39 protein-coding genes and 1 pseudogene (2 of these 40 cut by a window edge) are annotated in these 57,671 nt (G+C 67.6%); 15 read left to right on the top strand and 25 right to left on the bottom strand.

Going from position 1 to position 57,671, the window contains the following annotated elements; genetic code table 11:
- From GF068_RS38905 to GF068_RS38865, 9 genes are all read left to right on the top strand, one after another.
- Positions 1 to 2,237, top strand: partial view of a tape measure protein gene (locus GF068_RS38905; RefSeq protein ID WP_153824623.1) — the 3' portion only. The gene continues 391 nt to the left of window position 1, outside the view; the window shows 2,237 of its 2,628 coding nt (coding positions 392-2,628); its start codon lies off the left edge, out of view; its stop codon occupies positions 2,235 to 2,237.
- Complete coding sequence (locus tag GF068_RS38900) at positions 2,237 to 2,824, top strand: hypothetical protein (RefSeq protein ID WP_153824622.1); 588 nt, start codon at positions 2,237 to 2,239, stop codon at positions 2,822 to 2,824. The genes GF068_RS38905 and GF068_RS38900 overlap by 1 nt, the downstream gene beginning before the upstream one ends.
- Complete coding sequence (locus GF068_RS38895) at positions 2,821 to 3,492, top strand: hypothetical protein (protein WP_153824621.1); 672 nt, start codon at positions 2,821 to 2,823, stop codon at positions 3,490 to 3,492. The genes GF068_RS38900 and GF068_RS38895 overlap by 4 nt, the downstream gene beginning before the upstream one ends.
- Complete coding sequence (locus GF068_RS38890; RefSeq protein ID WP_153824620.1) at positions 3,489 to 4,028, top strand: hypothetical protein; 540 nt, start codon at positions 3,489 to 3,491, stop codon at positions 4,026 to 4,028. The genes GF068_RS38895 and GF068_RS38890 overlap by 4 nt, the downstream gene beginning before the upstream one ends.
- Before the next feature lie 4 nt (positions 4,029 to 4,032).
- Entirely contained in the window at positions 4,033 to 4,440 is a 408-nt protein-coding gene (locus GF068_RS38885) for a hypothetical protein (protein WP_153824619.1), read from the top strand.
- Positions 4,440 to 5,585, top strand: a complete 1,146-nt coding sequence (locus GF068_RS38880; RefSeq protein ID WP_153824618.1) for a baseplate J/gp47 family protein — start codon at positions 4,440 to 4,442, stop codon at positions 5,583 to 5,585. The genes GF068_RS38885 and GF068_RS38880 overlap by 1 nt, the downstream gene beginning before the upstream one ends.
- Positions 5,586 to 5,600: 15 nt before the next feature.
- On the top strand, positions 5,601 to 6,362 hold the full coding sequence (locus GF068_RS38875) for a phage tail protein (RefSeq protein WP_153824617.1): 762 nt from the start codon (positions 5,601 to 5,603) through the stop codon (positions 6,360 to 6,362).
- Between the two features lie 4 nt (positions 6,363 to 6,366).
- Positions 6,367 to 7,395, top strand: a complete 1,029-nt coding sequence (locus GF068_RS38870) for a hypothetical protein (RefSeq protein WP_153824616.1) — start codon at positions 6,367 to 6,369, stop codon at positions 7,393 to 7,395.
- Between the two features lie 84 nt (positions 7,396 to 7,479).
- On the top strand, positions 7,480 to 8,121 hold the full coding sequence (locus GF068_RS38865) for a hypothetical protein (RefSeq protein ID WP_153824615.1): 642 nt from the start codon (positions 7,480 to 7,482) through the stop codon (positions 8,119 to 8,121).
- Between the two features lie 48 nt (positions 8,122 to 8,169).
- Here GF068_RS38865 and GF068_RS38860 read toward each other — a convergent pair whose 3' ends face one another.
- Positions 8,170 to 8,700, bottom strand: coding sequence for an HNH endonuclease (locus GF068_RS38860; protein ID WP_206079648.1), 531 nt, complete (start codon positions 8,698 to 8,700; stop codon positions 8,170 to 8,172).
- A 304-nt stretch (positions 8,701 to 9,004) separates the two neighbouring features.
- Between GF068_RS38860 and GF068_RS38855 the strand changes: the two genes are divergently transcribed.
- Positions 9,005 to 9,280 carry a hypothetical protein gene (locus GF068_RS38855; protein WP_153824613.1) on the top strand — a complete coding sequence of 92 codons (276 nt, stop codon included), beginning with the start codon at positions 9,005 to 9,007 and terminating at the stop codon, positions 9,278 to 9,280.
- A gap of 24 nt (positions 9,281 to 9,304) precedes the next feature.
- Here GF068_RS38855 and GF068_RS38850 read toward each other — a convergent pair whose 3' ends face one another.
- The 14 genes from GF068_RS38850 to GF068_RS38785 all read right to left on the bottom strand — a co-directional run bounded on the left by GF068_RS38850 (position 9,305) and on the right by GF068_RS38785 (position 21,740).
- Positions 9,305 to 9,574, bottom strand: a complete 270-nt coding sequence (locus GF068_RS38850) for a hypothetical protein (protein ID WP_153824612.1) — start codon at positions 9,572 to 9,574, stop codon at positions 9,305 to 9,307.
- A 30-nt stretch (positions 9,575 to 9,604) separates the two neighbouring features.
- Positions 9,605 to 10,306 carry a hypothetical protein gene (locus GF068_RS38845; protein ID WP_153824611.1) on the bottom strand — a complete coding sequence of 234 codons (702 nt, stop codon included), beginning with the start codon at positions 10,304 to 10,306 and terminating at the stop codon, positions 9,605 to 9,607.
- 269 nt (positions 10,307 to 10,575) lie between these two features.
- Positions 10,576 to 11,589, bottom strand: a complete 1,014-nt coding sequence (locus tag GF068_RS38840) for a sigma-70 family RNA polymerase sigma factor (protein ID WP_153824610.1) — start codon at positions 11,587 to 11,589, stop codon at positions 10,576 to 10,578.
- Positions 11,590 to 11,604: 15 nt separating this feature from the next.
- Entirely contained in the window at positions 11,605 to 12,699 is a 1,095-nt protein-coding gene (locus GF068_RS38835) for a hypothetical protein (protein WP_153824609.1), read from the bottom strand.
- A gap of 46 nt (positions 12,700 to 12,745) precedes the next feature.
- Positions 12,746 to 13,798, bottom strand: coding sequence for a hypothetical protein (locus GF068_RS38830; RefSeq protein ID WP_153824608.1), 1,053 nt, complete (start codon positions 13,796 to 13,798; stop codon positions 12,746 to 12,748).
- Positions 13,799 to 13,904: 106 nt separating this feature from the next.
- On the bottom strand, positions 13,905 to 14,426 hold the full coding sequence (locus tag GF068_RS38825; protein ID WP_153824607.1) for a hypothetical protein: 522 nt from the start codon (positions 14,424 to 14,426) through the stop codon (positions 13,905 to 13,907).
- Positions 14,427 to 14,584: 158 nt separating this feature from the next.
- Positions 14,585 to 14,857, bottom strand: coding sequence for a hypothetical protein (locus tag GF068_RS38820; protein WP_153824606.1), 273 nt, complete (start codon positions 14,855 to 14,857; stop codon positions 14,585 to 14,587).
- Positions 14,858 to 15,598: 741 nt separating this feature from the next.
- Entirely contained in the window at positions 15,599 to 16,132 is a 534-nt protein-coding gene (locus GF068_RS38815) for a suppressor of fused domain protein (protein ID WP_275939336.1), read from the bottom strand.
- Positions 16,129 to 17,031, bottom strand: coding sequence for a suppressor of fused domain protein (locus tag GF068_RS38810; protein ID WP_170319939.1), 903 nt, complete (start codon positions 17,029 to 17,031; stop codon positions 16,129 to 16,131). Before GF068_RS38810 ends, GF068_RS38815 begins: the two co-directional genes overlap by 4 nt.
- A 12-nt stretch (positions 17,032 to 17,043) precedes the next feature.
- Positions 17,044 to 17,376 carry a hypothetical protein gene (locus GF068_RS38805; protein WP_153824603.1) on the bottom strand — a complete coding sequence of 111 codons (333 nt, stop codon included), beginning with the start codon at positions 17,374 to 17,376 and terminating at the stop codon, positions 17,044 to 17,046.
- Between the two features lie 32 nt (positions 17,377 to 17,408).
- On the bottom strand, positions 17,409 to 18,032 hold the full coding sequence (locus tag GF068_RS38800) for a hypothetical protein (protein WP_153824602.1): 624 nt from the start codon (positions 18,030 to 18,032) through the stop codon (positions 17,409 to 17,411).
- Between the two features lie 345 nt (positions 18,033 to 18,377).
- Positions 18,378 to 19,568: a hypothetical protein gene (locus GF068_RS38795; RefSeq protein ID WP_153824601.1), complete on the bottom strand. Its 1,191-nt coding sequence runs from the start codon at positions 19,566 to 19,568 to the stop codon at positions 18,378 to 18,380.
- An 11-nt stretch (positions 19,569 to 19,579) separates the two neighbouring features.
- Positions 19,580 to 20,800 carry a hypothetical protein gene (locus tag GF068_RS38790; RefSeq protein ID WP_153824600.1) on the bottom strand — a complete coding sequence of 407 codons (1,221 nt, stop codon included), beginning with the start codon at positions 20,798 to 20,800 and terminating at the stop codon, positions 19,580 to 19,582.
- A 34-nt stretch (positions 20,801 to 20,834) separates the two neighbouring features.
- Positions 20,835 to 21,740, bottom strand: a complete 906-nt coding sequence (locus GF068_RS38785; RefSeq protein ID WP_153824599.1) for an RNA polymerase sigma factor — start codon at positions 21,738 to 21,740, stop codon at positions 20,835 to 20,837.
- A 335-nt stretch (positions 21,741 to 22,075) separates the two neighbouring features.
- Between GF068_RS38785 and GF068_RS38780 the strand changes: the two genes are divergently transcribed.
- Complete coding sequence (locus tag GF068_RS38780) at positions 22,076 to 23,800, top strand: hypothetical protein (protein ID WP_153824598.1); 1,725 nt, start codon at positions 22,076 to 22,078, stop codon at positions 23,798 to 23,800.
- Positions 23,801 to 23,803: 3 nt separating this feature from the next.
- Positions 23,804 to 29,512, top strand: coding sequence for a DUF6531 domain-containing protein (locus GF068_RS38775; protein WP_153824597.1), 5,709 nt, complete (start codon positions 23,804 to 23,806; stop codon positions 29,510 to 29,512).
- A 711-nt stretch (positions 29,513 to 30,223) separates the two neighbouring features.
- Here GF068_RS38775 and GF068_RS38770 read toward each other — a convergent pair.
- The 4 genes from GF068_RS38770 to GF068_RS38755 all read right to left on the bottom strand — a co-directional run bounded on the left by GF068_RS38770 (position 30,224) and on the right by GF068_RS38755 (position 32,476).
- The gene (locus GF068_RS38770) at positions 30,224 to 30,991 is read right to left on the bottom strand and encodes a hypothetical protein (RefSeq protein ID WP_153824596.1); all 768 of its coding nucleotides are present in this window, start codon (positions 30,989 to 30,991) and stop codon (positions 30,224 to 30,226) included.
- Positions 30,992 to 31,092: 101 nt separating this feature from the next.
- Complete coding sequence (locus GF068_RS38765) at positions 31,093 to 31,260, bottom strand: hypothetical protein (protein ID WP_153824595.1); 168 nt, start codon at positions 31,258 to 31,260, stop codon at positions 31,093 to 31,095.
- On the bottom strand, positions 31,257 to 31,424 hold the full coding sequence (locus GF068_RS38760; RefSeq protein ID WP_153824594.1) for a hypothetical protein: 168 nt from the start codon (positions 31,422 to 31,424) through the stop codon (positions 31,257 to 31,259). The genes GF068_RS38765 and GF068_RS38760 overlap by 4 nt, the downstream gene beginning before the upstream one ends.
- 197 nt (positions 31,425 to 31,621) lie before the next feature.
- The gene (locus GF068_RS38755) at positions 31,622 to 32,476 is read right to left on the bottom strand and encodes a hypothetical protein (protein WP_153824593.1); all 855 of its coding nucleotides are present in this window, start codon (positions 32,474 to 32,476) and stop codon (positions 31,622 to 31,624) included.
- A 1,232-nt stretch (positions 32,477 to 33,708) separates the two neighbouring features.
- Between GF068_RS38755 and GF068_RS47515 the strand changes: the two genes are divergently transcribed.
- Both GF068_RS47515 and GF068_RS47510 read left to right on the top strand, forming a co-directional pair.
- Positions 33,709 to 34,086 carry an excisionase family DNA-binding protein gene (locus GF068_RS47515; protein ID WP_153824592.1) on the top strand — a complete coding sequence of 126 codons (378 nt, stop codon included), beginning with the start codon at positions 33,709 to 33,711 and terminating at the stop codon, positions 34,084 to 34,086.
- Positions 34,008 to 35,159 (top strand): annotated as a pseudogene (locus GF068_RS47510) (tyrosine-type recombinase/integrase); the annotation flags it as partial. The gene GF068_RS47515 and the pseudogene GF068_RS47510, both read left to right, overlap by 79 nt.
- Here GF068_RS47510 and GF068_RS45830 read toward each other — a convergent pair.
- The 5 genes from GF068_RS45830 to GF068_RS38715 all read right to left on the bottom strand — a co-directional run bounded on the left by GF068_RS45830 (position 35,095) and on the right by GF068_RS38715 (position 48,262).
- Positions 35,095 to 36,237 (bottom strand): IS3 family transposase, encoded by a 1,143-nt coding sequence (locus GF068_RS45830; protein ID WP_338046751.1) that lies wholly within the window; start codon positions 36,235 to 36,237, stop codon positions 35,095 to 35,097. The pseudogene GF068_RS47510 and the gene GF068_RS45830 overlap by 65 nt on opposite strands.
- A gap of 964 nt (positions 36,238 to 37,201) precedes the next feature.
- Positions 37,202 to 39,034 carry an ABC1 kinase family protein gene (locus GF068_RS38730; RefSeq protein WP_153824589.1) on the bottom strand — a complete coding sequence of 611 codons (1,833 nt, stop codon included), beginning with the start codon at positions 39,032 to 39,034 and terminating at the stop codon, positions 37,202 to 37,204.
- Between the two features lie 71 nt (positions 39,035 to 39,105).
- The gene (locus tag GF068_RS38725; RefSeq protein WP_153824588.1) at positions 39,106 to 39,792 is read right to left on the bottom strand and encodes a class I SAM-dependent methyltransferase; all 687 of its coding nucleotides are present in this window, start codon (positions 39,790 to 39,792) and stop codon (positions 39,106 to 39,108) included.
- Between the two features lie 32 nt (positions 39,793 to 39,824).
- A complete protein-coding gene (locus tag GF068_RS38720) occupies positions 39,825 to 43,691 on the bottom strand; it encodes a type I polyketide synthase (protein WP_153824587.1) in 3,867 nt (1,288 codons plus the stop codon).
- On the bottom strand, positions 43,688 to 48,262 hold the full coding sequence (locus tag GF068_RS38715) for a type I polyketide synthase (RefSeq protein WP_153824586.1): 4,575 nt from the start codon (positions 48,260 to 48,262) through the stop codon (positions 43,688 to 43,690). Before GF068_RS38715 ends, GF068_RS38720 begins: the two co-directional genes overlap by 4 nt.
- A gap of 221 nt (positions 48,263 to 48,483) precedes the next feature.
- On the opposite strand from GF068_RS38715, the gene GF068_RS38710 reads away from it, so the two are divergent.
- A complete protein-coding gene (locus GF068_RS38710; protein WP_153824585.1) occupies positions 48,484 to 52,686 on the top strand; it encodes a non-ribosomal peptide synthetase in 4,203 nt (1,400 codons plus the stop codon).
- A 6-nt stretch (positions 52,687 to 52,692) separates the two neighbouring features.
- Here the strand turns inward: GF068_RS38710 and GF068_RS38705 are convergent, their stop codons facing one another.
- A protein-coding gene (locus GF068_RS38705) for a type I polyketide synthase (RefSeq protein ID WP_170319936.1) crosses the window boundary here: on the bottom strand, positions 52,693 to 57,671 show its final stretch. It continues 8,146 nt past the right edge of the window; 4,979 of the gene's 13,125 nt are visible here — the last part of the coding sequence; the start codon falls outside the window, past its right edge; it ends in the stop codon at positions 52,693 to 52,695.

The raw sequence follows: 57,671 nt of genomic DNA, 5'->3' as shown, positions 1-57,671 counted from the left end.
TGCGGGAGACCGGGATCACGTCGGAGAAGGCAGACAGGGAAGCCGCGCGCGCGGCGGCCAAGGCGGCGCGCCTCCGGGCGAGCGCGGATCGGGCCGAGGAAGCGGCGCGAGAGGGCTCGGCGGCAGCGGCGCGGGCGCAGTCGTCCGCGGAGCGTCACGCGCAACGGCTCGGGGAGAAGGCCGCGAGGCAACGGATAGCGGCGGAGCGCGCGGAAGCGACGGCGAAGAAGCGCGCGGCTACCGCGGAGCGCGCGCAAAGCAACGCGAACAAGGCGAAAAGCAAGGCCGAGGAGGCCAGCGCGAAGCGCGTGGCCAAGGCCAAGAAAGACGCCGACAAGGCGGCAGCGCGGGAGGCCAAGAAGCTACCTCCGGGGATGAGCAAGACGGAGAAGCGCCTGCTGGATTCGATACACAAGTTCAATCCGGCGCAGGAACGGCGTGAGGCCATGCTGGAAAAGCAACTGCGCAAGATGCGGGAGGGGGCGCGCGTCGGCGTTGATGAGCCTTCCAAGGAGGGGGCCGGCGGCGGATGGGAGACGCTCAAGCAAGGCGCAAAGGCTGCGGCGCTCGCGGAAATCGCCTCGCGGGTCGCCTCGGCTGGGGCGCGCGCGGCGCTCGATTTGGGCTCGGCGGCTCTCGACGCGGCAGCATTTCGGGAGGATGCCACGCGGGCGCTCGGGGTCCTGTTGAAAAGCAAGAGCGCGGCGGACAATGCTCTGCGCATCGCCACGCAAACGGCTGATTTCATCGGGCAGGGGCGACGGGAAACGCTGGGTCAATTCGTGGATCTGCTCGGGAAGGGCTTCGATACCACGCAGGTCGATCGCATCGTCCGATCGATTGCGGACCTCGGCACGGTCAACCCAAGCGCGAACGTGGATGGCATCGTCCGCGCGATGGGGAAGATCAAGGCCCAGGGGTATCTGCAAGGGGACGAGCTCGCCATGCTCACCGAGGCCGGGCTCGCGGCGGACAAGGTGTATGGAAAGCTCGCCGAAAGACTCGGGAAGAGCCTCGAAGAAGTAAAACGGATGCAAGGTGCTGGAAAGCTCGGGGCGGCGGATACCATCGAGGCGATCCTCGCGGCGATCAACGAGCTCTCCGGCGGACGGGCGGCGGGGCTCGCGGCGCGTGCAAAGTCGCTCGAAGATATCACGGGGCTTCTCGGGCGGCTCCGCGCGATCCCCGGGAACCTGCTCATGGACCTCGACGTGACCCCGGGAATGCGGGCCTTCAAGTCGTTCGTGGGGGGCGTGCTTGATAGCCTCGATCCCTCGGGGCCGCGCTGGGGGAGGATCACGGGCGCGCTCGGGCGCGTGATCAACTCGGCGTTCGGTGGGCTCTTCAACGAGCAGGATCCCGGGAAGTTCATCGATCGCGTGGTCGCGAAGATGGAGCAAGCCGAGCCCATCATTTCGGCGGTCGTCTCGGGGTTCCGAACGGGGTTCGGCGGAGTCCTCGGCGTTTTCGAGAAGCTCGATTCACTCAGCGCGGGCCCGTTCGGCGAGCTGGCGAAGGTGCTCGGGATCGAGGATGTGCCGTGGATCGAGCTCGTGGCCAAGGGCGTGGGGCTCATCGCGGGCGTGGCCGGCGTGGCGCTCGGGGTGGTCGGGATTCTCGCGGGGAAGTGGGCCTCGTTCGTCGGCTCGATTTATGCGGGGGTCCTCGCGACGTACGGCGCGATCGTGACGTTCCTCGAATGGGTAGGGGATTCGTTCTCCGGCGAGGGCCTCGCCGAGGCTGGTGCTTCTGCGGGTACGGCGATCGTGGATGGCCTGGTCGGGAGCATTCGCGCCGGTGCGCTCGCGGTAGCCGCTGCGGTCAAGGCCATGGCCGGCGGGGCCATCTCCACGGCGAAGCGCACGCTCGGGATCGCGAGTCCCTCGCGCGTCTTCGAGGGGATCGGCTGGAACATGGCCGGCGGCGCCGAGGTGGGCATCACCGGCGGCGCGGGGCGCGTGGTCCGCGCGGCGGAAGCTATGGCGTTTGCGGCGACGCGGGCGGCAAACGACAACATCGTAACCCCCTCGAAGGCGGCTGGCGTCGGCGGCTCCGGGATCGCCTCGAGCTCGGGCGCGCGGGCCGGGCGCGGGGGCGTGTACAGCGGCGAGCGCGTGACGATCCATGTCGAGAAAATCGAAATCGTGATCCAGGGCAGCGCAACGGAGCGCGACGGGGAAGCCGTCGCCCGTGGGCTCTGGGCCGAGCTCCAACGTCTCGCCGAGGAGGCTGCCTGATGCCGATTCCCGCGCCGAGCGAAGACCCGGACGTCTGGGATACCGTGACCCTCGGGCCCGGCGATCTTCCGCCGAACCCTCGCGAGGGGACGGCAACGCTCAAGGTCCAGCCGAAAGCGAAGCTCGATACCAAGCGGAAGGGCGGCGCGTCGAAGCCGACCACGACAAATGCAGCGCGCGAGCTCGCCGAGGTCACGATCACGGTTCGTTTCACCGAGGCCCTATGGCCCGACATGGAGGCGGCGATCGAGCGGCTCCAACCGGGGAGCGGGCCGCACAAGATCGGGCATCCCAAATGCCGCCTCGCGAAGATCAACGCGGTTTCCATCGAGTCTTACGAGGGCCCGGATTGGGACGAGTTCCAGGTCGGGACAATCGTCTGGCATTGCAAGGAATGGGCGCCTCCGCCTCCGGCCGAGGTCGCTCCGAAGAAGCCGGACGCGGTAGAAACGCCGAGCACGGCCGTTCCATACGAAAACAAGCCGTGGCATGAGGTCAAGCCGGGGAGCACGGTTGCCCATAAGGGCATCGGGGCACTCTTCGCGACGGCGGCGGCGAAAGCCGTGGCGGGAGCGAACCGGCCGTGAGCCTCGTTCAGATCGGCGCGCTCGAAGTGATCTCGCTCCGGCTCTCGATGCCGCTCGCGGGGGCCTGGACCGCGGAGGTCGAGGTCGACACGGGCGAGCCTCTCGCGGGCTCGGTCGTGGTCGCTATGGGCGTGGAAGATGCTGCGCCGGTCGAGTTCTCGGGGACCGTCCTCGAAAGCCGCGCCTTCGAGGGGCGCGCGCGGGCCTTCATCGTTGGGGGGCGCGGCGGGCTACGGCGCGAGCTCCCCCCGCGGCAGTATCAACTGGCTCCGCCGCGCCTCGTCGTCTCGGCCATCCTTCGCGAGGCAGGCGAGGAAGCGGCCGAGCTCGAAGGGCTCGAAGGGCTGCCGCTGCTCGCGCGGTGGGTTCGGGCGCGCGCGCGGGCGGCGGAAGCGCTCAACGTGGTTTGTCGACGGGCGGGCGTCTCGTGGCGGGTTCGGCGGAACGGTACAATCCACGTCGGCGTGGAGACATGGCCCGCGTATCCCGGGCGGCCGTTCTGCGTCTCGGAAGACGGGGCGCATGCGCGGGCGGTGTACGCGCAAGAGGCGCCCGACATCGAGCCGGGGATGCTGCTCGAGGGGCGACGCGTTGGGCGCGTGGTTCACCACGTGAACGATGCCGGGGCCTTTCGGACCGAGGTCATCTTCGATGAGGGCGGGCCATGACTGCGACGCGTGAGAAGGAGATTTTGCGGCGAATCGTGGCGCAAGCGCTCCCGGTTCCGCTGCAATACCTGGCCGCGCATGATGCCACGGTCGTGGCACAAGGGACCGACGGGACGCTCGATCTGCGCCTCGATGCCGCGGACATGCCTGGTTTGTCGGGCGTCCCGATCTGGCTCGGTCTCCCGGGCGTGCGGGTCGAGGTGGCGAAGGGCGCCCGCGTGAAGGTCGGGTTCTCCGAAGGGGATCCGGCCAAGCCCTTCGCGGGGTTATGGGAGACGGATGCGGCCATGATCCGGATCGTCCTCGGCGGCGGAACGAAGGCCGTTGCACGGGTCGACGATTCCACGGATTCGGGGACGCTCGTCCTTCGCACGGTCACGGAGCCGGCGTCTCTCTGCACGGTCGAATGGAAGCCGCCCGGCTCGACGGTCGCGATCGTCCTCGGGACTCTCGGCGTCCAGGTCTCCGGGCCCTCGGTGGTCGAGATCCCGATCCGGGGCATCATTACAAGCGGGCTCGCCTCGCTGCTGGGATAGGCGGATGGCGCTCGACTATGGCGACGATCTAAGCACATTCGGTCCGGATGGATCGATCGATATCGATTTCGATTCGGTCGTCGAAGGACCGCGCGTCGTCCTCGAGGCCGTGGCGCGCCGATGGCTCATGAGCTCGGGCGCGCTCCCCTGGTCGCCCGCTGAAGGCGTCAACGTCCTCCGCATGATCAACGCGGATCCCTCGCCGACGGACCTCTATCGGCTCGGCGAGCTCCTCGAAGGCGAGGCGCTGCAGGAGCCGGGCGTCGTCGGGGCCTCGGTGCGCGCGGAGCTGCGGGGCGGCGTGCTCTTCATCGTGGGGCGCCTCGAGCTCGCCGAAGGGAGCTACCTCCTCACGGTCGAAACGGGCGAGGCGCGGCGCGTCCTCTTCCGCCCGCTCGGGGAGGCTGCCTGATGGGTGCTCCGTCGCTCGCGGCGCTGCTTCGCGCTCGCCGAAAGGATGTCATCTTCGAGGACCTCCTCGACAAGGCCCACGGTCTCGGGCTACGCGCGCGCGGCTGGGACTCGAAGCGGATCGGGCGCGTGCTCCTCGAAATCGAGGCGCAAACGGTCGAGGCGTGGGAGGCGGCGAGGATCGCAATCACGCGCGGCGGATACCTCGGCGACGACGAAAACGGGCCGTTCGGCGCGTGGCTCGACCTCGTCGCGCTCGGCTGGTTTCAAGAGCTGCGGCGCGAGGCTATCCCGACCGAGGGGCGGATGGTCCTCACGGAATTCGCCGACGACTCGCTGCACGTCATCCAACCGGGCGAGCTCGCGGCGGTCTTCGGGCCCGAGCTCGCCGAACCTCTCCGGTACGTGAACGTTGACGGCGGGACGCTGCCAAAGGGCGGAAGCCTGACGCTCACCTTTCGGGCCGAGGCGCCCGGCGCGCGGTACAACGTTCCTCCGTCGACCATTTCGTTTCTGAATACGCCGCTCCAAGGGGTCCGCATCTCGAATCCCGCCGATCCCGCGACGGGGACATGGATCACGCGGGCCGGCGCGGACGAAGAGAGCGATCCGAGCCTCCGCGCGAAGTGCCGGGACAAGTGGGGCTCCCTCGGCGCAGGTGGAAACCTCGCGGCCGTCCGCTATCGCATCCGCAAGGCGGCCGAGCTCTTCGGGCTCTCCGTCTCGCGGTTCCGGGTTCGTGACGATAACCCGAACGGGCCCGGGAGCGTGGACGTCTACCTCGCCAATCCGGCCGGGCCGGCGTCGGCGGCCGAGGTGAAGGCCGTTCGCAGCTACCTCGCGGGCCTGAAGGCCGTGGGGACGGGGCCGCTGCGGTGTTTCGCGGCAACGCTGCTCGAGGTGCCGATCGTCGCGGGACTGCGAAACCCGACGAATCCGCACGCGGTGGCGGAAGCGATCGGGCGGCTCGTCGCCCTGCAATCGGATTACCCTCTCGGCGAGGTCCTCTACCGCGCGCGGCTCATCGAAGAGCTCGTCGACGTCGCCAGCGGGACGGTGGATGTCCGGCTCGTGTCGCCTGCGCGGGACGTGCTTCCGAAGGCGACGGACGCGATCGTCTTCGTCCCTCAACTCACCTTGCTTTGATCGAACCGAGGACGCATGGCCGACGAGTTTCGAGAGCTACAGCGCGGCAACATTCCGGACGGGGGGCAATGGACCGACGCGGAATGGCTCCGCGGCCCGAACGCGCAAGCCTTCCTCGCTTTGCTCGGCGAGACGAAGGACGCCACGCTGGAGGAGCTGCGCGCCGCGATCAAGGCGCGCTGGCCTGGACTGGGGCCGCCCGATGCGCTGCGCTTGCAGGGGCAGGGCTTCGACGTCGAACGCTTCGAAGGGGAGACGGACGAAGCGTACCTCGCACGCCTGGAAAAGGCCTGGGAGACGCATCAAAGGGCGGGGACCGCGAGGGCCATCGAGGAAAGCCTGCGGGCCTTCGGGCTCCCGGATGTCCTGGTGATCGAGGATTGGCAAGGGCGCTTCGCTGAGGGGGCCTGGTATTCGCGTTTCTGGGTCGTCCTCGGCCCGGATTTCGGGAAGCTCGGGCTCGAGCCGCTGCGAATGCCCTTCCTGCTGGGGTATCCAACGCTCGGTAGCTCGGCGACCGTGGCACAAGTGCGGGCCATCAAGCGGCAAATCCTCAAGTGGAAGGACGCGCATGGCTACCCCGTCCACGTGATCCTTCGTTTCCGGGACGCTCCGATCCTCGGCCTCGGGCTCGAGCTCGGCTTCAAGCTCGGCGGGTCCGAAGGGAGCGGGGCGGCGTTCTGGCCGATCGGCGCGGCGAACATGCTCGGGGAAATGACGATGCCCTTCCGGCTCGGCGGCGGTTACGACATCGATGGAGGCGGTAATGGCTTATGATTTCATGGGTTCCCTCGTCTTCCATGCCTTCGTTCGCATGCTGAACGACGGGGAGCTCGTCAATCACGAATCCCTCTACCGTCTCGGCCTGGTCCGCCTCGCGGATCGGACGGCGTACCTCCTCGATGCGATCGGTCGAGCGCGCGCGGAGCTCGCCAGCGTGGCGAACGGGACGCGGGCTACGCTCCTCGGGTCGAAGCGGCTGTCCGTGTTCACGCAATATGACGCCGAGACGAACCCTACCGGCGAGCTCGGGCCGGGGGGGCTGCTCGACGGGAAGACCCTGCTCCTCGGCGAGGACTCGGGCCCGGCGGAGCTGGTCCAATTCGCGGCGCCGATGACATCAGCGGACATCGTGCAGCAGATCAAGGCGGGCGCACCCAAGAACAAGGACGCCGGGCTCGATGATGAATCACGGCTCGTGCTCATGTCGAAGACGTTGGGCGCGAGCTCGTCGCTCTCGGCGAGCGGAACGGCGGCGGCGATCCTCGGCCTCCCGAGCGGGACGGCGACGGGGACGGGGACGATCGATGATGGGGCGTCGCGGGTCGGCTTCTTCGAGCATGGCGCGATCCCGACGGGAAGCGTCCGCTCGGCCCTCGTCGGCCTGATACAGGCGGTGGACAAGCTCGGGAAGACGAAGGCGGCGCTCGCCGGGGACACGTTCACGGGGCCGGTTACGTTCGCGGGGCCGGTCACTTTCAAATCAGGAACGCAGGATACGATCTTCGCGAATGCGCCGAATGCGGACACGGTGCTCGATGCGAACACGGCAAACGTCTTCCTCCTGCCGATGCTGACGGGAGCACGGACCTACACGCTCGCGGAACCCTCGGGGGGCGCGAGGCGCGTCCGCGTCGTGCGGACCGCGATCTCGGGCTTCGGGGCGCTGTTCCGGCGGCAGGATAGCGCGATGGTCGGGTTTCCGCCGAACGGCCAAGCGTGGGCGGAGTTCACGCATTTCGATGATGGGACGGGGGCGAGGTGGCGGCCTACGGCTTGGGGTGGGAGCGTTTCGCAGGTGATCTGGTAGTCGGGGGACGGATCCTCCCACCTCGGGGGCATGCAGCGTCAGGGGCGGCGAGTGGTGGCTGGAGTTGAACGGTAAGGCGCCCTGGTGCATGATCGCGAACCTATGCCAACCGACATCGACCAGCGGCGACTCTATGAGCGCCCGGTACCTCGCAACGTCTTCGACTGGTTGGATCAGGTTCGCCAGCGACCCGGGATGTGGATACAAGACCGCTCGTTGCGCGAATTGGAGCGCCTTGTTTACGGCTACGGGATAGCCCTGGGCGTTCATCACGTAGACGAGGGCGTACCGGAGATGGGCGGCCACTTTTCATCCTGGTTGCGACTGCGGAAACGGTGGTCGATGTCCCTCGGATGGGCGCATGCAATCACCGAGCATTCAAAGGACCAAGAGCCGCTCGAAGTTTTCTTCGAGCTCATCGAAAAGTATCGGAAGCTGCGGCCTGCAACCCTCTGCTATGCGGGCCTCGCCGCACGTCACGCACCCACGGGCAAGCGAAGCGTCGTAGGTCACGATCGTTTGCTGCCGCCACCCCTGAGAATCGAAGTAGTCCAGTACAAGCCCGAGCCCCTGCACTTCCTGCGCTTCCGCTACCCCGAGGGGCACGAGAACGGGAGCATCCTCATCACCGGCCGTGGGGAGGAAGCGACGACCGAGGACGATGCGAAGCGCTGGGCGGAGGACGAATTCCAGATCGATCCGGCCGAGTGGATCGGCGTTCCGTGATCCAACCACACGCTCGATCCGGTCCGCTGGCGGTCGCGTGCCCTGCGATCACAACGGCGTGACCCAAAGCCGAAGCTCGCTCGGCGCGGGGTACTTCTGCGGCACGCGCGCGAGCTCGATCGGGAGCTGGGGCGCCTCCTCGGGCGCCTGCTCGAGGGCTCCCAGCGGCGCGCACAACTGGAACGCGAGCTTCAGGTAGCGGCGAAGAAGGAGCAGCGGCGGGAACTCGCCTCGTCGTTCGAGCCACGCGAGGGCATCACGCGCGCCCTTCGCGCTGTTGCACGATCGGCAAGCCCAGACGAGGTTATCGCCTGCGTCGGGGCCGCCTCGGCTGGTGGCGATCAAGTGATCGGTGGTCAGGTTCTCGCGGGCGCCGCAGTAGCAGCACGCGATCGGGAGAACGAGCTTCAAGCGCTCGTCATCGGCGAGCGGCCCGATGCTCATGGTCCCATCGCGAAGGCCTGCGTGGATCTTGGAACGGATCGCGTAGTGGCGCGGCGCGTACCTCGTCGCTCCCTCGACGAGCGCCGCGTGCGCCATGGCGAGGTTCGCATAGGACCAACGGAGCAGATCGCTCACGGTTCGTCGGGGTGCACCGGGCTCGGGGGGAGGCATCGGATCCCGGGTTGATTGCGATTTCCTGCGGGCGTCAAGGGAAATTTGCTCGCCCGCGAATCTCTCGAAGACCACGGGGCCCGCGAGCCCAGGATCCCGGGAAACCAGGCGCATCGGACGGTATATGTCCGATCGGGGGATTGCCTGATGGCCACCAACCCCCGTAGGATCCCCCTCGGTCGCCCGTTGGAAGCGAGGAGGCATGACGGCAAAAGGCTTGACTTCGGAACGAAATCCCTCGGAAGGCGAGGACGCACGCCTTTCCGCGGTGGGTCTCTCGGCTCCCAGCGCGGAAGAGCTCACGAACTACGCGCCGGATGGTATTCGTCGGGCGACGCTCCCGGACCTCCTGGTCCGCGGCCTCGCGCGAGGGGACGAGCATCCGATCGAGGGCGTCGTGGCGACGGTCGCGGATGAGCTCGAAGCGGCGGCGGTGATGATGGCGGACGGGAATCCCGCGCTCGGAACGCTGCTCGGCGGCTGGGCGGTCCGTCTGCGGGTCGGGGCGGAGCTGGTGCGGCGGTATCGGGAGGCGGCGACGTAGCGGCGGGATGGGGAGGGCAGCGGGTCATTTCTTCCCGCTGCTCTCCCGGGCCGCTTTCAAGACTTCGACGGTGACATTCAAGGCGAGCATGTGGATGGCCTCCATCGCGTGCGCCGCCTCCTCGGGCGTCAGCGCGTACCCCTGGAATAGGGGGCGGCCTTCCCGCATGTCGGCAGGCAGGCTATTCGCGTTGATGTAGATGCAGCCGTCCGAGCCGAACGCGAGCTCGGTCGGCAAAATGGCGTCCACGTCGTTGCTAGGCGTGTTTGGGGGTCGAACGCTCGGGTCCTGCATTGTCTGATCTCTCCTGTTATTGGGCGATGGTTACAGGTCTCGAAGGAGCTCCGCGTGCGTGAGCCGGCCTCGAACCGCGTTCGAAATTCCCCCGGCGACGACGGCCGGATCCTCGGTTTCTCGGGAAAGGAGCGTGATGATCCCCTCCTCCTCGAGCTGCTCGAGAGCGCGGGTCACCTCGGATCGAAGGGCCTCGGGCATGCGGGCCCGGATCCACGCAATGGGTACGGGCCCGTCGCTCGTGGCGCACATGCGTGACAGCGCGAAGTGCGCGAACCAGGTAAGGCGCTCCTGGGCTGGGTACGACTGGATCTCCTGAACCAGCCTGGAAACGTGAACGGCTGCGCGCACGTAGGCGGGCGAGATTCGAAAAAGGTTGTTGAGGAGGTGCTCTCCGAGGTCGTCCTGGCGGAGTGCTCCCCGATGAAGGGGCGGCGGCGGCGGGAGGAGCGTCCGCAATGGCGGCGGATCGAGCCTCTCGGCCAAGCGCTGGCCGAACCTCCGCAGGGCGCGCCACAAGGACACGGGGATCCAGAGCAAGAAACGCGCGGCGCGGCGAATGGGCGTATTCGGCGGGATACACGCCGGATCGAACAGGGTATCCCGATCGTCGCCCGGCGGCGTGCTCGCGCGAATGCCGGACGGCGGGGGCTCGGCGACTCGGGCCGCGACGAGCGTAGGTTCGGCGTCTTCGTCCGCGGCCTCGGCCGTGGCGAATGGATGGGTGGCCATGAATCCTCCCAGCGTGGGAGCCATGGCTTGACGCTGGATGTGCAACACACACTTGGCCCGCGAATGGAGCACACCCAGCGCCAAGCCACGACGTGGGGCGAAATGAGAAGTCGACGCTGAGGCGTCCGCGCTGGCCCTTTGGTCGCCCGTAAGTGGGAAGGGTTGCGCGCGGCGGCTTCGTCGTCGCGTCCTCAACCATGGAATGAGGTCGACGCGGCTCCGGCTCTCAACAAATCGTCATGCGAGGTGAAAAACGCCGGAGAGCTCGCCTACTCCCTCGGGCGGTTGGCCTCTTGCTCGGCGATCAGGGCGCCGAAGCCTCCCGTGGCGAGGGGACAAATCCGCTTCGCCTCCTCGTGGTCGCCTCGCTCCAGGGCGAGGTTGCACGCCTGAGCGACGAAGCGGGGCTTCGGGTTGATCTTCGGCTGGCCGGCCTCGGGCGCGGGGCTCGACGGGGGAGGGCACGACGGCGCGACAGGCTCCGGACAGACCGGCGGCGCGAGCTGCTCGAAGACGCCCGCGGGCATGGTGTCTGCGCTCGTCGCGGCGACGTTCAGGACAATCGGCGGGAGCTCGGCGAGCGTCATGGCGCGATGGAGGAGGAGGTAGACGACGATCGCGCCAGCGGCGGCTCCGCCGAGGAACGTCGGCACGTGGAGCCAGCCGCGGTGGTCCTTCTCGCGGCGCGGCTCGGTGGCGCTCGACCATGCCTCGCCCGCGCTCCCCTCGTGCCTGATGTCCTGCGAATGGAACGGAAGGACGAGAGGGCTCGTGATTCCGACGCGTTCGAGCTCGCGGCGAAGCGCGGCGAGCGCGGCGGCGAGCTCCCGGAAGACAGTCGCGGAGGAAACGCCGAAGCTCTCGGCGATCTCAGCCGCGGGCAACCCGTCGAGGTGCCTCGCGCGGACAAACTCTTGCTGTCGCGTCGGGAGCTTCGACAGGATGGCTTCGAGGGTCTTGATCTTCTGCCGCTCGTAAGCCTCTTGTTCGGGATCCGAAGGGCCCGCGTCTTCGAACTCGATCTCGATGAGCGGGGCCGCCTTGTTCCGCGTCTTGCCGCGCTCGCGGTACTCCGAGACGACGCTCCGCATGTTGAGGTGCAAGAGCCCGCCGAGCTTGTCCGTGATCTCCTTCCCCTCGAGCTGGTGAAGGGTCCGGACGTAGATGTCATGGGAGAGATCGGGCATGTCCTGCGCGGGGACGTGGCGGTTTCGGAGCCAGCGATCGATCTTGCGCTGGTACGTCGCGAGGAGCTGAAGGCGCTGGTTTCGATCCTCGTTCATGGGAAGACCTTCCGATCAAGGGACATGACAGCAAAGGGTGCGGGGCCCGAGGAGCTCGACGTCGCCGAGGAGCTCGCCCCCTTGGGCCTGGCAGGTTCCGGGGCGGTAGACGGGCGCGGTCGCGCTCTTCGCGCCGATGGCCTGGCCGGGCGTCGCGAGGTCGAGGCACGTGGGGCCGTCGGATGAGACGTCCTCCGTGACGATCGGGCTCGTGCATGCGGCGTCTGCATGAATGGCGAGCGACGAGACGCACGCGCTCCCGTCGGGCGCGCCGCACGTACAATCCGAGCATGCGCGGGTGTCCTCGAAATCTTCGTAAAAGACGAACCTTTCCGAGTACCCCTCGGCGGGGCAGTCGTGGATCCCGGTCCGCTGGACGCATTGCCGAAACCCCGCTGGCGCCTTGGGGACGCAGAGCTCGGCGGCGCTGCATCCGGCGTATCCGGTCGGGGTGATCCCTTCGCAAAGCCGGGCGAACGTTCCCCAGGATGGCGCATCGAAGGGGGCCGTCGAGGTGCCCGATGCGAAACACGCTTCGTCCGTGATCACGAGCGGCCCGATGGTCACGGACTGAACGCAGGGCGTGCTCGTGCCGCACGTCTCGGCGGGGATCGCGTTGTCCGCCGCGCAAGCTCCCTCCCAATACTTGGGGGGATCCGTGGGCGTCGTGGTGGCTCCCTCGGCGGAGGCGCAAGGCGCCGCGTGGGCGTCGATGCTCGAGGGGAGCGCGCAAGCTCCGTAGGAGGGGCCGCAAGTGCATTCCCCGCACGCGGCAGGGGGCACGATGGGGTCGCCATGCCAGACGAATTGCTCGACGGGCGCGGCGTCGGGGCACGGCGGCGCGGAAGTCTCGTCGGGGCCGATCCAGGCGAGGAGGGGAAACGAGAAGTCCCCCGGGCGAAGGGGAACGCAGTCCTCCTCGCAAACGAGCTCGCATCCGCCGTCCCCCCCGCTGGTACTTGGGCCCGCGTCGTCGTCGCCCGCGTCGTCGCCAGCATCGGAGCCGGCGTCGGCGTCGGCGTCCTCGGTCTCGTCGTAGAACTCGGCGACGTTTCGCGCATCGGGGCATCCCGACAAGAGCGACCCGAAAGCGAGTCCTAGCAGCGGCACGATCAAAGCGGATTTTCGCAAGCGGGGCGTCATGGGTACTCCAGTGTTACTCGCTCAATGCAATAGAAAACAGGGCTCCGAGGCTGAGACGCACGGGCGGCGCTCTCCACTCCTCTCGAGTCTGATCCGTGTCGGGGTTGACGGTCTCGAAGACCACGCTCCTCACGTCGGCGATCCCCTCACCGAAGAAGAGAAGCGAGTACCGCTCAGCGAAGCTCCATCGAGCCGCGAGGCGCGCACCGAAGCCCACCAACAAGCCATCGGAGAGGCTCAGCGATCCGGGCTGCTCGAGGTGAAACGTCATGCGGCCGATCGCAGCGGCGCCGCAAATGTCCACGATGCTGGCCCTCGCGCATGGCAGGATCGTTCCCGACCAGAAGGAGGTCCGCGCTGGGACGTCGCGGGGCCCGATGCCCGAGGCCGGCGTGGCGACTCCACGCATGTCCGCCGCGAGGGCGAACCTCGGCCATCGAACCTCCACCATGCCCTGGCCCCCCACGGCCACGCTTGGCAGGCCAAGCGGGGAGACGACGGGCCCGAGGGCTGCTGTCACCTGGAACGGCGTCCCCTCGGACGTCGTGCCGGCCGTCGGAGCCTGGGATCCCGGGGCGAGCGTGGCCAGGAACTGCGGCATGCGAACGGGCAGCGGGCGGATCTCCGGCCTGCCGACCTCGATCTCGGGGGGCGCCGCAAGCACGGGCGGAGGCGTCTCGCTCCCCCACGCGCGCGGGCCGAACGCGATCCGCACGACGGAAGCCACGTCGTAGGCGAGCTCGCGGCAAGTCCCCTGCTTATCCGTGCGGTAGTGCCACTCCCTCCCGTTGCCCGAAGGATCCGGGGCCGATAGCTCGGCCTCGAAGTCCCTCCCGACGCGGCGCACGTCGACACGAAGGACGGCCGAGACGTCGTTCCTGACAACCAAGTATCCGAATTCGCCTGCCATCATCAAGGCGAGCTCCTCGGCGTCGGGGCATCCCGTCGAAGCGTCCGGGGCGTGATAGTCGAGGCGAAACGCGATCTTGTGCTTGGGCGCGGCAACGGCGCTCGACGCGAGGGCGAGCGTCGAGAGCGCGGCGGCGAGCGGGAGGAGGCGGCGCATGGGGACCGCCCCAAGTTACGCTCGGTCTGGCGGGACAGGCAAGCACCGTTTGCCCGGGCGGGGCTCGGGGCGGGGTCGAGCGGTTGGTCGGGATGGAACCGAAGCGCTACCGGGGCGGCGCGTCATGTACGAAGGCGCTGTCGACGACTCCCCTTGCTCCTGCGTGCGTGCCTTCGACGATGCGGACCGTGCTGCGATCCCGCGCTTGTTCGAGCGGCGAAACCATGACCTTCGTTCCGTGCTCGGCGCGCGCGGACGGGCGCGAAGGGTCGATGCACAGGCGTTTCCCCTCGCGGCAAGGTATGCCGTGGCGGGCCTCGAAGTCCTGCACATTGGCGTAAAGCTTGATCGCTTTCTGCGCGTCGGCGTCGCAACGGGGCGTTGTCTTATCGCACCAGAGGTAGGCCGCATATTCGCGGGAAGTCCCGGACGGCTGCGCCTCGGCGGCTGCGGCCTCGAGCTGACGCCGCTCCTTGTTCCGCTGAGCGAGCTTGCCCATGGCCACGATGAAGGCCAACCCGCCGACGAGGGCGCACGCGCCGAGCACGAAAACCCACTTCGGCGGGCCGCTCGATGCGGGCGAGGCGGGAGCGGTGGCCTGCATTGTCCGCGCGCATTCGGGATGCATGGGCCCTGCGGGGCCGAGGACGGGCGGCCCGGGGATGGGGTGACCGCATCGGGCACAGTATCCCGCGAAGGGCTGCGATGGGCCGCTGGGGTATGCCATGGGCCCGAACCCTACCGCATGGGGTGCGTCCTGGCACGTCTCTGGCTGCGCCGAGAAGCTCAGCGGCGGCGATCCGTTCCGGTGGCTCCCTCCGCTCCGCGCTCGCTCGCGGCCTTCGCGACGGCGGCGAGGACCTCGGTCACCTTCCGCCACGCATCGGGGCCGCCCGTGGCAACGGCGGCGAGGGCGTCCACCGCGCGCGCGGCGAGGTCCGCGCCGAGCTCGGGAGCCTTCGCGACGGCGGCGAGGGTCTTCATTACTTCCGGCGCGGCGTCGGGTCCCCCGAGGGCGACAGCGGCGAGGCCATCGACGGCTCGGCGGGTGATATCCACGAGGAATCCATTCTGATCGGTAACCGATTGAGATCGTTTAGCATCACAGCGAATTCCTAAACCGAAGGTCGCAGGTCCGATTCCTGCCGGGGGTGCCAGTAGTTCCGCGGACTTAGCTCGCGTTCTTGTGCCGCCGGTCATCAGCCGTGGCCTTGTGCCGCCTTCGGAGGGTGGAACTCCGGGGAGTCAAGACGCGCCGGCACAAGACGGACGGACTTGCTCGACGAGGAACGGCTCCCCGAGGGCCCCCGCCTCTTCCCACGTAGCAGACCCCACCGCCGAACAGCCCCCGGCCCACCGGCCAGCCAGACGAACGGAGGCACACCGTCTCAACCTCGCGCGGGCCCTGGCCGACGCCTTGCTCCTCGCCATCGCGGCCGGTGACGCGAGCACCGCCAGAGCGGCTCTGGACGGTCTTCAACGTTGCGTCGACTCGCTGTCGCTCCCGGAGCAGCCCGAGGGCGCGTGACGTCCCCTGCTCACTCGCGCCGTTCTGGACCGAGAGGCTCGGCTGGCCACCCGCAGAAGGCGCGGCCGGGGAGCGCGCGGGACGGAGAGCTGGAATGCACGCCCGCGGGGGATCGGCCGATGCTCTCGGGCAGGGCGGCGTGTGATCGAGGGACGGATGAGGTTTGCTCGGGGCGGGGCCAAACGCTCGCCAAGCTGCTAGCATCCGCGACCGATGACTGCCGCGTACGAGGGCAAGATGGATCCGTCCCGTCCTGCGGTTGTCGTCCGCGTTCATCGGAGCATCTCGCGCCACTCAACGACCACCTCGGGAAGCGTGGCGATGTCGAGTTGGCGCTCCCGGTGGCGCAGCCATGCGTCGTAGGTGAGCGGGTACATCGCGTAGACCTCGACCGGGCCGGCCGCGGGGAGCTGGCGCGACGGCGCGACGAGCAGGGCGAACACGTGCGAAGACCCCTGGCTGCACTCAGCCGAGTTGAAGAACACGCCGCCATCGCCCGGCGCCTTGCCCACGCCGACGATCGCGCGCGATGCCCGTTGGAGCATGTACGCGGGCCAGCGCTCGCTCGGAATCCAATCGTCGGGGAGCGACATCATGAACTCGAAGTGCCGGTATTCGCCCTTGCGCCCTTCGAGGGAGAGAAGGCTCACTCCCATTGTGTGGAGAACCCAATGACGGCGCCCCTGGCACGGCGGAGCTCCGTAAACGTGCCTCGGGACGAGCGCGCCGGGCCTATCCCGCAGCACGAGCTGCGCCCTCCCCAGGTGCCGCTCGAAGTGCGCAGCGATCGACGCCTCGTCCTTCATGTGGACCACGGAAACGGCCTCGCGTACCCGCCGAGCTCCGGGAGTTCGGGCAACTCGGGCTGCGGACCGTGATAGAATTCACGCCAGCACATCTCCGGATGTCCAAGCGGGTAGTCACAGTCACGATATTCGCGCTCCCGACCACGAGCCCATCCGAGTGCCGCCTCGATAGCCGGTCGGAACAGGATGTGCTGCCAGGCGACGGCGTCCTCCACCGCTTCGTCGATCACTCGGGCCCTGCCCAGCACGCGCCTACCGAGGCGGTGATCAGCGAATAGACCGTGGAACGTATCGCCGAAGTACACATATACCAGAGGACCGTAACGCGTTCGTACGTGCACCTCGATCATATCCCGATCGTTGAATCTGTGGAGAACGAGGCGAGGTTTCGGGGGAACCCAAGCGAGCACCTTCGGAAGCTCGTTGACGTCGAGTTGAAATCCTCGGAACTTCGCGAGCTCTTCTGCTGTGAGCGGGTACAGGGCGTAGACCACGAACTCGTTGCCCGACACGGTACGAAGCTGTGCGTGCTTCCTGAGCTGACGTGATCGTGCGAGGACCAGAGCGAATACATCCGGAGAACGCCGCATGTCCTCACGGGAGTTGAGGAAAGTGGCGCCTTCGACGGGCGCTTTGCCAGCCGTCACGATTGCGCGCGAGGCTTTGCAGAGCATGCGAACGGGCCACTCGTGCCGTGGATCCCACGCCTCGGAGACCGACATGACGAGCTCCATGCGCACGTCCATGCGCCCTTTCAGGACGTACGCGCTCATTCCCATGGTGTGGAGAATCCAATGTCGACGCCTCTTACAAGGCGGAATGACGTGGACGTCGCTGGGGATCGTTTCACGGCGCACGACCTGCGCCCTCCCCAGGCGCCGCTTGAAATAGGCGGCCACGGCGTCGCGCATCTATTCCGCCCGCCGCGCGGCGACCGTCAGGTTGAACGCAGCGCGATGCAATTCCCGGAAGGCACGCTGAGCTTCTTCGTCGGTCAGGGCGTAGCCACGAAACTCCATGCGCCCCTCGCCTTCCATCGCCCGGTCCTCGACGTAGACGCACCCGTCGCTCCCGAGCGCGATGACCTGGAGGCACGCCCAGCGGAGCAAGCCGCCGACGCCGTAGCGTCTCCGCTCGTCGGCGGTCAGGGCATACCCGGTGAACACGCGTCGGCCCGCGGGTGGCTCGTCCTCGAAGTGGACGTAAATCGTGCCGTCGCTCGCGAACGCAAGCTCGGTTTCCATGGTTTCGGACTCCCTCGTAAACTCGGGCCAGATCACAGGGGGACACGCAGTCGAACGCGCGGCGCGGCGCCGTCATCGGTGACCGTGAGCGTGATGATTCCAGCCGCCTCCAACCGCGTCAGCGCGGGCGCGAGCGTCCCCGCGTACGACAGATCGGAGAGCCGATCTCGCAACCGTGCTACGGAGACGAACCCGTCGGCATCCGGCCGCATTCGCGACAATGCGAAATGCACGAGGCCCTCGACATGCGCGTCGTCCCCGAGCTTCCGGAGGGCGATGGCGTAATTCGCCACGTAGACCGCGGCGTCCTGGTACGGACGCGCCGCGCGTACGATGTCGAGGAGCACCTGCTCGCCGCGCTCGTCATGGGCCACGACGCCCATCGAGATTTGCGTCGCCCGCATGGATCGCGCGGACGGAAGCGGGGGCAGGCGATCGGAAAGGCGACTTCTCCGGAATCGCTGGGCGAAGCGGCGAAATGCAGCACCAAGCGCGGCGCGCGCGCGGCTCCACGGCGAGAGCGGATCCACGACCGTGTCGCGGGGCGGTTCGGAGTGCGCGACGGAGACGCGCGTTCCGCTCGCCGGGGGCAGGGCCGATCGAGCCATGATGGTGGTCGCGGCGTCGTCGTCATCCATGTTCGGTGCGGCGCTCATCGTTTACCTCCAGAGAGTCACCAACCCGAGGCGGCTGCGTCGCGAGGAGCGTGCGCGTACGGGGAAACGCCGCGCGACGCAGCCGCCTCGGATCGGCGACAAACGACCGGCAGGAGAGGACGATGGAGACGAGAGGTGCTTGCCCAGATACGCGCGCCCCCATCGCCCTCTTCTGCGGGTCGTAGAACCCGCCCGAAGCCGAACGCGGCGCCTTTTCGTTTACGAGGCCAGGAGGACCGCGTCCGGCTCGGGCAGGAGGGGCCGACGAACCGCACCCCTCGCCCACGCCCTTGACGGGAGCCTGGATTTTGTTCGCTGATTTTTCGAGAAAGGTGGGAGCTTCCCCTACTCGGCAAACTCGAGCGGCGGGAGGCAGCAGAACGTCACGGCGTCGGCGGTGTCTTCCGAGGCCGCGCCCGTAGGCTCCCCGCCGGTCGCGAGGCAGAGGCCGGGGATGTAGGAGAGGTTCGTGATCGCCTTGCTACCGAGAGCTTGCCCCGGCGGATGGAGGTTGAGGCACTGCTCGCCGAACGACGACACCCCATACTTGTCCGCCTCCAACGAGCATGCCCCATCGCTGTAGAGCCTCATCGTCGCGAGGCACCCGCTCCCGACCGGGCTCCCGCCACACTCGCACGCCGTGCAGCCGCGCGTGTCGTTCGGCACCTCGCCGTAGAGGTAGATGGGGTCATATCGGTCGTAGTTGCCGGGGCACGTGGCGTGTATCCCCCTGAGCGCGACGCACTGGAGAAACGGGTACGGCAGGTCGTACATGCATCGGTGTGTGGCCGTCTCGCATCTTCCCTCGCGCTCCCTCGCCTCGCAGGCGAGGCCCATCCAGAGCCAGTCCGTGGTCTTGGTGAACGCGGCCGGCTTCGTGATGGACGGGCAAGCCTCGCTCGTCGGGCCGGGGAGCGGCGAGGCGTAGACGGACTGCGCGCAGGGCTCACCCCCGCACTGGGCACCCGCCGGCAGGGCGTTCGTGCTCGTGCACGAGCCGTCCCAGCCGGCGGGGCCTCCGAAAGGGAGGGTGGGCGCTCCATTCTCCGCGCACGTGCCGGCGCGCACCTCGATTGTCTCGGGAAGTTTGGTGCACGTACCTTCGGAGGCCGGACACGTGCACGGTTCGCACGCCGCGGGGGGCGCGTCGAGGTACGCGTAGCGTCGGTACTTCTCGAAGAACTCCACATCCTCGCCGTAGCCGCCCAGTTTGCGCGCCTCATCGCAGTTCGCGGGCGCGAGTTCGCGCGGCCCATACCAGAGGAGCATCGGCGTGCGCGGCCAGTCCCCCGCCGACTCGCTGCTCGGCTCGGGGACGCAGCGGCCGGGGCATTCGAGGGCTTGTGGCTCCGGCTCGGAAGCCTGGTCGGTCGCGTCTGCGTCGTCAGCCGCGTCCGTGCCGGCGTCGAGGCATACCGGGTCTGGGAACGGCGCAGTCGGATCGCAGTTGAGACGCGCAGCGGAGTCAGGAGCGGAGCACCCTTGCGTGACGACGAGCCCGAGGACGAGCAAGACGGCGCAGGCGTGTGACAACATGGAGTGCATAGCTAAAACTCCCAAGCCCCCCCAAAATGTGCGCTGATGAGAATGGGCGGCTGGTCCGCGAGCCTCGTTTGCCCCACAAGAACTTGCAGCCCGCTGGTAAGTCCCAGCGCGTCGGCGCTCATCCTGAGCGCGACTGCACGGGTAATGCGCAGTTCGGCGCCGAGACGAGCGCCAAGACCAGGCTTGAAGAACGTGAATGATTCGCCCTCATAGCTCGTTGTGGACGGATTTACGCTGATTATGCCAAGGTGCCCGATCGCGCAGCCGAAGAACCATCGCAGGTGACCGCATCCGCTCAGGATGCCACCCGCTGTCATCGCGGCGACGCTCATGCCACCGACTCCCGTCGTAAGCCAAGCCGCACGTCCCTCGATGCCGAGCGATACATGCTCGCTTGCCCTCCAACGACCTTCTGCCACGACCCCCACGGCTGGCATCCAGGACGCCACCCCGAACACGACAACGGGGCCGCCTCCGATCGACCAGCGTTTTTCCTCTGACTTCTGCGCGGACCGCGGCTCCTCGTACCCCCACGGGTCCTCTTGCTTCGGGAGCTTTGTGTCCCCCACAGCCACCGCCCGATCCGCCTTCGGCTCGCCCTTCGTCTCCGGCACGAACACCGCGGGCACGTCCGGCACGGGCAAGGGCTTCAACGTGATCGGGAGCTGCTTGTCCTGCTTCTTCTCGACCGTGAACGTGACGACCGCCTCCTCGTACCCGTCGAGCTGTGCGCGCAGTTCGTGCTGGCCAGCGCGCATGAACGTGAAGTACGACGAGCGGCCGGCGAGGTTCGACGGCTTCCCGTCGAGCGTGACGCGCACGCCCGTGTGCGAGAGGAGCACCTCGATCCAGGCGCCCGCGTTCCGCGCGACCTCATGAGCCTCGAAGAACCGTTGCCGCTCCGCGGGTGATGCCTTCACCGCGAGCTGAATCGCGTCGAGCAAATGGGCCGCCGCCTGCTCGGGCTTGCCGAGCTTCACGAGGAGCACCCCGAGCCGTCCGGCGATCAGCGGATCCGGCCGGACGGTCAAGGCTCGCCGGTAGGCCGCGACCGCCGCGCGTGGCCGGCCCGCGGCGGCCTCGCGATCTCCCAGCGCTGCGAACGCCTGGAATCGCTGCTCATCGTCGTTCTCCTCGGTCTCGTCGGCCTCGACTTCGGCCTGCGCCCGTGCGGGCGAAGCGAGGCTGACGAACATCGAGAACACCACGACGAAGCGACGCATACGCCTGGATCCTAGCGCATCCCCGCGAACGGTTCTAGAGGGACCAACCTCTCCCTTCCGTCGTTGAGCGCTCTGGATCGGTGCTCGCGCCCTCGTCCGTGGCGTCCGGTGCTTCCTGCGTGCGCGGGCGAGCGGGAGGCGGCGATGCGCGCGGCTGCGGCTCGACATCCGACGGCGCGGGCGCGGGCGCGGGCGTGACATCGTCGGGCACGACGGACGCGACGTCCGTTATGAGCCCCGTCAGCGCGCGCGCCGCGCCCGTGAGCAGCGCTCGCGCAGAAGTGCGCTCCGGCTCCGGGCCATGCATGCACGCGACCGCAAAGATGATCGGCCCGCACACATGCGCGGCCTGATACGCCCATTCGTACGCGCGTCGCATCGAGGCAGAGCGACGTAGCCGCACGAAAAGCGCGCCGATCCAATCCTCGCGCTCCCCGAGGTGGTAGCGAAGGTGGTCGATGGCGGCCGAACGCCTCGACTTCACCGTGCCGATCGATATCCGCAGCTTCTCCGCGGTCTCCTCGTACGAGACGTCCATGAGGTCGACGAGCATGAACACCGCGAGGTATCGCTCCGGCATCGTGCTTATCGCCGCCGTGAGCTTGGTTCGGGCTTCGGCGAGGAAGGCGTCTTCCTCGGGAGTCCGCCCGCGGCCCGCCGGTTCGGCGTCGCTCGTGTCCGCGGAGAACACGCGCCGCTCGCGACGCTCTGCGCGACGCGTCTCGCGCTCGACGTTCTTCGCGATGCCGAACGCCCAAGGGCGAACGCCGTCCTCGTGCGGCACGTAGGAGGGGAGGCGGGCAAACGCCCGCGTCATCACTTCCTGGACTCGATCATCGGCTTTCGGGCCTCGTCGCCCGCGACGCACGAAACGGGCGAGCTCAGGGCGAACGGCGAGCAACTCTGCCCACAGTCGTGAAAGTTTGGTAGCACGCTCCATACGCGCCCCATGCACGAGCGCTGGATTTGGTTCGCGGAAATCGACCGCCGCGTGTCGATTTCTTCCGGCCCTCGAAAAACGCACCAAGTCGATGGGTTACCTACCACGACGGTCGCTTGTCCCGCAAGAGTTAGGTCTGCGGCGCCACCTTCTCCTCTGCGAGCCGGGCCACGTCGTCGACGGTCGCGAGCTTCGCGACCAGCTTCCGAGCAGCGCCAAGCTGACGCCGATCTGCTCACATTGGTTCACATATTCGTAGGTCATATTCCGTCCTACGCACACGACGATTTATCTGGCTTGGGTCCACCGACACAGGCAGCCTCGCTACCACCTCCATGCTCGACCTCCAGCTCGCCCTCCCCACCGACATTCCTTGGCGCCGCATTGCCGTGAGCCGCGACATGCTCGTGGGCGCGGGTTGCGCGGAGAACAGGCCGCAGCGCTTTCGCTCGTCTCTCGCTGCGTTCCGATACGATCCCCCCGAGGAGTATCAGCAGCACCCTGAGCATGTCGTCTCCTACATCAAGATCGTCGCCACGATCGCGCCCTACGCGCCCGATATCTCCGCGCTCGAAGACGACCTCGGCGAGTACGTGCCTCCTGACGTCGTCGACGTATTGGAGCAATCCCTGCCGTGTTATGGCGCGCTGCTCGAAGTCGCCGTATCGCCTCTACCCGAGGACGCCGCGAAATTCCCCGTCGAGGAGCACCCCTACTTCATCGATTTCGAGCCGAAGAAGCGCGAGATCTACGAGGCGGTCACGGACACGGGCGAGGTGCTCTCGGGCTCCGCCTCGCACCTGAGCACCGGGAAGTCGGCGACGAGCACGACCACGCTGGAGGAATACGATCTCGACCTCGGCTACGCCTTCTCGGGGAGCGTCTCGGCCGGCGCTGGGCCCATCGGAGGCGGCTTGTCGGCCTCCGGGGATGATCGCAAGCAAGTCGGCACCGTCAAGCAAAACGCCTACCAGTCGCAGCACGTCACGACGTCGGACCGGAGCACGGAGCGGCGCGAGGTGCATTCGCACTCCACGCAGCTCACGCAGATGTACAACCTCTTTCAGGCGTACCACCTCGGGACGAACCGCGCCGTCTTCATGATCGAGCCGCGCCCGCACGTGCGTCAGGTGGCGTCGACGTTCATTCATGGCCCCCGCGCGCTCGAGGGCATTCAGGAGGTGTTCCTGGTCGTCGTCCGGCCCAAGGCCATGAAAGAGTTCTGCGTATCCGCGTACCTCGAAACCGCCCACGTCGCCTTCGGCGCGACCAGCTCACACGACCATTCCACGCTCACCTGGAAGCTCCACCTCGAACGCGAATTCGACAAGGACTCCCAGACCCTTCCAGAGCCCGTCGTCTGGACCGCGCCCGCGGGCTGGGTCGTCGATCAGGCATGCGGCGTCAAATGCAACGTCACTGCGAAGCAGGGAGCACAGAGCAACCCGACGTTCCAGATAACCGACGATACGATTACCGCGAGTGCGCAGCTTCTCGAGGGCGGGAGTATCGACGCCGAGGTTGTCGCGTACGTGCGGCCGGCGCATACGAAGAACACCGGCGCCGCGCAGCGGTTGTTCCTCTCCGCAAGGCGCCTCTGCTCTTGCCCGCACGACGCGTTCGCGATTGGAGATTGGGTGCCGTTCGAGCTCGATCTCAACGGGAAAAACCTGCGCTTTTACGAGGGAGCGATGACGCCGAGCGCGTTCTATGCAAGCCGTCGCTTCGCGACCGCCATCAGGGAGGGCATGATCCGGAGCCTCGGATCAACGCGGCGCACGCCCCACGGCGAGATGCCGTTTCTGCGCAGCGACGCGTTCTTTACGATCTTCCTGAACGCCTTGCGTGCGTCGGGAGGTAGGTACAACCTCGACGAGCCGATCACGGCGCACGAGGCGCTCGTCGCGGCGGCGCAGGTGCAGCTCTCGGAGCGCGGTGTCGCCACGCTCGGCGACGTGCTCTCGGCCGATCCAAGGATGCTCAGCCGCGCGACGGGCACGGATGCGACGGCCGTGAAGCGGGCTATCCTCGCCGCCGTGCTCCGACCCCGGACGGCGTGAGCCATGCCCCAGCCGTTTTGGTTCAAGGCAAACAAGGCCGGGAGCGCGACGTTCGTCGACAAGGCGGGAAGCACGCAGACGGTCGAGCTGAAACCCGGCGACACCTTCACGACGTACGACCCGTGCGAGATGCTCTCGTTCGTCGAGGGGTGGAACCAATCCGTCAGCGAGGACGCGCCGGAGACGATCGCCACACTCGCGCGGCTCTGCGGGGAAAAGACTGGCGCCACGTTGAACTACGCGGACCTCGACGCCATCGTCGTCGGCGAGGGCGACGCGTTCACCGGACTCATCGATTCGACGGTTCAGCAGAGCGCGCCGGACGCGCCGAGCTCCGGTGTCCTCGGCGGCGTGGAGACGCGCGAGGAGCAGCCCGAGGGCGGCAAGCCGTTCCCCGGACATTCGAGCGAGACGGCGCGGCAACCGCTTCGCGTGTCGGATCCCGTGGACATGTTCTCCGGTGCGTTCGTCATCGAAAAGGTGGATTTGGCGATCCCCTCGCCGCTTCTACCGCTCGCGTTCGTTCGCTCGTATCGCAGCGGTTCGGCCTACCCGGGGCCGCTCGGCTACGGCTGGGACCACAACTTCAATGTCTATCTGCGCGAGCTCGCGGACGGGAGCATTGCGCGATGGAACGGCGCGCTGCACGAGGACATCTTCCGGTTCGTGGGGGACCGATTCGAGCCTCCCCGGGGCGTCCACGAACGCCTCGAACCGCTTCCCGGCCTGCCGAGCACGTACCGAATCGTCCAGCGCGGCGGCGTGTCGCTCCGGTTCGGCAAGCCGTCCGGATGGCCGATCGCGTGGAAGATCCCGCTCGTCGACATTCGCGATCGGCACGGCAGCCGCCTGACACTCTCGTACGACGGCGAGGGCCGGCTCTCCGGCGTGCACGACCAAGCGGGGCGCGGGTTCGCCTTTCAGTACGGCGCGCATGCGCTCCTCCGCTCGGTCGAGGACCACGCCGGCCGACGCGTGACGTACGAATACTATCGGCACGTCCAGCACCTCGGCCGCGTGATTCGGCCTCCGACCGCGCAGTACACGAAGGGCGTGACGACGCTCTACGAGTACGACGAACGGCCGTGGCACCCGGCTATGCGGCACAATATCGTGCGGATCACCGACGCGCAGCGAAGACGCTACATCGAAAACGTCTACGGCGGGCTGGAGCACCCCTGGACGCTCAATCGGGTGGTTCGGCAATACTTCGGCGACTGGCCCTACATCTTCAAGTATGAGCAGATCCAGCACGTGCCCGCGGGTCCGGCGTTCGTGGGTGTCCCGGCGCTCCGCGCGTCCATGCAGGAGCCCAATCTGCGGTTCAACGTCTACACGTTCAACTATCGCGGCGATCTGCTCGATTATCGATTCCGGCTCCGACGTGACAAGTCCCAGCGCGTCGTCGCGCAGCGGTGGCGGTACGACGAGCAGGGCAACGTCGTGTCCGAGACCGCGCCCGATGGGAGCCGCGTGGCGTATTCGTACGACAGCGCGAACCCGAATCCATGCGCGCGTGGGAACTTGCTGAAAGTCGAGCGATTCGCGCCGCCCGCGTACGTCGCGCAGAGCCGCGTCGTGTTTCAGGCGAGCTACGATCTGGCATTCCAGCTCCCGCGCGAGACGCTCGACGAAGCGGGGGCGCGCACCCGATACCATTACGACTTCGACGCGGGGCCCGGCACGGGCAGGCTCGTCCGCGTCGAGGCCCCGGACGCGACTTTGCCTGACGGAGCCGTGCAGAAGAGCGCGACGGAGATCGAGCCGCTCCCGAACGGTCTGGTCGAGGCCGTCGTGTCTGCCGAGGGCATTCGTCACGAAACGAAGCGCCACGCGGCAGGGCCGCTTGCCGGAATGGCGTTCGAGGAGGTCCTCGATGCGACGGGCGTCGCGGCGACCATCGGCATCGAGCACGACGCGTTCGGGTTCGTCCGGAGGGAGATCGATCCGAGCGGCGCCGCCTTCGAGACGGTGTGCAACGCGCTCGGGCAGATCGAGGAGGAGATCCTGCCCCACGTCGATGGCGTGGCGGCGCGGCGGCGGTATCGGCTCGACGAAGACGGGCTCACGCTCCGGATCGAGCACCCACGTGGCGCGTACACGGACGCGACGATCGCCGACGACGTCATCGTCGAGCTCTACGAGCGCAACGCGATTGGGCACGTGCGGCGGCACGTCGTCGGTGCCAACACGGCTGAGCCGCGGGCCTCGGTCTTCCGCAACGATCACGCCGGGCGGCCGGTGCGGATCGAGGATCCGATGGGCGTCTACACGCTCCGTCGGTACGACGAACGCGGCCTCGTCATGGACGAGGCGCATGGTTGGAACACCAGGGAAGAGCTGAAGGTACGGTACGTCTACGATCGCGCCGGGAGGCTCACGCGGCGCATCGATCCGGGCGAGATCGTCACGAAGCACGAGCACGATCCGTGGGGGCGGATCGCCAAGGTGTTTTTGCCCAACGGTTCCGAGGTTCGATTCACGTGGGGGCCGGTGGACCGGCTGCTCGAAGCAACGATCGAGGGGGAGCCCGGCGATGGCTCGCCGCGACGGCTACTCGCCCGCAGCCGCTACGAGCACGACGAACGCGGGCGGCTCGTGCGCGAGCGTGTTGACGTATTCGAGAGTGATCCCGCGAAGGCCGTCGAGCTCGTCACGACGTACGTGCACGATCGCGACGACCGTCTCCGCGAGGTGATCGGCCCGCGGGGCGAGAGGACGTGTGTAGAGTACGACGGGCTCGGCCGCGTGGTGCGCGTCGAGGATCCCGCGGGGAACGTCGGGCGCGCAGTGTACGATGATGCGAAGCGCACGGTGCAGATCGTGCGCGAAGACGTGAGCGCTGCGGCGCGGACGTGGACGCTCGTGTCCGATGCGCGCGGGCGGCTCTCGACGGTGACGGCTCCAGCCGGGAGCATGACGAACCTCGTGTACGACGATCGCGATCACGTCGTCGAGGAGCAGGGGCCCCTCACCGTCGCGAGGTGGCGGTATGGCCTGCTCGGCGAGGTCATCGAGGAGATCGCCGATCCGAGCGGGCTCGGGCTCGTCACGCGCTACGAGCACGATCTCATGGGGCGGCTCGTCCGCTTGATCGATCCGACGAGCGAGGCGACCACGTGGGCGCGGGATCTCCTCGGTCGCGTCGTCGCTGTGTCGCTCGCCGGCAAGACGTGGGCGTATCGATACAACGCGCTCGGCGCCGTCGAGGAGGAGACGAGGCCCTCGGGTGCGAAGACGATGCTCGCGTACGATCCCGCGACGGGCAGGCTCGCGCAGCGCACGGCGACGCCGGGGCCGGGGATGCTCCCCGTCTCGCCGGTCGAGCTCGCCTACGATGGTCTCGATCGGGTCGTGAAAGCGTCGACGTCGACGAGCGCAGCGGGGCGGCGCTTCGATAGTCTCGGGCGACTCGTCGAGGAGAGCTTTGCGGGGCGTACGTTCCGGCGCACCTTCGACGATCTTGCCGGCTGCGTCCGGCTCGCGTTTCCCGATGGGCGCGAGGAGGAGCACGCCGTGGATCTGCTCGGGCGGGTTCATCGGATCACGCTCGCGAAGGCGGGCGCGGCGCTGGCGCAGGAGGAAGGGCGCGTGCTCCTGACGCTCGACTTCGCTGGCCCGGAGCTCGTCGCCGCGCAGCATTTCGGCAATGGCGCGTCGGCAGCGTGGGAACGTGATGACGTCGGACGCCTCGTGCGCGTCGAGCATCACGGCGCTACCGGCGAGCTGCTCGAAGCCGTGCGGTACGCCTATGACGCGGAGAGCCGACGACGGCTCGTGCAGGTGGAGGGCGCCCCCGCGGAGAACCACCTGCACGCGTTCGATGGTAGAAACAGGCTCGTCGAGTGGCGTACCGGGTTCGCGATCGACTCGCCCGACGAGGAGCTCGCGACCGCGGCGAGCCACGTGGAGGCGTACGCGCTCGACGACGCGGACACACGGAAGACCGTGACAGTGAATGGCGTCGTCACGACGTACGCGTCCGTGCCGGGGCACGTGGTGACACACGTCGGCGGCGAGGAGATCGTGCACGACGCCGATGGACTGCGCGTCGCGGACGGCGCGCGCAATGTCGTGTACGACGCGCTCGGGCGCGTGGCGCGCATCGAGGAGGTCGCGACGGGCGCGGTGCTCGTGACGATGATGTACGACCCGTTCGGCAGGTGGACGGGCGACGCGAGCGTGACGCGATTCCATTTCGGCGGGGCTTGTCTGCATGAGGAGAGCGCGGGCGGCGTCGTGGTTTGCCAGAGGACGCAGCACCCCGACCACCTCGTACCCGCGCTCGAGCTGCGGGCGGGCGTGGAGGCGTACCTGCACGTCGACGGGCACGAGAATCTCGTGCTCGTGACGGACGCGGCGGGTGTGGCCGTGGAGCGCGTGCGGTACGCGCCGTTCGGCGCGCCGCGGGTATTCGACGGGGCGGGGGCGCAGGCGGCGGGTGTCGTGGCGCCGCGTTTTGGCGCGATGCCATGGATCGAGGCGGCGGAGCTCTACTGGACGCCGGTGCGGCTGTACGATCCGGAGACGGGGTTATTCCTCGCGAGGGATCCGCTCACGCATGTGGCGAGCCCGTCGCCGTACGTGTTCGCGGGGCATGATCCGGTCAACGGAATCGACCCGGCGGGGGACATTCCGGCGCTGGTCGTGGCCGGGCTCGGCGTCGGAGCCATCTCGGCGGTGACGGGCATGATGATGACGGGCATGACGGGAGGCGACTGGAAGGACGTGCTCGCGGCGGGGGCGATCGGGTTCGGAGCGGGATTCGTCGCGGGCGTGACGTCGAGCTATGTCGGAGGGTTGGCGATGGCCAAGATGCTCGGGGTTGCGAACGGAATCGGGACGACGACGACGAGCGTGGGCATCAACGTCGCGAGCGGGATGGTGGGCGGCGCGGCGGGCGGCCTACTCTCGGGGATGTTCTCGGGAGGCGCGAGCGGTCTCTACAACGTGGCGCGGAGCCGGATGGGCTGGAAACAGGCGGGCACGGGTGCCGCGCACGAAACGGTGGCGGGAGCGGCGAGCGGCGCGGTCGGAGGCGCGCTGTTCGGGGGGCTGTTACGGGCGGGGACGATCCCAAATGGTTCGTGGTCTGCGTTGAGGGGTACGAGCGAGAGCTTGAAGCGCGAAGACGTATTGCGCCCCACGCTCATGCGCGGAGCGGTTGGTCCGTATGGCATCGGTGCACCATTCATGGGCTTCATGTCGGGCTACTCGGGCGGAATCGTTCGCCGAGGGCTTGAAGGGGATTCCTTCGAGCAGGCCGCGTCCGGAGCACTCGACGATGGCGCTTACGGTGCGGCCTCGGGCACCCTGTTCACGGCTATGCACCCGACGACATGGCAGGCGTGGTTTGCACGAGGAAGACTGGAGTCTGCCAATCATATCGAAAGCACGCGCGCAGGCAAAGCGCATCACCAGCGGAACGTCGCGCAATATCCAGAGCTTGCAACGCTATATGATAGTCCTTTCCATAGTATCGTCCAGAAGCTAAACCACGCGTTCATTCGCGGCAACATAGAGGGCCGATTCTCCGACATCACCCCTCCGACCGGCATGCCGCACGCGAGCCATCACAAGTATTGGAAATTTGGGCAAAAGGGCATCGGTTACACGAACATGGCCTGCCACGGGCCCTGGACACCGGCGTGGAACGTCCCGAACCTCCCGGCTGACCCTCACCGATTGGGAGGCAAGAAAAACGATGGGTAATATTGTTCCCTTTCAGGCCGCCGCCCAGTACGCCCCGAACACGCGTCCACACGCCCTGCATTGGAAGAACGCGACACCCTGACCGCCGGACTTGCCCTCACGCATCTCGTTAACAAGTCGAGCCCAATCTTTTAGGAGCACGTCGCGACCAATTTGAAAGTCAACGGCGTACGCTTCTAGCACGCACGTATCCAACGCCGCCACGTTGTGCATCGGGTCCAGTGCATCTAGGTCAAATTGCGAAAGCAAAGTTGCCAACCGTCTACAGCAAACGGGCCACCGTACCTCTTTAATGAACCCGCCGCCTCGCGTCGAGTCGAGCAAGGCGTTGTGCTCTGCCTCCGTTCCTGTCGGAGGTAGCGATGCCCCGTCAGGCACGGGCGCACGATGCGCGCGGGCTAGATCGTCGCCTGTGGGAACGGTGAGCCAACGAAGACGAATTGGCCCCTCTGCCGTGAGGTTTTTCGTCTCCGGGTTCGTCTCGTTCCAAAGCGCCCAAAGCCGGTCCGAGATCCACGGATACGGGGATGGTCCAATGCGTTGGAGGATGCAGTCTAGCTCTGCCATCCGTTTGCCCCGCCACCGCTCACGATCCTCCCTCCGCTCGTCTTCCGTGGGGAACAACTTCCTACAGAGCCGCGCAAAAACGCCCTTGGTTTCGTTAGGTCCTCCGCCGCTGGACTTCTTCCGATAGGGACCTTCGCTCATGGCTCAATCCGGCTCGCTGTACGATCCATAAATGCGCCCACACTCACGGCACTGAAAAATGGCTAGGTATGTATCCAAATCACCGTCCTGCTCGAGCGATTCCTTCCACCCTTCTATGATCGTCTCCGGCGGGGTTGGTGGTCGGGACAAGCCCCACTCAACAAACTTCTCGAATGAACGTCCTTGCAGTTTGGCGTGTGCCCGTATTGCTAACCTCTCTTCCGCGGTAGGCCGTGGGGGGTGAATTTCGATGTCCAACAGGCAACGTTCAAGCGTTCCTCCGATGGCTTCGATCTCCCTTACGGTTGAGCCGTACCCCTCCGCGCGCAGCAACGTGCCCAGCCTGTCGCAGCACACCGGCCACTTCGGCCCGTCGATGCGCCCGCGCCCGGGCGTGGAGTCGATCAGGTGCCTGTGATCGTCGAGCGTTCCTTTCGGCGGCAACGCTGAACCGGATAACGGCCGCGCAATTGGCGCGCGGCGGAGATCGTCTTCCGTCACGGGCACGAACTGCAACATGCAGATGGGGTTATGGCCCGCATCGCGCTCTCCGCGCGGGTTGTCGACGTTCCATTCCGCCCACAGCCGATCGCCAATCCACGGCACGGGGCTCGGGCCGACGCGACGCAGGCGCTCCTCGTGCTCGGCAAGGCGCCATTCCTCGTCCTCTCGCCGCTCTTCGTCCGTGGCAAAGAACCGCCGACGGAGCGAGCGGAAGAAGCCCTCGCCGCCGCGGTCGCGCGTGCCTGGAGCTCGGTACGGACCCTTCATCGGCGGCGAAGCAGAACCAACGACCGGGTGGTTGTCAAGCGTACGCGGCCGGGCGGACGCGGCTGGGACGATGGCCGATGTCCTACAATGTCGGACCGGTGTCACGGCCTGGTGGCTCGCTTGGCGAGCTCGCGGCGTACCTTCGTCACCTCGCGCGGGGGCAGCTTGCGGAGCAACTCGGCGACGCGGGCCCGTTCGTCCTCGTCCGCGAAGGTGAACAGGTAGAGCGGCGGCAGGTCGAGCCCCTGCGCGACGCGGAAGATCGTCACCACGGTGATCGCCGCGAGGCCGTGCTCGACGCTGGAGAGGTGCCCTTCGAAAGCTGGGCCGCGTCGGCGAGCGCGGCGAGGGACATGTTGCGCTCGAGGCGCAACTCGCGGATGCGCGCGCCGAGCTTCAAGGCGTACGGTTCGGGTTCGCTTCTTCTGGGCATGGAGGCCGTGTACCACGGCACGGTGGCGGGACAAACCCCCCCTCTTGCCCCGGAGGTGGACTTCACGTAAAGACCTCGGCACACCCCGTCCTGACGCCCGGTGGCTCTCGCGTCCAGGCTCCCCGCGGCATCGAGGGCCGACGGGCACGCGCCCTGCTCGCGTCTCGCGCGGAGTATCCCGGCCGAGCAGGGACCTCTCAAGGCGGCCGCCACGAGCCGCTCCCCGGCGCGCGCATCGAACGGCGCCGCGGGATGCCGGACCCGGATCGCGGACGCAGTGGCGGCTTGCCTGCATCTGAGATGCGCCCGTCCTGCTTCGGCGGGACGTTGGACGAGCTCCCCCAGAGCTGCGGCGTCACGGTCGGCTTCGGCGCAGGCAACGCGCGCACGACATCACCTGCCACCTTCGCGACCGCATCGCCCTCCTCCGCGTCGACGCCCCGCCCGCGCCTGTCCCGCACCGCACGCCACGGTCTCGCCGTCATCGGCACGCGCCGTCCTGCCCTGCGAGACGTCGGCCTCAGCGGCGACCGTTCCGGCGGCGCCGCATTCGCCGACCTGATCGCCCCGAACTCTTGGATCAGCGCATCCAGGACCTCGACGCGCACGGCCCCGTTCTGCGGGCTCATGAGTACTGCAGCAAGCTTGTCCGCCGCCGCGTGCAACGCCCCCCAACCGTCGATCCGCTCGGGAGCTACACCACGCTCGTGAAGCCGCTTGAACAGAAGCGCATAGGCGATCGCCTGGATCACTCGCGTCCGCTCGTGAATCCTCTTCTTAGGGTCCGGCAGCAGCCCGCAGCGAATCAGGATCGCATCGATCTGCTCATCCTGGCGCGACGCATCGATGCGTTGCTGCGCGACCGCTGCCACGAGCACGTCTACCGCCCTCGCGAACGCCGGCTCCGCGAGAACCTTCTTGTCGTACCGCCCGTGCTCCCGTAGACGCGCCGCCAGCGCAACAGATGCCAGAAGCACCACCGTACGCTTCGCATCCGCCCGAGCCGCGGCATCCGTCAATGCCCCGTCCGAAGATGGCTGAAGCTCGCCCATAGAGTCCTCGACGGGACATGGTGGATCACCTGATGCCTATCGGGCAACGAAAATGGGGAGGGGCGTGCAGATTGGAACCGACCGTCCAGGGCAAATATGCGGGCGGGCTCGGCTCCGCGCGAACGGACTGCGCTGGCCCATGCCGCAGACTGGCAGTTTTGTGGAAAACCCACTGCATTTCCCATGCACCCTCCATTGGCCGAGCCATGGCCCCCTCCATGGGTCGGGAGCTCGGCGGCCATCCGCTCTCCGAAATGCCTCAACCCATGTGCAGTAGTGACCGAGTGTGCACGCCATTTCGGTGAACAGCGACACCATCTCGGGTTCGTCACGACGATCGAAGGTGAGGCATCCGCGATCCACCCCGACCTCCGAAGCAAAAAGTGGATCGATTTCATGGACCACCCGCAGATCGCCCCCTTGATTTCAAGGGTCAAGTTCGAGAGTTCCAGACGCAGAGCGGCCAATTTGCACGATCTCGCCATCGGGCGGCCCTCGTCGACAGCGTCGGACGGTAAGGTGGCACCCCGCCAGAGCGCCCTTGAGCGGCCGATCCGCGCGCCGCTGCTCCGTGAAACATCGCCGTCCTCGAACTCGGGGTCGGAATCGAGCAAAAAGTGGATCGATTTCATGGCTCGGCCGGAGCTCGGCAGCCGTGAAACAGAGGTTTCCGAAACGCACCTACGAAAAATGCCGGGGCTCGCATGGGAAAGTGGGGCGGTGGTCCAGCGTGTGCATCCAGCCCCAAACGTGAACCATCCAACCGAGATTTGGCCCCTCGGAGACCCCCTTGAGCCCTCCAGATCCGAGCCCGGGTTTGTCTCTTTTCAGAATGCCCCAAAAGCCGGCTGATTTTCCAAGCGACCTCGATCCCGGCAGCCGTGAAACAAGCCCCGGAGCGTTCTCTCGCCGGAGCCGACGAAAAAGTGGATCGATCACTGGCCGTACTCGGATCCGGCAGCCGTGAAACAGGCATTTCGCGCGCAGCGCCCTCGCCGCGACACAAAAAGTGGATCGATCGCATGGACCTCCCGCGATCCGACCCTTCTCAAACAAGGGGGTCCGTGCAGCTTCCCGCAGCGAAAACGGCAATTCGATCGAACCGTCGTAAACCGTTGATTTATTTGCACAAAGCCCTTGGCGCGTCGCCTCGACTGATATAGGCTGCCATCGCTGGACGTCGCCTACGCGCGCAGAACAGGGCGACGTCGACTTCCTTCGCGGGGGCTTCGATGGGCGGGGCTCCAGGGGAGGGTTTTGTCGAAAGGAGCGCCGGGACCATGCACGATCGTCGTGCCCAGCTCGAAGCCATGCGCGCGCTCGTCGAGGCAGAGCTCGCCAAGCTTTCTTTTTCGTCCGAGTCGAATCAACCACCACCGTCGTCCGTGCCCGCATTCATGACCGTCGAGGAGTACGCGCGGCGGATCCGAGTCCGGCCGGCGACGGTCCGCCGCATGGTGCGCGAGGAGAACCTTCCGCACGTGAGGCCGCGGCCGCGGCTGATCAGGATTCGGGTCAGGGATGCGGATCAATGGGTCGCCGCGAGGGCGTCGGGGGCACTCGCGAGGCGCAGGGCCGCGGTGGAGGCCCGGAGAGGAGCAGCGTCATGAGCTTGCCGAAGGGGACGTCGCTCTTCTGGCGGAAGAGCAAGAAGCGGTGGGTGCTCAGTTATGCGGATCCCGTGCGGGGGCAGCCGCAGAAGGTGCTGCCGAAGGAGATCGTGCGGCAGCGGGACGCGGAGACCTGGGCGCTCGAATGGCTGCGGGTACAGGGGATCCGGCCGGATGTGGTCCTCACGCAGCGGCGCGAGGAGGGGCTCTCGGTGGCGGCATGTGCGGAGAAGTGGATCGCGTTGCGGACGAAGGATAGCCGGGTCGCGCCGGCGACGTTGACGAACAATCGGCTGCACCTGGACAAGTGGATACTGCCGCGGTTCGGGACGAGGGCCATTGCGGGGCTCGAGGTGCCCGAGCTGCGGGCGTTCATCCGGGACCTGCGGGAGCAGCGGGCAGCGTCGACGACGCGGAACGTGTACTACACGTTCTGCACGCTGTACGCGGATGCGATGGCGGAGGGGTGGGTGAATAGTCCCGCAAACCTGGTCGCGCATCCGGCGGTACAGCGCGAGTTGCCCGAACTCGAGGCGCGGGCGGTCGTGCGGATCCCGATCGAGTGGGCGCGGGTGCTCATCGGTGATGAGCGGATCGCGCTGGAGTGGCGGGCGCGGTATGCGGTGGCGTTCACGAGCGGGGCGCGGGATGGGGAGATCGCCGGGCTTCGGTGGGGGGACGTCGAGATGGAGGCCGAGCCGCCGGTGTTCCGGATCGAGCAGGCCGTGGCGATCATCGGGGCGAAGGGCGAGGGCGGCTTCGCCAAGGTGAAGGGGCCGAAGACGAAGGGGAGCCGGAGGACGATGCCGCTGCATCCGGCGGCGAAGGCGGCGCTCGCCGCGTGGCGGGAGCGGTGGTCGGAGTTGGTCGGGAGGAGGCCGCGGGCGGAGGACTTCGTGTTTCCGGGGCCGGGGGGAGGGCCGGCGAGGCCGAAGAGCGCGGCGCAGATGCGGGAGGATCTCGAGCGGGTCGGGTTGCCGGGGGAGATCAGGGGGCAGCCGGTGGAGTTCAGGGCGACGAGGGCGAGCTTTGCGACGTGGTTGGAGGAGGCGGGGGTGGCGGACGGGGTGCGGAAGCGGTTGATGGGGCACGCGGTGGGAGATGTGACGGAGAGGCACTATACGGCGAGGGAGGTGGAGCAGCTTGCGAGGGCGGTATCACTGATCTCGCTCTGCCGTAGCCGCTTGATCGCCGAAGCCCGCCTCCCCGATGCGGTGAGCGCCGTGGGTGCTTCCTGCGGGCTCGCTGGTACACGCCGTCCCGCTTCCCGAGGATGCCCGCATCGCGCCCTGCGCGCCGGTCCTCCGGCGTCACGAACCGCAATGCGCTGTGCAGGTGCTCGAGATTGTACCAGCGCACGAAACCCTCCACCCACGCCCTGGCCTCGCCGATGCTCTGGAATGGCCTCCGCGGATACTCCGGCCGATACTTCAGCGTCCGGAACATCGCCTCGGCGTAGGGGTTGTCGTCGCTCACGCGCGGCCGGCTGAACGACGGCACCACGCCGAGCCGCTGAAACGTCGCCAGCATCGTCGAGCCCTTCATCGGCCCTCCGTTATCAGCGTGCAGCACGAGCTTCCCGGGATCGGCCTGCTCGGCCTCGCACGTCCGCTCCACGAGCTCCGCGGCGAGCTCCATGCACTCGTCCTCCTCGACCCGATATCCCACGATCTTCCGGCTGTAGATGTCCAGCACGAGATACAGATAGAAAAACGCTCCCCGTACCGGGCTGCGCAGGTACGTGATGTCCCAGCACCAGACCTGATTCGGCCCCGTGGCCACGCGCTCGCGTGGCTTTTGCGCCTTCGCCGGCCGAGCCTTGCCCCGGTGATTCATGAGCCCCTCGGCCCGTAAAACCCGATAGAAGCTCGATTCCGAGGCCATGTACACGCCCTGGTCCGCGAGCAGCGGCACGATCTGCTTTGGCGACAGGTCGCGGAACGCCGGGCTCGTGGAGACCTCCACGATGCGCTTGCGCTCGGCCTCCGTGAGCTTGTGCGCAGGCTCGTGCCGCGGCCCTTCTCGGCCGTCCTGGCCGCCTCCCTGGGCCTTCCAGCGCGCCACCGTGCGCGCGTGGATGCCGAGTGTCTTGGCGGCGTCTGCGCGCGTGGCGCCGCGCGCGACCGCCTCGTCGACGAGCTCGACGGTCACTTGTCGGTCTCCGGCTCCGTGTCGTCGTCCCCGTCCCCCCAGATCGCCCGGGCTTTTTTTGGAGCACCAAAAGCGCCGCGGTCTCCGCGAGCGCCTTGTCCTTGCGCCGAAGCTGCTTCTCGAGCTCGCGAATGCGCTTCCTGTCCGCCGCGCTGACGGGAGCGGGCTTCTTCACCTTGGCCCCGAGCGCGCCGATGGCCGCTTCACGCCATTGCCGGATCTGCGCCTCGTGAAGCCCTCGTTGTCGCAAGAAAGCTCCGAGCTGATCGGCGGGGAGCTGACCTGCCTCGACGACCGCCCGGAGCTTCTCCTCCGCGCTCCAATCCTCGGGACGACGAGGCGTAGGAGGGGGAGAATCCGGGGTGGAGGGAGGAAGATCCGGTCGAGAAAAACCAGGTTTGTCCGCGGTCACGGCGCGGACACTACACGCTTTCCGGAGCCAGAGCGAGAGGGTCGGCCGCGGAACGCCGGTCTCCGCCGAGAGCGCGGTCGCGGTGACCGCGCTCGGACCGCTGAGCCGCTGGACCATCTTCCGCTTGAAAGCCTCGGTGTATACTGCCATCTTGCGTCCTGTCCCCGCCCCCGATCACGGGTGAGCAAACTTGAGCCTCCGGAGGGGTAGGTTTGTAGGGACAACTTTCCTGACGCAGGGGGTTACTGTTGTTCCGTACGCATGTTGAGGCTCCTTCCGGCGGGGAGCCTGGGCACGAGGGCGACGGGGCGTCAGGACGGGGGGCGGCGAGGACTTACGGACGGATACCCAAAGACCTTCGCCCCCTCCGCCGATACAAGCGCCGCTGGAAGGTAGAACGCCTCTTCGCCTGACTCCAAAGCTTCCGCCGCATCGAGGTACGAGCGCCACGCCGAAAACTTCCTCGGCTTCGTCCATCTCGGATGCGTCGTCCTGTTCCTCAGGAGGCTTCCACGAATCAGGACCCCTGCGTGCTCTCTTCACCCAGGGGCGCTACGATCCGCTGCCATTGAGGAACGGGTTTGTCCCGACGCCAGTGACACCGAGTACCTTCCCTAGCTTCATCAAGCTCCGCAAGAGGTACAGGGAGAGGATGATGACGACGATCCACATCCCCGGCGGGAGCGACGGCATGGATGCGAAGACATCGCGCACGGGCAGTTGCGACATCGTCGATTTGCCCACGTTATGCTGCTTGGAGGCATACCGTGCGACGATGAAGATCGTCGCGATGAGCCCCAGGTTGAGCAGCGTGCCGACGAGCGCCTTGCCAACGGCCGCGGCCTTCGAGAGCCCCGCTTGAAAGCTCATCGCACGCTTGCGGATGAGGTCCGCCTGGAAGATCATGTTCTCCGCGAGCATCGGCGGGACTTTCATCAGATCGTTCACCGCGACCGAGACGTCCTCGCGGACCCGCTTCGACGCCATGCGCTTGAACACCCGAATTCGCTGGGCAGCATAGAAGCGGTTCATGACCTTGTAAAAATCGATGTCCGGAATCACGAATCGGAACGATGCGTCGAGCGCCGTCATCGTGCGAAGCAAGCGGAGGATGGCCCACTCGGGCGGGAACCTGTATCTGCCGATGATCGAAGTAATGGCCGCGTTCAGCGCCGTGAGCGAGCGCTGGTCATAAGGGACGCCCTTGACGTCCGTCAGGCTCTCCCACCGCTCCATGTCGCGGATCATCTCTTTGCGAACCACGTCGAGGTCCACGTCCACCGGGATGCCGGGGACCATCGTGAAATACGCGTCCGCGTACTTGCTGAAATCCTTTCTCCACAGGGCCCTGAGCGCCAGGTTGTATTTCGTGAGCAGACCGGCATCCAGAATGCTGACGGTGCCGAAGTCGATGTACGCGACCCGGCTCTTTCGGAGCATCATGATGTTTCCGGGGTGGAGATCGGCGTGGAGCAGGTTGTCCTCGAAGATCTGTTTGATCATGCTGAGGTACAAGCGGCGACCGAATCTCTTCGGCTTGATCTTGTTCTCCTTGCACCAGGCCTTCGCGCGTGCCGGGTCGTTGACGAGCACGTGGATGTAATCGCTCATCAAGACGCCGTCGAGGTACTCCATCGTCAAGACGCGCTTCGTGCAATATTGCGTGAAAGCCTTGGGCGCGTAGATCCCCTCCTGCTTCAACGTGCGCCGCATGCGGCGCATCGACGCTACCTCCAGGCGATAGTCGAGCTCCTCGACGAGGGTCTGCTGAAGCCCCTCGAACATCTCGTCCCAGCGGGCATACGTCATGAAACGAAAGAGACGGAGAAGCGTGAAGTACCCGCGCAAGATCGCCAGATCCTGGCGGAAGGAGTCCACGATGTTCGGCCGCTGGACCTTCACGGCCACCTTGACGCCCGACTCCCGCAGCCACCCGATATGGACCTGTCCGATCGACGCCGCCGCGATCGGCTCCGTCTCGAAATGCTTGAAGACCTCATCGATCGGACGTCCGAGATCCTCCTCGATGATCTTGCACGCTACGGCGCCCGGGAACCCGTGCGCCCGGTCGTGCAGCCGCGAGAGGTGATCGCAGAACTCCTTCGGCAGGATGTCCCGCCGCATCGCGATGATCTGCGCCGCCTTGATCCAGAGCCCGCCGAGCCTCTCGAACGAGGCCGTGATGGACCTGCCGAGCGCCTCGTAGGTATACTTCCCGCCCGGCCCCGCCGGCCGGCGCAGCCGCCTCATCGCGAGAAACCATACCACCCGCAGGACCATCCCGAAGATGTAGAACACCCGAGACCGCTTGATGGGCTTCGGCGGACGCCCTTTGCCCGTGGAATGAACCACGAGCGGGGTGGGGATCAACTTCTTCTTGAGCATGTCAAACCCACCTTTTACCGGTTCGAGGGGCCGGCGTACAGTGGTATCTCGCAGGCTCTCGGCCCGAGAGGTTACTTGGCGGCGGCGCGCTTGCGCGCAGAGAACAGCGCTACCATGCCGACGACGCGCATGGAAACGTCGTCGAACCGCGCCTCCAGGGCGTGGCGCAGGTCCGCCTCGTTGTCTCGAAGGTTCGAGAACGTGCCCTTCTGATTCAGGATCGGAAGCGCCCTGCGCGCGCGGCTATTCGTGGGGACGCCCTCGCCGAGCACCGTGCTGCCGAAGATCACGCCCGAAGGCGCGAGCAACGCGCCCAGGTGATCGAAGAGCACCGCCTTCTCCGGGATCGACCCAGGTACACAATGGATCATGTAGTTCGTCCCGATCGAGTCGAACGGCTCGCCGTCGAACGGTATCGGCGAGAGCACGCTGCCCTGGATCGTCTTCGGGCGATACCGCGCGATCCGCCTCGCCGTCTTCGCGAGCGGGTTCGGGCTCAAGTCGAGCAGGCAGACGCGCGGCGAGGGCGACGTGAACGTGCAATGGTCGAGCATGTACCCGGTGCCCACGCCCACGTCGAGGTGGTTGTTCGAGATGTACCGATTGTAATGGGCAAGCAGGATGTGCCCCGGGCAATCCCAGAAGTAAGGCGACGTGATGCCGTACACCAGCGCGTCGTAGATCGCCAAGCCGGCGCGCGAGTAACCGGCGACACCCAACCGCTCGGCCTCGCTGACGTTCGTGTATTTGTTGCTCATGTTCTTCTCCCTTTCGCTGTCGAGCGATGAACCTACGGTCGCAGCGCCCGGCAGACGATTTCCAAAAGCTCTCTCGGCGAGGTATCCATGAAGAGGTGCCCGCCGTTCATCATCATCAGTTGAAAAGCACCGTTCGTCATCGCATACCAGGGCCCGAGATCCCCGCGGCCCACCCCTCGATCCTCGACGCCGCCGAGCGCCGTCACCGGGGCATCGGAGAGCCCCCCGACCCGGAAGCGATATCCGAGCGCCAGCGTGAGGTCCGCTCGCATCGTCGGCCAGACCGCCGCGAGGAGCTCCGTGTCCGTGACCGCCGACGCCGTGAGCAATCCAAGCTCGCGCAGCGATGCGATCGCCTCCGGGCCCGTCCCGTCCGTCGAGATCAACGAAGAGAGCTGGGCCTGCATCGGATTCGCGCGATCTGGAGCGGCGCAAGCAGCGACGAACAGATGCCGCGGCGTCACGCCATATCGTGCCCGGAGCGCACGCGAGAGCTCGAACGCGACAAGCCCCCCCACGCTACAGCCGAAGAGAGCGAATGGAAGATCCAAGAACCCCTCGAGCATCGGGGTGAGCGCGTCGACGAGCGGCCCCATCGCGTCGAACGCCGGCTCCCGGAGCCGATCCTCGCGTCCCGGGAGCTGAATCGGGCAAACTTCGATCCAGGGAGGGACCATCTCCGGCCAAGCCCGAAACCGCGAGGCCCCGACGCCGGCATAAGGCAGGCAGAAGAGCCGTACGCGCGCGTCCGGCCGCGGGCAGGGCCTTCGAACCCAGACCGAAGGATCCAGAGAGAGCGGCAATGACACGGGCGCCTTGGCCGTCCCAATCGCTGTGGCAGGAGCGCCCGCGTCCGCCTCCGGCGCAGGCAGCTTTTCGAGCAGGTGCGTCGCGAGTTCTCGCATATCGGCGAATTGCCATGACAACGTCGCCGAGAGCCGCACCCCGAGCCCAGCCTCCAGCCGACGGCGAACCTCGAGGCCCATGAGCGAGTCGAGCCCGAGCGACCGCAGGGGCGTGCGAATGTCGAGCGCCTCGACATCCATATGCACGACCGCGGAGATCTGCTCCTGGACGAACCGCTCCAAGGTCGCGACCCGCTCCACAGGCGAGAGGCCTTGAAGAGAAACCCGCGCGGCCGGCGCAGGGAGGCGCCGCGCAGGCAGCGTGTCGAACCAGTACCGCTCCTTCTGCCACGGATACATCGGCAGCTCGACGACGCGCCCGCCGACCCCACCAAACCTCCGGAAATCTAGAGGGTATCCGTGGACATGAAGTGCCCCGAGTGATTCGAGCAGGCTCCTTTGCTCATCGGCCTGCCGCCGGAGCGACGCGACGACCGCGCCCTCGACGCCCGTCGCACCGAAATTCTCCTCCACCGCCGGGAGCAGGATCGGGTGCGGACTCATCTCGATGAAAATCGTATGCCCTTCGCGCATGAGCTCTTGCGTCACGCGCGAGAAAAGCACGGGCTTGCGCAGGTTGTCCGCCCAGTACTCGGCGACGAGCTCGTCCCCCACGAGCCGCTCCCCCGTCACCGTGGAGCGCATCGGCAGGTTTGCCCTCGCTGGTGCGATCCCCGAAAGCGCCGTGACGAGCTCCGCGCGCAAAGGATCCATCTGCGGGCTATGCGACGCGACGTCCACCTTCACCCGCCTGCAAAACACCCCCCGCGCCTCGAGCCCGGCCAGGACCTCGTCGAGCGCCGCCGGATCCCCCGCTAGCACCGTCGAGCGAGGGCCATTGCTCACCGCGACGCTCAACCGATCGGTCCGACTGGCGAGCAACGCCTCGCACTCGGCCATCGGCAGCTCGACGAGCGCCATCGCCCCCTTGCCGCTCACGGTCCGGAGCAGACGGCTTCGTCGACAGATGACCCTCGCGGCGTCTTCGAGCGAGAGTGCGCCCGCCACATACGCCGCACCGACTTCGCCCATGCTATGCCCGACGACCGCCGCAGGCTCGACGCCCCACGACCGCCACAGCGCCGCGAGCCCGACCTCGATGGCAAAGAGCAAGGGCTGCACGACGTCGATCTCCGCGAACCGCGAGCGCTCCTCGTCGGCCTCGAGCTCCGCGAGCACCGAGAACCCCGCCTCGCGCTGGATCGCGACGTCGCACGCCTCGAGCGCCGCGCGAAACGCTCCCTCCACGCCGAGCAACCTCCGCCCCATCCCCAGCCACTGCGAGCCCTGTCCAGGAAAGACAAACACCACCCTCGGCGCCCCCGGGAGGACTTTGCCCGTGACGAGCCCGGGAGGTGACTCGTCCCGGACGAACGCATCGAGCGCCGCTGCGATCTCGTCCTTCGAAGAGCCCACCACGCTGAGCCGAACGGCGTGGTGGCTTCGACGCAACGACGCCGTCGAGACGAGGTCGACGAGTTCGACCGAGCGACCTTCGCCCCTCGTCAGCCACGCGTGATAGACGCGCCCGAGGTCGCGGAGCGCCTGCTCGCTCTTCGCCGAGAGCGGCAAGAGCAGGGCCGACGCAGCCGGTGGCCCCTCGTGCACTTCGTCCCGCGGCGCCTCCTCCAGGACCACGTGCGCGTTCGTCCCGCTGATTCCGAAGGAGCTCACCCCGGCGATTCGCGGCTTGTCGCCTCTCTCCCAGGGCAACGTCTCGGTTGGAATGACGAACGGCGTGCCCTCGATCGAGATCCGCGGATTCAGCGTTTCGAAGTGGAGGTTCCTCGGGATCGACCCGTGCCGCATGCACGAGACGGCCTTGATGAGCCCCGCCATGCCTGCTGCGGGCCCGAGGTGGCCGATGTTGGTCTTCACGGCCCCGAGCGCGCACCGCGAGCCATTGGCGCGTGGCACCCCGAGCACCGCCTTGAGCGCATCGAACTCGATCGGGTCGCCGAGCGAAGTTCCCGTGCCGTGAGTCTCGACATACCCGACGTCCTCCGGCGCGACGCGCGCGTTCGCGAGCGCCTCGCGGAGCATCGCCTGCTGCGAGAGCACGTTCGGCGCCGTGAGGCCCGTCGAGCGGCCATCCTGGTTCACCGCCGAGCCGCGGATCACCGCGAGGATCGGATCTCCGTCGCGGCGCGCGTCCGAGAGCCGCTTCAGCACCACGACCCCGCACCCCTCACCCCCGACGAACCCATTCGCTTTCGCGTCGAACGTCCGGCACCGGCCGTCCGGCGAGAGCGCCTGCGTTTCCGCCATGAGCACGCCCCACGCTGCGTCGAGCATGACGATGACCCCGGCCGCGATCGCGAGGTCGCTCTCGCCTTGGCGGAGGCTCTGACAAGCGAGGTGCACCGCGACGAGCGAGGACGAGCACGCGGTGTCGATGGTGAGACAAGGTCCTTGCAGCCCGAGCGTATACGAGACACGGCCGGCCGCCGTGCTGCCCATGTTCCCCGTCAACGTGTACGCGTCGTACGCCTTGGCGTCGCGGAGCACCAGCATGTAGTCCGCCGAGTTCATCCCGACGAACACCCCCGTTCGGCTCCCGAGGAGCGATTCGGCGCGCTGGCCAGCGCGCTCGAGCGCCTCCCACGTCACCTCGAGCAAGAGCCGCTGCTGCGGATCGAGCCGCGACGCCTCCCGCGGCGAGATCTCGAAGAAGCCCGCGTCGAACCGATCGACGCCCTCGAGCATCGCGCCCCACCTGAGTTCGGGCTTGTTCGCCACGAGATCCTCGACGGCCCAGCGCTCCTCCGGGATCCGCACGACGCCGTCCGCGCCGTCGAGGAGCGCCCCGAAAAAACTCTCCGGATCCGCGCCGCCCGCGGGGAACCGGCACGACATGCCGACGATCGCGATGGGCTCGTGCTTGGCGCGCTCGAGCGACTCGATCTTGTCCCGCGAGGCGCGAAGCGCGAGCAGCGCGCGCTTGACGCGGGAGAGGCCGTACGTCCCTACGGGCTCGTGGTCGTGGATGGTCATGCTGAATGGCCCCCGAGCGCCTCGATCTCCGCATCGAGTGCGGCCTCGGCTTCCTCTTCGGTCATGTCCCGCACACGCGTCAAGTCGACGCGCGCCGCGAGCCAAGGACGCTCGGGCGACGATGTCGCGTGGCGAGACGGGCGGGCCGTCTCCTCGAGCAAATCGAGCAGGTGCGAAGCGAGCGCGGACGCGCGCGGATACGTGAACAAGAGCGTCGCCGAGAGATCGAGGCCCAAGCCCGTGCAGAGCCGGTTGCGGATCTCGAGGCTCGTCAGCGAATCCACGCCGAAGCTCTGGAATGGCGCGTCGCGACCCATGCGAGCAGGATCGAGCCGAAGCGCGGCGCCTGCGTGCTCGAGGACATACCGCTCGAGGAGCGCGAGGCGCTCGGCAGGCGCGTGGGCCAACAGCGTCTCGACGAAGCTCGGCGCGGCGGCGCGAGCCGAGGAACGCGCGCCCTCGGCGACGAGCTCCGAGAGCAAGGGCAGGCCCGCGGCGGTCGGGAAGAACTCGACCCAGGACCGCACGTCGAAGCGCGCGATGGCGACCTCGACGCGAGGACGCGCGAGCAAGGAGCGCAACCCGGCGAGCCCCTCCGCCGCCGTCAGAGCCTGCATGCCGCGCAGCGAGCGCGGCGCGCCGGCGTTCGCCTGGCCAGCACGCGCGAACGGACCCCAATGGATGGTCGCGGAAGGAAGGCCCGCGCGCACCCGCTCCCGCGCGAGCGCGACGAGAAGCGCGTCGGACGCCGCGTCGTTCGCGCGCGCCGGAGAACCAAGGAGCGACGAGAGTGAGGCGCACACCAGGAAGAAATCGAGCGCGCGATCCGCGGTGAGCTCGTGCAAGTGGAGCCCGCCGAGCGCCTTCGGGGCGAGCGAGGCGCGCAAGCTCGCCTCGGTCTGTCCGAGCAGCGTATGGTCGTCGAAGACGGCGGCGGCGTGCACCACGCCCCCGAGCTCGGGCAGGTCCGCGTCGAGCGCCGCGAAGAATCGCGCGAGGTCCTCGCGGCGCGCGACGTCCACGTCCGCGACGATCACGCGCGCGCCCGCGGCCTCGAGCTCCGCGATGACGCTCCGTGCCTCTTCGCTCGCAGCTCGCGTGTCCAGGAGCGCGAGGCTCCGCGCCCCGAGCTCCACGAACCAGGCCGCGAACGCGAGCCCCATCGCGCCGAGCCCGCCGGTGATCAAGTACGTCCGATCCGCAGCGAGCCCCACCTCGGGCGCGCCTCCCTCGAGGTCTGTTCGGACCACCCGCGCCGCATATCGACCCTCCGAGCGGAGCGCGATCGTATCCTCACGCTCGCGGCTCGCGAGCTCGCGGCAAAGGAGCTCGACCTCGGCCTCGGCCTCGACGATGCCGAGGTCGATCCGCGCACACGCCAGCTCTGGATGCTCGACCGCGATCGTGGCCCCGAGCCCGAACAGAGGCGCCTGCGCGACCGAGACGGTTTCACCCGGACGCACCGCCTGCGCGCCTCGCGTGACCAAGAAGAGCCGCGGCGGCTCGCGGAAACCGTGGCGCACCATCGCCTGCATGGCATACGCGGCGCTCGTCGTCGCCCGAACCGCGCCCGAGAAGAGCGCGTCGGCCGGAGCGGCGGCGAGAGGCGCGGCGTCCAACCCAGAGAGGTGCACGACGCCCCGACAATGTTCGGCCGTGCCAAACGCCTCCTGGAAGAGGCGACGGTAATCGTCGGGCCTCGACGCGTCGATGGTATACGCATGGGGGCCGACCCGAGAATAGGTGCCCGACGCCTCGACGCGGATGCAACGCGCGCCGAGCGACGACAGACGCTCGAGGAGGGCCCTCCCCAGGCCGGCCTCGTCCATGAACAGAACGAACGACGCAGATCGAGGGAAGGACGGCTCGGGCGAGGGCTCGATCCGCCGCCATGCGAGCTCGTACGTGCATCCTGGGAGCAAAGGCGCGGGCGCCACGTCGAGGGGTGACGTGGGCCGCGCAGGCGTGGCGCCCTCGATCCAGAACCGCTCGCGCTGCCAAGGATAACTCGGCAGATCCACGACGCGTCCGCCTTCGGGGTAGAGCCGCCGAAAATCGATGGGGTAGCCGTGCACGTACAGCCGGCCGAGCGAATCGAGAATGCTCCGGCGCTCGGCCACGCGAAAGCGCAGCGACGAGACCGCAGCCCCTTCGACCTTGGCCCGCAAGAGCGCCTCGTTCACCGACGGGAGGAGGCTCGGGTGCGGGCTCATCTCGACGAACAGCGTCGCTCCGTCGTCGATGAGCCGCTCGACGACCGGCGCGAAGAGCACGGGGTTGCGGAGGTTCTTCGCCCAGTACTCGCGCGATAGCTCCGGGCCCGACACGCGCTCGGCGGTCACGGTCGATTGCATCGCGACGCTCGCGGGCCCCGGAGCGAGGCCCGCGAGCGCTGCGCGGAGCTCCGTCGCCAGCGGCTCCATCTGCGGGCTATGCGACGCCACGTCGACCTTCACCGGCTGGCAAAACACCGATCTCGCCGCGAGTTCGGCCAAGAGCTCCGCGATCGCCGCAGGCTCGCCCGAGATAACCGTCGATCGAGGGCCATTGCTGGCTGCGACGCTGACGAGGTGCTTGCGCGTCGCAATCGCGCGCTCCGCGTCGTCCATGGACAGCTCCACCATGGCCATCGCCCCTTTGCCGCGCACCTTCCGCAAGAGAGCGCTCCGACGACAGATGACCTTCGCGGTGTCCTCCAGGGAGAGCGCGCCCGCGACGCATGCCGCCGCGACCTCGCCCATGCTATGACCCAGCACCAGATCGGGCTCTACGCCGTACGAGCGCCACAGCGCCGCGAGCGCGACCTCGATGGCGAAGAGCACCGGCTGCGCCACGTCGATCTGGGCAAGCCGCGAGCGCCCCTCCTCGGCGCGCATCTCGGCAATGACGGAGAACCCCGCCTCGCGCAGGATCGCCGCGTCGCAAGCTGCAAGCGCGTCGCGGAAGGCAGGCTCCTCGTCGGCGAGCCGCTGCCCGACCCCCGGCCAGATCAGACCCTGGCCAGGAAAAACGAAGACGACCTTCGGCGCCGCGGCGCGCGCCTGCCCCACCTCGAGGCCCGGGGGCGATCCACCGCCCAGGAACGCCGCGAGCGCCCCCGCGAGCTCCTCCTTGGAGGCCCCCGAGACCACGAGTCGATGGGCGTGATGCCGGCGCCGGAGGCTGGCGGTGAAGGCGATATCCCCGAGGTCCGCCGCTGTTTCGCCGAGGAACCCGACGTATCTCCGCGCTGATTCGGCGACCGCGGCCTCGCTCTTCGCCGTGATCGGCAGCAGATGACACGAGGCCGGCGGCGCCGATTTCTTGGACGACCGCGGCGCCTCCTCAAGGACGACGTGGGCGTTTGTCCCCCCGATGCCGAACGAGCTCACGCCCGCCCGCCGCGGCGCGGCGCTCGGCCTCCATTCATGCGACGCCGCCCGGATGTAGAAGGGGCTATGCTCGATCCCGAGCTCGGGGTTCAGCTTCTCGAAGTCGACGTTCGCGGGGATCAAGCCGTTCTCGATGGCGAGCACGGCCTTGATGAGGCCCGCGATGCCGGCCGCCGACTCGAGGTGCCCCACGCTCGATTTCAATGCTCCGATCGCGATCCGTCCTCGCTCCGCGACCCCGGCGAAGGCCTGCTTGAGCGCCGCCATTTCGATGGGATCGCCGATCGGCGTGCCGGTGCCGTGCGCCTCGATGTATCGAATGGTGCCAGGGTCGACGCGCGCGACTGCGAGCGCCTCGGCGATCACCTGCGTCTGGCCCCCCACGCTCGGCGCGGTGAAACCGACCTTCAGAGACCCGTCGTTGTTGATGGCGCTGCCCCGAATGACGGCTCGAATCGGATCCCCGTCTTCGAGGGCGTCCTCGAGCCGCTTCAGGACCACGACCCCGACGCCGTTGCCGAAGATCGTCCCCTGCGCTCGCTCATCAAAAGCGCGGCAATGACCGTCGGGCGACAGGATGAACCCGTCCTCGTACTTATAGCCCCTGCCGCGCGTGAGCCGCATCGTCACGCCACCTGCAAGGGCGACGTCGCACTCGCGCGCGAGCAGGCTCCCGCACGCCACGTGCACGGCCACGAGCGACGTCGAGCAGGCCGTCTGGATGGCGACCGAGGGGCCCTTCAGGTCGAGCTTGTACGACAGGAACGTGGGGAGATAGTCCTTGTCGTTGCCGAGCAGGGATTGAAACCCCTCATAGACATTGCCCTGCATGTCGAGCCGCGTCGACAGATAGCTGCTCGCGCTCGAGCCTGCATAGACGCCGATCGACCCCTCGTATACCTGCGGATCTACGCCGGCGGACTCGAGTGCCTCCCACGCGCACTCCAGGAAGAATCGGCGCTGCGGATCCATGAGCTCCGCGTCGCGGCGCGTGATATCGAAGAAAGATGCGTCGAAGAGGTCGAAGCCCTCGAGCAACGCCGCGGCAGGAACGATTCCCTCGGCGGGAGCTTCGTCTAGATGAGAAATTCCCGAAACGCCCCCCCTCAGGTTCCTCCAGAACTCCGAAAGGTTCGCTGCGCCAGGGAACCGACCCGCCATGCCGATGATGGCGACGGCCCCCTCGATCACGTCACTCATGGTTGCTTCGCACAAGAATCACGGTCACCGCTCGCTACCGACGCGGCGACAGCTCTTGTTGGCACGAGCCGGCGCCGCCGTGCAAGTAAAATCCGCCACGGGCGAGGGCACCGCCGCCTCGCCGGGTCGAGCCGACGAGCGCGCGCAGTACGAGTCATGGGGCTCGATGGCCCTTGACAGCCAGGAGACGTTGTGTCTCTTTTCGCATTTTCCGGGGACACATGAGCATCCATCGACTTTTGACCGATCTTGCACAACAAGGGATCAAAATTTCTGCGAGCGGAGAACAGCTCCAGGTCCAAGCGCCCAAAGGCGCGCTCACCGCGGAACTCCGAGAGAGAATAGCGCGAAACAAGGCAGAGTTGCTCACGTTGCTGCGAGAGGACCCGCTGGATGCACAAGGACGGGCGCAGATCGTACCCGCCCCGGCGGAGCGGCACCTCCCATTCCCGCTCACCGATATCCAGAAAGCTTATTGGCTCGGCCGAACCGGCGCCTTCTCGGTACCTACCGGGATCCACACGTACAGCGAATACCATTGCGCGAACCTCGACATCGAGAGGCTCCGCGCAGCGCTCGCAACGGTCGTCGCGAGGCACGACATGCTGAGGGCGCACACGCTGCCCGATTTCATGCAGGTGGTCGATCCCGAGGTCGAGCCCAACTTCGAGGTCGTCGACCTCCGCGGCCTCACGCCGAGCGAGCAATCGGAGCGGCTCGCCGCGCTGCGCAGCGTGATGTCCCATCGCGTCTACGACACGGACAAAGCACCCCTGCACCACGTCGTCGTCTGCCGCCTGGACGGTTCGAATTCCCGTCTCGTCACGAGCTTCGACGCGATCAACGTCGACGGGGCGAGCTTCGCGATCCTCTTCAAAGAGTGGCTGCACTTCTACGAGGCGCCCCGCGCCGCGTTGCCCCCGCTCGGCCTCACATACCGCGACTACGTCCTCGGGCTCGAGGCGCGCAAGCAGCTCCCGTCCTACCAGCGCTCCCTCGAATACTGGACTGCGCGCGCGGCGGACCTCCCGCCCGCGCCCGCGCTGCCCATGGCGAAGGACCCCTCAGAGCTCGAGCAGACCCGCTTCGAGCACCTGGAGACCCCCCTCGACACGGCGCACTGGAACGCCTTGAAGGACCGCGCGAGCGCCGCGAAGGTCACGCCGACCATCGTCTATCTGACCGCCTTCGCCGAGGTGCTCGGTCAGTTCAGCGCGAACCCGCGTTTCACGCTCAACGTCACGCTCTTCAATCGCCTACCGCTGCACCCGGACATCAATTCGATCATCGGCGATTTCACCTCGATGCTCCTCGTCGACATCGATACCGGGACGAACGAGACGTTCGAGGAGCGCGCGCGCCGCGTGCAGCAGACGTTATGGGAAGCCATGGAGCACCGGGAGGTGAGCGGCATCGAAGTGCAGCGTCAGGTTGCCCGCGCCCGAGGCGAGCACCGCGGCGCGCTCTTCCCCATCATCTTCACGAACATGCAGCGGCACGAGGGACTGCACGCGCTGAAGAAGCTCGGCGACCTGAACTACTCCGTCACACAGACGCCGCAGCTCGTCCTCGACCACCAGCTCATCGAGCACGACGGCAACGCGCTCGTCATCTGGGACTACGTGGTGGGCGTCTACCCCGAAGGCCTCATGCGCGACATGTTCGAGGTATACACGCGGCTCCTCCGGAGGCTCGCCGACGATGACGCGGCCTGGTCGAGCGCATCCCTCGATCTCATGCCCGAAGCGCAACGGGCGCGCCGCCTGGCCGTCCATGCGACCGACGCAGGCCCGATCCCCGAAGAGCTCCTGCACGTCGCGTTCGAACGGATCGCAGACGACACGCCCCAAAAACCTGCGGTCATCAGCTCGAGCCGGACATTGACCTACGAGGAGCTCGACCGCCGCGCGAACCACCTCGCGCACGAGCTGCGCGCCCGCGGCGTCGGGCCAGACAAACTCGTGCCGATCGTCATGGAGAAAGGCTGGGAGCAGGTCGTCGCCGTCTTCGGCGTGCTCAAGGCGGGCGGCGCGTACGTGCCGCTCGACGCAGCGGGCTCGGAGGAACGGCTGCGCGCGATGATCCGGGACACCAAGGCCCGCGTCGTCCTGACGCAGGCGCGATTCGAGAATGCCGCACCCTGGGCCGAAGGCGTAGAGCTCCTCGTGGTGAACGACGAGCCGCCGAGAAACGGCCAGGAGAAGCGGCTTCCTCCGCTACAAGAACCACGGAACCTCGCCTACGTGCTCTATACGTCGGGCTCCACAGGGCAACCCAAGGGCGCGATGATCGAGCACCGCTCCGTGATGAACCGAATGACCGAGGTCCGCGATCGGTTCGGCCTCCGCCCGACGGACCGCGCCATCGCGCTCACCGCGCTGCACCACGACCTCTCGGTGTTCGACATGTTCTGCGTGCTCGCCGTGGTGGGCGGCTCGATCGTCCTGCCCGACGCCGACAAGACACGCGAACCTGCGCATTGGGCCGATATCGTCCGCGAGCATGGCGTGACGCTCTGGAACTCGGTGCCGACCTTCATGCAAATGATGGTGGAGCACGCCGAAGGCGACGCCGACGCGTCCCGCGCCGACCTCGCGTCGCTGCGGTGGGTGATCTTCTCGGGCGATTTCATCCCCGTCGATCTGCCCGATCGGCTGCGCGCCCTGGCTGCCGACGTCACCGTCATCGGCGCCGGCGGTCCGACGGAGACGACCGTCTGGGACATTTGCTATCCCATCGGGGAGATCGACCCTAAATGGAAGAGCATCCCCTACGGCCGCCCCATGCGCGCCGCGACGTACCACATCCTCGACGCAAGGCTACGCGAGCGACCCGATTGGGTCCCCGGCGAGATGTACATCGGTGGCGTGGGCCTCGCCCGAGGGTATTGGGGCGACGAAGAAAAGACGCGCGAGCGCTTCCTCCCCCATCCGACGACCGGCGAGCGACTCTACAAGTCGGGAGACCTCGGCCGATGGCTCCCCGATGGCAACATCGAAATCCTCGGCCGAGCCGACTTCCAGGTGAAAATCCGCGGGTATCGAATCGAGCTCGGTGAGATCGAGGCGGCCCTCGAGGCGCACCCCTCCGTCAAAGACGCGATCGTGCTCGCGGTCGGCGAAAAAGCCGTGGACAGGCGGCTCTGCGCGTACGTGGTCCGCAAACCCGAAGAGAGCCCCGCGCCCACGCCTACGCCCGCCGCACCCATCCCGGCCGCGAGCAGCGCCGACAAGGCCGATTTCAAACTGGCTCGGCACGGGCTGCGAAGAGACCTCGCGACGGCGCCCTCCGTCCCGCTCGACGTGCAAGAACAACGCGAGATGCTGCGCGAGGTCTACGCGCGCCGCCGCAGCATCCGCTCGTTCCGCGACAACCCCGCCTCGCGCGCCGGGTTGAGCCGGCTCCTCGGTGGACTGGCGGCCATCGAGCCCGAGGGCGCAGTCCTGCCGAAATACCTCTATCCCTCGGCCGGCAGCCTCTACCCCGTGCAGACCTACGTTTATGCCAGGCGAGTCGAGGGCGTCGAGCAAGGATTCTACTATTACGATCCGCACGACCACGCGCTCCGGAAGGTCTCGGACGAGGTTATGGACCGCGCCGCGCACGCGCCGCCCAACGTCGACATCTTCGAACACTCCGCCTTCGTGGTCCTCTTCATCGGCAAGATCTCCGCGATCGAGCCGCTTTATGGGCCGCTCGCGCGCGACTTCTGCCTGCTAGAAGCAGGGTACATGGGCCAGCTGCTCATGGAGCGCGCGCACCTCTCGGGCCTCGGCCTCTGTCCGATCGGCTTCTTCGATTTCGACCGCTTCCGGTCGGCGGTTGGCGCCGACGCGTCGTCGGTCTTCGTGCACGGCATGATCGGCGGCGTTGCGGACCCCGCCGAGTACAGCGTCGACGCGCTCTCCATGGAGTCGGCCCCGAAGCGGACCCCGCAAGCCGCAGCGTCGAGCTTCCCCGAACGGATGCGGTCCTTCCTCCAGCGGAAGCTGCCTGAATACATGATCCCGAGCGCGTTCGTCGAGCTCGACGCCATGCCGCTCACCTCCAATGGGAAGGTCGACCGCAAGGCCTTGCTCGCACTGAAGCTGGAAGCGCCGAAGCCGCACGCGGAAGCCGGTGCGCTGCCACAGAGCGCCCGCGAGGAGAGCCTGGCGAAGGTCGTGCGCGAGGTCCTCGGCCTCGACGAGATACGCGTTCACCAGAACTTCTTCGAGGTCGGGGCGACGTCCCTTCAAATGGTCATCATCGCCAAACGCCTGCGCGCAGTCCTCGACCGCGAGGTCCCCATCACGTTGCTCTTCCAGTCGCCGAACATCAGCGCGCTCGCCGCAGCCCTCGCCGGCGCGGAGCCCGAAGCCGCGCCGCAGAAGAAGGCCCAGGAGCGGGCCGAAGCCCGCCTCAAAGCCCGCACCCGTCGCTGAGCCTCCTCAAATCGTCAAGATTTCCATCTCCTCGTCGCTCTTCTCGGGTGCGGCCTGCACGTCCTTGACGAGGTGCTTGATCGACAACTCCTGGAGCAAATGAGCCGCCAGCGCGCCGAGCTCGTCATATTTGCTCAAGGCTACGATCGAAGGCTCGAAGCCGAGGCCCATCCGAATACGATTGCGCAGCTCGAGCCTCATCAGCGAGTCGACCCCGAGCCGATGGAACGACGCGCCTCGCTCGATCTGCGAGACGTCGAGCCGAAGCAGGTAGCCCATCTCGCGCGCCAGGAAGTCCTCCATCATCGCGAAGCGCGCAGCGTCCTCGGCGCCCGCGAGCGCGGCGAGCAGCTCCGACGACCGAGCATCCTCGGCGGCCGCGACCCTCGCGCCTTCCGCGAGGAGTTCGGCGAAGAAGCCGGAGCGACCCGCGCTCGAGTAGAACTCGCTCCACCGCCGCGCGTCCAAGCGGACCACGCCCACCTCCGCGCGCGGGCGCTCGAAGAGCCTCTGCAATGCCGAGAGCCCTTCGGTCGCGGAGAAGATCCCAATGCCGCGAGACTCGAGACGCTTGCCCCGGTTGTCGCCCTGGGCCGCGAGGCCCACGCCGCCGAACGGGCCCCATTGAACGCTGATCGAACGAAGCCCCCGGCGCGACCGCTCGCGCGCGAGCGCATCGAGCATCGCGTTCGCGGCCGTGTAGTTGCCTTGTCCAGGCGAGCCGAGGAGCGAAGCGACCGACGAATACAGGAGGAAGAAGTCGAGCCCACGCTCTCGGGTGAGCTCGTGCAGGTTCCACGCGCCGAGCGCTTTCGGCGCGAAGACGGCGCGGAAGCTATCGCCGGACAGATCCAGCAGCGTGTGATCGTCGAGGACAGCCGCCGCATGCACCACCCCGGCGAGCTTGGGCATCGCTACGTCGAGCGTCGAAAAGAGCGCTGCCAGCTCCTCGCGCCGCGACACGTCCACCGATGCGACGAAGACGTCCGCGCCGGCTTCGCGCATCGCCGCGATCGCCCGCTCCGCCTCTGCGTTCGGCGTTCGCCGTCCCACCAAGGCCACGTGTCGCGCGCCCCGCTCGACGAGCCAGCTCGCGAGCGAGAGCCCGAGCCCGGTGAGGCCTCCCGTGATCAAGTAACTTCGATCCGGGCGCAGCGCGACGGCCTCGGCCGTGTGCAGAGGCTCGATTCGCACGGAGGAGTCCTTCATCGCGATCGCGAGCCTGCCGATGTGCTTCGCCTGCGCCAGGTCATGAAACGCGTCCGCCGCGCGTGACGCCGGAAAGACGATCGTCGGCAGCGGCGCGAAGACCTTCTTCTCGACGAGGCCGACGATATCCCGCAGAATCACGCGCGCCCGCTCGGGCCACTTCCGCAGGACGCCGCGCAGGTCGAGGAGCGAAAGCGAGAGGTTGCGCAAGAACGGCCGCAGGCCAAGCTGCTTGTCGTCGTACGCGTCGCGCAATCCGATTTCGATGAATCGGCCATGATCGCGTAGGAGCGAAATGCTCGCCGGGATGAACTCCCCCGAAAGCGAGTTCAGAACGACGTCGACGCCCTCGCCTTTCGTGATGCTCCGGATCTTCTCGGCGAAGCCGAGCGAGCGCGAATCGAGGACGTGCACGACCCCGAGCGAGCGCAAATACTCCCGCTTGGCTTCGCTGCCCGCCGTCGCGAAGATCTCGGCGCCGATGTATTTCGCGTATTGAATCGCCGCGAGCCCGACCCCGCCCGCGCCCGCGTGGATGAGCACCCGCTCGCCTGGGGCGAGCCGGCCCAGATCGTGGAGCGCGTAATATGCCGTCATGAATGCGATCGGCATCGTCGCTGCCTCTTCCCAGCGCAGCCACGGTGGCTTGCGAGCGCATAGCCCGCTCGACGTCTTCGCGTACGTACCAAACGAGCGTGTGGCAATGGCGAGGACCTCGTCTCCCACGGCGAACTCGGTGACCGCCTCGCCGACCGCGACGACCCGCCCGGCACATTCGTAACCGAGCCGCGGCCTGCCCGGCTCCGCCCCATCCGCGTCGTCGGGCACGACGCCGAGCGCCAGAAGCACGTCCCGGAAATTGAGGCCCGCCACCTCGACCTCGATCACCACGTCGAGCGGGCCAGGCTCGAGAGGCCGCATCTCCTCCAGCGTGAGCTCGCCGAGCACACCGACGCGCCGAATCGCAAGATGGAAGGGCCTGGCGTCCGCGGGCTCGAGCCGGGGCTCGGGCCGAGCGCCTTGCTCCAGCCCAAACGAACCCTGTACGAGTCGCGCCACGTACCGGCCATCCCGCCGCAACGCGATTTGATCCTCGCCGTCCTCGTGAACGAGATGCCGTGCGATGAGCTCGATTTCCTCGTCGAAAGCGTCAGCGGCGAGGTCGAGCCGCGCGCACCGGAGCTCGGGGTGCTCGACGGCGATCGTCCTCGCGAGCCCGAGGAGCGGAGCCTGGGAGACCGAGACCGACTCCCCAGGCGCCACCGCCTGCGCCCCGCGCGTGAGCAAGAAGAGTCGCGGCAATGCTTGGAAACCATGCCCGAGCAGCGCTTGCGCCAAGTACGTCGCGCTCACGCTCCCGCGCTCGAGATCCACCGCGAGGGTCTCGACTGTCGTCGCCTCGAAAGGCGCGGCGTCGAGGCTCGCGAGGTGCAGCACCCCACGGCAAGTCCCACCTTCGCCGAAGGCGTCGCGCAAGAGCCTGCGATACTCGTCGAGCTTCGAGTAATCGAGCGTATGACGATCTTCCTCGAGGCGCGCATACGATGCCCCCTCGAAGACCCGCACGCATCGCTGTCCCTGTGCCGCTAGGAGAGCGCAGAGCGATTCGCCCACGCCGCTTCGATCCATGAAGACGAGCCATGCGCTCGGCTCGGCCCAATGCATGGCTGGCAAGGGCTCGACGCGCCGCCACGCGACCTCGTGCACCACGCGAGCGAGCGGATCCTCCGCGGTGGCGAGGAGCCGCTTCACGCAGAACCCCTCGATTTCAACGAGACGCCTGCCCTCGTCGTCCACGAGCGCGAGATCGAAGACGAGCGAGCCCTCGACGCGGGGCACGTCCGTGCGCTCGGTCGCGAGGACCCACACGTCCTGGGAAGGCCGAGCCCAGACGGCGACCCGCCCGATCTCGACCGGCACATAAGGCGAGCCGTCGGGCGACGCAGCCGCGACGAGCCCCGCGACGACCTGGAAGCAAGCGTCCAGCAGCGCGGGGTGAAGCAGATACCCGCTCGGGTCCACCCCCTCCGGCAGCCGGACCTTGCCGAGCGCCTCGCCTGGGGCGAACCATAACGAAGCGACCCCCTGGAACGCCGAGCCATACTCGATCTGTCGCGCCCGCATGCGCTCGTAATGGTCCGCCGTGGCGAGCGCCTCGCCGCGCGGTTGCTTGAGGGCCTCCGGCCGCACCGATGCTCGCTCGGCGCGCTCGCCGGACACGGCTCGGATCCGCCCGCTCGCGTGGCGGGTCCAAGCTGCGTCCGGCGCGTTTCGGCTCGAGATGTGAAACGCCGAGCGTCCCTCCGCTTCGTCGGTCACGACCACCTGAACGATCGTCTCGACGTCCTCCGAGAGCGTGAGCATCCGTTCGAAGACGACCCCCTCGATGACGAGTGCCTCCGCTGCGAGCCGCTCCTCGCCAGCTTCGAGCGCCATCTCGATGAAGCCGGCGCCGGGGAAAACGACCTCGGATTGAACCTTGTGGTCGCGGAGGTACGGGAGCGACCCGAGGCCGAGCGCCCGTTCCCAGAAATGGTCGCCGATATCCTTCGAGCTATGGAGCCGCGCCCCCAAGAGGGCATGTCGAGACGCGGCGAGACCCCGCGAAGCCCCGCGCGGAGACGTTGCCCGCCGATCCTTCGTCTCGACCCAGAAGCGCTGCCGCCGCCACGGGTACGTAGGCAGCGGCAGAACGCGCCCTCCCTCCGGATGGAATTTTTTCCAATCCGTGGGAGCGCCCTGCACGTAGAGGCTGCCGAGCGCAGCGAGCAGGCACGCGCGCTCGTCTCGGTTGCGGCGCAGCGTCGGGATCGCGCGGCTGCCATCGTTCTGCGGCCCGAGCGTCCGATCGATGTTCATGCTCAGGACGGCGTGCGGCCCGATCTCGACGAACAGCGCCCGCCCCGAGCGCGCGGCGCGCGTGATGGCCTGCGAGAGCCGCACGGCCCGCCGGACATTCGCTCCCCAATACGTGGCGTCGAGCGACTCGCCCGAGATTTCTTCCCCCGTCACGCTGCTGATCATCCGGAGGGTCCCGGGTTCCGACGTCCATCCCCCGAGCGCCGCCACGAGCTCGTCGCGGAGCGGCTCCATCTGCGGGCTGTGGAACGCGTAATCCACGCGGAGCTGCCGCACCTCGATCCCTTCCGCCACGAGCTCGGCCGAGAGCGCCTCGATGGCCTCCGTCTCGCCCGAAAGCACGACCTGCTCGGGGTCGTTGATCGCCGCGATCCCCACGCGATCACCAAGCCGCGCGACGCGCGCCAGCGCCGCCGCCTCCCCGAGCGCCGCCGTGATCATCCGGCCGCACCCCGTAGCCTTTTGCATGACCCTCGCCCGCAGGGAGACGAGTCGCGTCGCTTTGTCGAGCGTGAGCGCCCCGGCCACGTGCGCCGCCGCGATCTCACCGACGCTGTGTCCGATCAGCAGATCCGGCTCCACACCCCAGGAGCGCAAGAGTGCGGCGAGCGCCACCTCGATCGCAAAAAGCGCGGGCTGCGCGACGATCGTCTCCGCAAGCCGCGTGTTCGCCTCGTCCTTGCCGATCTCCTCGAGGACCGAGAAGCCCGTATGTGATGACAGTGCCGCATCGCACGCCGTAATCGCCTCTCGAAACACGGGCTCCTCGGCGAGCAACCGCCTGCCCATGCCCGGCCATTGCGAACCCTGTCCCGAGAAGACGAACACGATCTTCGGCGCCGCGGCGGGCGCTCGGCCCGCCACGAGCCCCGGCGGCGTCTCCCCGTGGGCAAACGCGTCGAGCGCCGCGACGATCT

Origin of the sequence: Polyangium spumosum, from assembly GCF_009649845.1 — a bacterium.
Classification (GTDB): domain Bacteria; phylum Myxococcota_A; class Polyangia; order Polyangiales; family Polyangiaceae; genus Polyangium; species Polyangium spumosum.
The sequence above is the reverse complement of the archived record's forward strand: the minus strand, read 5'-3'. Positions and strand labels throughout refer to the sequence as shown.

What these genes read in the sequence shown, in the direction of transcription:
- GF068_RS38900 (WP_153824622.1), top strand. Translation starts at nt 2,237, where the DNA reads ATGCCGATTCCCGCGCCGAGCGAAGACCCGGACGTCTGGGATACCGTG.
- GF068_RS38890 (WP_153824620.1), top strand. Translation starts at nt 3,489, where the DNA reads ATGACTGCGACGCGTGAGAAGGAGATTTTGCGGCGAATCGTGGCGCAA.
- GF068_RS38885 (WP_153824619.1), top strand. Translation starts at nt 4,033, where the DNA reads ATGGCGCTCGACTATGGCGACGATCTAAGCACATTCGGTCCGGATGGA.
- GF068_RS38880 (WP_153824618.1), top strand. Translation starts at nt 4,440, where the DNA reads ATGGGTGCTCCGTCGCTCGCGGCGCTGCTTCGCGCTCGCCGAAAGGAT.
- GF068_RS38875 (WP_153824617.1), top strand. Translation starts at nt 5,601, where the DNA reads ATGGCCGACGAGTTTCGAGAGCTACAGCGCGGCAACATTCCGGACGGG.
- GF068_RS38870 (WP_153824616.1), top strand. Translation starts at nt 6,367, where the DNA reads ATGGGTTCCCTCGTCTTCCATGCCTTCGTTCGCATGCTGAACGACGGG.
- GF068_RS38850 (WP_153824612.1), bottom strand. Translation starts at nt 9,574, where the DNA reads ATGCAGGACCCGAGCGTTCGACCCCCAAACACGCCTAGCAACGACGTG.
- GF068_RS38845 (WP_153824611.1), bottom strand. Translation starts at nt 10,306, where the DNA reads ATGGCCACCCATCCATTCGCCACGGCCGAGGCCGCGGACGAAGACGCC.
- GF068_RS38840 (WP_153824610.1), bottom strand. Translation starts at nt 11,589, where the DNA reads ATGAACGAGGATCGAAACCAGCGCCTTCAGCTCCTCGCGACGTACCAG.
- GF068_RS38830 (WP_153824608.1), bottom strand. Translation starts at nt 13,798, where the DNA reads ATGCGCCGCCTCCTCCCGCTCGCCGCCGCGCTCTCGACGCTCGCCCTC.
- GF068_RS38825 (WP_153824607.1), bottom strand. Translation starts at nt 14,426, where the DNA reads ATGCATCCCGAATGCGCGCGGACAATGCAGGCCACCGCTCCCGCCTCG.
- GF068_RS38815 (WP_275939336.1), bottom strand. Translation starts at nt 16,132, where the DNA reads ATGAAGGACGAGGCGTCGATCGCTGCGCACTTCGAGCGGCACCTGGGG.
- GF068_RS38805 (WP_153824603.1), bottom strand. Translation starts at nt 17,376, where the DNA reads ATGGAAACCGAGCTTGCGTTCGCGAGCGACGGCACGATTTACGTCCAC.
- GF068_RS38800 (WP_153824602.1), bottom strand. Translation starts at nt 18,032, where the DNA reads ATGAGCGCCGCACCGAACATGGATGACGACGACGCCGCGACCACCATC.
- GF068_RS38795 (WP_153824601.1), bottom strand. Translation starts at nt 19,568, where the DNA reads ATGTTGTCACACGCCTGCGCCGTCTTGCTCGTCCTCGGGCTCGTCGTC.
- GF068_RS38790 (WP_153824600.1), bottom strand. Translation starts at nt 20,800, where the DNA reads ATGCGTCGCTTCGTCGTGGTGTTCTCGATGTTCGTCAGCCTCGCTTCG.
- GF068_RS38785 (WP_153824599.1), bottom strand. Translation starts at nt 21,740, where the DNA reads ATGGAGCGTGCTACCAAACTTTCACGACTGTGGGCAGAGTTGCTCGCC.
- GF068_RS38780 (WP_153824598.1), top strand. Translation starts at nt 22,076, where the DNA reads ATGCTCGACCTCCAGCTCGCCCTCCCCACCGACATTCCTTGGCGCCGC.
- GF068_RS38775 (WP_153824597.1), top strand. Translation starts at nt 23,804, where the DNA reads ATGCCCCAGCCGTTTTGGTTCAAGGCAAACAAGGCCGGGAGCGCGACG.
- GF068_RS38770 (WP_153824596.1), bottom strand. Translation starts at nt 30,991, where the DNA reads ATGAAGGGTCCGTACCGAGCTCCAGGCACGCGCGACCGCGGCGGCGAG.
- GF068_RS38760 (WP_153824594.1), bottom strand. Translation starts at nt 31,424, where the DNA reads ATGCCCAGAAGAAGCGAACCCGAACCGTACGCCTTGAAGCTCGGCGCG.
- GF068_RS38755 (WP_153824593.1), bottom strand. Translation starts at nt 32,476, where the DNA reads ATGGGCGAGCTTCAGCCATCTTCGGACGGGGCATTGACGGATGCCGCG.
- GF068_RS47515 (WP_153824592.1), top strand. Translation starts at nt 33,709, where the DNA reads ATGGGCGGGGCTCCAGGGGAGGGTTTTGTCGAAAGGAGCGCCGGGACC.
- GF068_RS38730 (WP_153824589.1), bottom strand. Translation starts at nt 39,034, where the DNA reads ATGCTCAAGAAGAAGTTGATCCCCACCCCGCTCGTGGTTCATTCCACG.
- GF068_RS38725 (WP_153824588.1), bottom strand. Translation starts at nt 39,792, where the DNA reads ATGAGCAACAAATACACGAACGTCAGCGAGGCCGAGCGGTTGGGTGTC.
- GF068_RS38720 (WP_153824587.1), bottom strand. Translation starts at nt 43,691, where the DNA reads ATGACCATCCACGACCACGAGCCCGTAGGGACGTACGGCCTCTCCCGC.
- GF068_RS38715 (WP_153824586.1), bottom strand. Translation starts at nt 48,262, where the DNA reads ATGAGTGACGTGATCGAGGGGGCCGTCGCCATCATCGGCATGGCGGGT.
- GF068_RS38710 (WP_153824585.1), top strand. Translation starts at nt 48,484, where the DNA reads ATGAGCATCCATCGACTTTTGACCGATCTTGCACAACAAGGGATCAAA.